This window comes from Actinomadura sp. NPDC048394, assembly GCF_040651755.1.
In the GTDB taxonomy this organism is placed as follows: domain Bacteria; phylum Actinomycetota; class Actinomycetes; order Streptosporangiales; family Streptosporangiaceae; genus Spirillospora; species Spirillospora montaniterrae.
The window spans coordinates 1-53,004 of the sequence record NZ_JBEZJL010000077.1; the positions used below are offsets into that span (position 1 = coordinate 1).

At 73.5% G+C, this 53,004-nt stretch carries 40 protein-coding genes, 2 tRNA genes and 1 riboswitch; of the genes, 12 read left to right on the plus strand and 30 right to left on the minus strand.

The genetic code is table 11. The annotated features are described in order from the left end of the window. The first annotated feature begins 252 nt into the window (after nt 1-252). Genes AB0C78_RS39790 through AB0C78_RS39800 form a run of 3 tightly spaced genes read left to right on the plus strand, consistent with a single transcriptional unit; the run spans nt 253 to nt 4,284 of the window. Nucleotides 253-2,367: a UvrD-helicase domain-containing protein gene (locus AB0C78_RS39790; protein ID WP_360758561.1), complete on the plus strand. Its 2,115-nt coding sequence runs from the start codon at nt 253-255 to the stop codon at nt 2,365-2,367. A gap of 49 nt (nt 2,368-2,416) precedes the next feature. Then, nucleotides 2,417-2,956 carry a helix-turn-helix domain-containing protein gene (locus AB0C78_RS39795; protein WP_360758563.1) on the plus strand — a complete coding sequence of 180 codons (540 nt, stop codon included), beginning with the start codon at nt 2,417-2,419 and terminating at the stop codon, nt 2,954-2,956. Further along, nucleotides 2,953-4,284: an MFS transporter gene (locus AB0C78_RS39800; RefSeq protein WP_360758565.1), complete on the plus strand. Its 1,332-nt coding sequence runs from the start codon at nt 2,953-2,955 to the stop codon at nt 4,282-4,284. The genes AB0C78_RS39795 and AB0C78_RS39800 overlap by 4 nt, the downstream gene beginning before the upstream one ends. Before the next feature lie 77 nt (nt 4,285-4,361). Here the strand turns inward: AB0C78_RS39800 and AB0C78_RS39805 are convergent. From AB0C78_RS39805 to AB0C78_RS39825, 5 genes are all read right to left on the minus strand, one after another. Continuing rightward, a tRNA-Lys gene (locus tag AB0C78_RS39805) sits at nt 4,362-4,434 on the minus strand. An 83-nt stretch (nt 4,435-4,517) separates the two neighbouring features. Then, nucleotides 4,518-5,090: a response regulator transcription factor gene (locus tag AB0C78_RS39810; RefSeq protein WP_151544125.1), complete on the minus strand. Its 573-nt coding sequence runs from the start codon at nt 5,088-5,090 to the stop codon at nt 4,518-4,520. Nucleotides 5,091-5,241: 151 nt separating this feature from the next. After that, nucleotides 5,242-5,317: transfer RNA gene (locus AB0C78_RS39815), tRNA-His, on the minus strand. Nucleotides 5,318-5,386: 69 nt separating this feature from the next. Beyond that, the gene (gene orn, locus AB0C78_RS39820) at nt 5,387-5,983 is read right to left on the minus strand and encodes an oligoribonuclease (RefSeq protein WP_151544124.1); all 597 of its coding nucleotides are present in this window, start codon (nt 5,981-5,983) and stop codon (nt 5,387-5,389) included. A gap of 43 nt (nt 5,984-6,026) precedes the next feature. Next, nucleotides 6,027-6,668 carry a pyridoxamine 5'-phosphate oxidase family protein gene (locus AB0C78_RS39825; protein ID WP_360758568.1) on the minus strand — a complete coding sequence of 214 codons (642 nt, stop codon included), beginning with the start codon at nt 6,666-6,668 and terminating at the stop codon, nt 6,027-6,029. Between the two features lie 69 nt (nt 6,669-6,737). On the opposite strand from AB0C78_RS39825, the gene AB0C78_RS39830 reads away from it, so the two are divergent. Next, nucleotides 6,738-8,204 carry a PLP-dependent aminotransferase family protein gene (locus AB0C78_RS39830; RefSeq protein ID WP_360758570.1) on the plus strand — a complete coding sequence of 489 codons (1,467 nt, stop codon included), beginning with the start codon at nt 6,738-6,740 and terminating at the stop codon, nt 8,202-8,204. Nucleotides 8,205-8,240: 36 nt separating this feature from the next. On the opposite strand, the gene AB0C78_RS39835 is transcribed toward AB0C78_RS39830, so the two are convergent. Next, the gene (locus tag AB0C78_RS39835) at nt 8,241-8,894 is read right to left on the minus strand and encodes a hypothetical protein (RefSeq protein ID WP_360758572.1); all 654 of its coding nucleotides are present in this window, start codon (nt 8,892-8,894) and stop codon (nt 8,241-8,243) included. Between the two features lie 541 nt (nt 8,895-9,435). Between AB0C78_RS39835 and AB0C78_RS39840 the strand changes: the two genes are divergently transcribed. Beyond that, entirely contained in the window at nt 9,436-10,521 is a 1,086-nt protein-coding gene (locus AB0C78_RS39840) for a phosphotransferase family protein (protein ID WP_360758574.1), read from the plus strand. A gap of 39 nt (nt 10,522-10,560) precedes the next feature. On the opposite strand, the gene AB0C78_RS39845 is transcribed toward AB0C78_RS39840, so the two are convergent. The 3 genes from AB0C78_RS39845 to AB0C78_RS39855 form a co-directional block, all read right to left on the minus strand. Then, nucleotides 10,561-12,042 (minus strand): sigma-70 family RNA polymerase sigma factor, encoded by a 1,482-nt coding sequence (locus AB0C78_RS39845; RefSeq protein WP_360758576.1) that lies wholly within the window; start codon nt 12,040-12,042, stop codon nt 10,561-10,563. A 209-nt stretch (nt 12,043-12,251) separates the two neighbouring features. Beyond that, nucleotides 12,252-13,757: a sigma-70 family RNA polymerase sigma factor gene (locus tag AB0C78_RS39850; RefSeq protein ID WP_360758578.1), complete on the minus strand. Its 1,506-nt coding sequence runs from the start codon at nt 13,755-13,757 to the stop codon at nt 12,252-12,254. A gap of 267 nt (nt 13,758-14,024) precedes the next feature. Next, nucleotides 14,025-16,274 (minus strand): substrate-binding domain-containing protein, encoded by a 2,250-nt coding sequence (locus AB0C78_RS39855; RefSeq protein WP_360758580.1) that lies wholly within the window; start codon nt 16,272-16,274, stop codon nt 14,025-14,027. 395 nt (nt 16,275-16,669) lie between these two features. Here AB0C78_RS39855 and AB0C78_RS39860 point away from each other — a divergent pair, with 395 nt between their 5' ends. Together AB0C78_RS39860 and AB0C78_RS39865 are read left to right on the plus strand one after the other, a co-directional pair. Then, a complete protein-coding gene (locus AB0C78_RS39860) occupies nt 16,670-17,485 on the plus strand; it encodes an RNA methyltransferase (RefSeq protein WP_360758582.1) in 816 nt (271 codons plus the stop codon). A 149-nt stretch (nt 17,486-17,634) separates the two neighbouring features. Beyond that, on the plus strand, nt 17,635-18,105 hold the full coding sequence (locus AB0C78_RS39865; protein ID WP_360758584.1) for a hypothetical protein: 471 nt from the start codon (nt 17,635-17,637) through the stop codon (nt 18,103-18,105). 236 nt (nt 18,106-18,341) lie between these two features. On the opposite strand, the gene AB0C78_RS39870 is transcribed toward AB0C78_RS39865, so the two are convergent. The 4 genes from AB0C78_RS39870 to AB0C78_RS39885 form a co-directional block, all read right to left on the minus strand. Continuing rightward, nucleotides 18,342-19,373 (minus strand): hypothetical protein, encoded by a 1,032-nt coding sequence (locus tag AB0C78_RS39870; protein WP_360758586.1) that lies wholly within the window; start codon nt 19,371-19,373, stop codon nt 18,342-18,344. 114 nt (nt 19,374-19,487) lie between these two features. Continuing rightward, nucleotides 19,488-19,856, minus strand: coding sequence for a hypothetical protein (locus AB0C78_RS39875; protein ID WP_151545849.1), 369 nt, complete (start codon nt 19,854-19,856; stop codon nt 19,488-19,490). Then, nucleotides 19,853-23,827, minus strand: a complete 3,975-nt coding sequence (locus tag AB0C78_RS39880; protein WP_360758588.1) for an SseB family protein — start codon at nt 23,825-23,827, stop codon at nt 19,853-19,855. Before AB0C78_RS39880 ends, AB0C78_RS39875 begins: the two co-directional genes overlap by 4 nt. 148 nt (nt 23,828-23,975) lie before the next feature. Continuing rightward, nucleotides 23,976-25,274: an aminotransferase class V-fold PLP-dependent enzyme gene (locus tag AB0C78_RS39885; protein ID WP_360758590.1), complete on the minus strand. Its 1,299-nt coding sequence runs from the start codon at nt 25,272-25,274 to the stop codon at nt 23,976-23,978. 44 nt (nt 25,275-25,318) lie between these two features. Beyond that, nucleotides 25,319-25,435: riboswitch (SAM riboswitch) on the minus strand. Between the two features lie 50 nt (nt 25,436-25,485). On the opposite strand from AB0C78_RS39885, the gene AB0C78_RS39890 reads away from it, so the two are divergent. Then, nucleotides 25,486-25,869, plus strand: coding sequence for a hypothetical protein (locus AB0C78_RS39890; RefSeq protein ID WP_360758592.1), 384 nt, complete (start codon nt 25,486-25,488; stop codon nt 25,867-25,869). 135 nt (nt 25,870-26,004) lie between these two features. On the opposite strand, the gene AB0C78_RS39895 is transcribed toward AB0C78_RS39890, so the two are convergent. From AB0C78_RS39895 to AB0C78_RS39965, 15 genes are all read right to left on the minus strand, one after another. Then, the gene (locus AB0C78_RS39895; RefSeq protein ID WP_360758594.1) at nt 26,005-28,257 is read right to left on the minus strand and encodes a transglycosylase domain-containing protein; all 2,253 of its coding nucleotides are present in this window, start codon (nt 28,255-28,257) and stop codon (nt 26,005-26,007) included. Between the two features lie 725 nt (nt 28,258-28,982). Further along, entirely contained in the window at nt 28,983-30,116 is a 1,134-nt protein-coding gene (locus tag AB0C78_RS39900) for an FKBP-type peptidyl-prolyl cis-trans isomerase (protein WP_360758596.1), read from the minus strand. Nucleotides 30,117-30,303: 187 nt separating this feature from the next. Further along, nucleotides 30,304-30,915 carry a class I SAM-dependent methyltransferase gene (locus tag AB0C78_RS39905; protein WP_360758598.1) on the minus strand — a complete coding sequence of 204 codons (612 nt, stop codon included), beginning with the start codon at nt 30,913-30,915 and terminating at the stop codon, nt 30,304-30,306. Between the two features lie 107 nt (nt 30,916-31,022). Continuing rightward, the gene (locus tag AB0C78_RS39910; RefSeq protein ID WP_360758600.1) at nt 31,023-31,802 is read right to left on the minus strand and encodes a class I SAM-dependent methyltransferase; all 780 of its coding nucleotides are present in this window, start codon (nt 31,800-31,802) and stop codon (nt 31,023-31,025) included. Nucleotides 31,803-31,901: 99 nt separating this feature from the next. Then, the gene (locus AB0C78_RS39915) at nt 31,902-32,900 is read right to left on the minus strand and encodes a hypothetical protein (protein WP_151543745.1); all 999 of its coding nucleotides are present in this window, start codon (nt 32,898-32,900) and stop codon (nt 31,902-31,904) included. Nucleotides 32,901-33,067: 167 nt separating this feature from the next. Next, nucleotides 33,068-33,898, minus strand: a complete 831-nt coding sequence (locus tag AB0C78_RS39920; RefSeq protein ID WP_360758602.1) for an SAM-dependent methyltransferase — start codon at nt 33,896-33,898, stop codon at nt 33,068-33,070. Next, nucleotides 33,895-34,413: an ATP-binding protein gene (locus tag AB0C78_RS39925; RefSeq protein ID WP_360758604.1), complete on the minus strand. Its 519-nt coding sequence runs from the start codon at nt 34,411-34,413 to the stop codon at nt 33,895-33,897. Before AB0C78_RS39925 ends, AB0C78_RS39920 begins: the two co-directional genes overlap by 4 nt. Before the next feature lie 315 nt (nt 34,414-34,728). Beyond that, a complete protein-coding gene (locus AB0C78_RS39930; RefSeq protein WP_360758606.1) occupies nt 34,729-37,512 on the minus strand; it encodes a hypothetical protein in 2,784 nt (927 codons plus the stop codon). Next, nucleotides 37,509-38,630: an AAA family ATPase gene (locus tag AB0C78_RS39935; RefSeq protein WP_360758608.1), complete on the minus strand. Its 1,122-nt coding sequence runs from the start codon at nt 38,628-38,630 to the stop codon at nt 37,509-37,511. The genes AB0C78_RS39930 and AB0C78_RS39935 overlap by 4 nt, the downstream gene beginning before the upstream one ends. 104 nt (nt 38,631-38,734) lie before the next feature. Next, nucleotides 38,735-40,159: a VWA domain-containing protein gene (locus AB0C78_RS39940; RefSeq protein WP_360758610.1), complete on the minus strand. Its 1,425-nt coding sequence runs from the start codon at nt 40,157-40,159 to the stop codon at nt 38,735-38,737. Next, a complete protein-coding gene (locus AB0C78_RS39945) occupies nt 40,156-41,556 on the minus strand; it encodes a hypothetical protein (protein WP_360758612.1) in 1,401 nt (466 codons plus the stop codon). Before AB0C78_RS39945 ends, AB0C78_RS39940 begins: the two co-directional genes overlap by 4 nt. Beyond that, a complete protein-coding gene (locus tag AB0C78_RS39950) occupies nt 41,556-42,095 on the minus strand; it encodes a hypothetical protein (protein ID WP_360758614.1) in 540 nt (179 codons plus the stop codon). The genes AB0C78_RS39945 and AB0C78_RS39950 overlap by 1 nt, the downstream gene beginning before the upstream one ends. Before the next feature lie 99 nt (nt 42,096-42,194). Beyond that, nucleotides 42,195-44,408, minus strand: coding sequence for a transcriptional regulator (locus tag AB0C78_RS39955; RefSeq protein ID WP_360758616.1), 2,214 nt, complete (start codon nt 44,406-44,408; stop codon nt 42,195-42,197). A 156-nt stretch (nt 44,409-44,564) separates the two neighbouring features. Continuing rightward, nucleotides 44,565-45,617 carry a restriction endonuclease subunit S gene (locus tag AB0C78_RS39960; protein ID WP_360758618.1) on the minus strand — a complete coding sequence of 351 codons (1,053 nt, stop codon included), beginning with the start codon at nt 45,615-45,617 and terminating at the stop codon, nt 44,565-44,567. Between the two features lie 4 nt (nt 45,618-45,621). Continuing rightward, the gene (locus AB0C78_RS39965; RefSeq protein ID WP_360758620.1) at nt 45,622-47,106 is read right to left on the minus strand and encodes an N-6 DNA methylase; all 1,485 of its coding nucleotides are present in this window, start codon (nt 47,104-47,106) and stop codon (nt 45,622-45,624) included. A 210-nt stretch (nt 47,107-47,316) separates the two neighbouring features. On the opposite strand from AB0C78_RS39965, the gene AB0C78_RS39970 reads away from it, so the two are divergent. Continuing rightward, on the plus strand, nt 47,317-48,114 hold the full coding sequence (locus AB0C78_RS39970; protein ID WP_360758622.1) for an SAM-dependent methyltransferase: 798 nt from the start codon (nt 47,317-47,319) through the stop codon (nt 48,112-48,114). A gap of 200 nt (nt 48,115-48,314) precedes the next feature. After that, nucleotides 48,315-49,583, plus strand: a complete 1,269-nt coding sequence (locus AB0C78_RS39975; RefSeq protein ID WP_360758624.1) for a lipase family protein — start codon at nt 48,315-48,317, stop codon at nt 49,581-49,583. Between the two features lie 46 nt (nt 49,584-49,629). Here AB0C78_RS39975 and lipB read toward each other — a convergent pair whose 3' ends face one another. After that, on the minus strand, nt 49,630-50,340 hold the full coding sequence (lipB, locus tag AB0C78_RS39980) for a lipoyl(octanoyl) transferase LipB (RefSeq protein WP_360758626.1): 711 nt from the start codon (nt 50,338-50,340) through the stop codon (nt 49,630-49,632). Between the two features lie 63 nt (nt 50,341-50,403). On the opposite strand from lipB, the gene AB0C78_RS39985 reads away from it, so the two are divergent. Then, nucleotides 50,404-50,781 carry a DUF6221 family protein gene (locus tag AB0C78_RS39985; RefSeq protein WP_360758628.1) on the plus strand — a complete coding sequence of 126 codons (378 nt, stop codon included), beginning with the start codon at nt 50,404-50,406 and terminating at the stop codon, nt 50,779-50,781. Here the strand turns inward: AB0C78_RS39985 and AB0C78_RS39990 are convergent. Continuing rightward, entirely contained in the window at nt 50,778-51,407 is a 630-nt protein-coding gene (locus tag AB0C78_RS39990) for a uridine kinase (protein WP_360758630.1), read from the minus strand. The two genes, AB0C78_RS39985 and AB0C78_RS39990, sit on opposite strands and share 4 nt — an antisense overlap. Nucleotides 51,408-51,514: 107 nt before the next feature. On the opposite strand from AB0C78_RS39990, the gene AB0C78_RS39995 reads away from it, so the two are divergent. Beyond that, entirely contained in the window at nt 51,515-52,714 is a 1,200-nt protein-coding gene (locus tag AB0C78_RS39995) for a PQQ-binding-like beta-propeller repeat protein (protein WP_360758632.1), read from the plus strand. Nucleotides 52,715-53,004 lie beyond the last annotated feature (290 nt).

Below are 53,004 nucleotides of genomic sequence, written 5' to 3' on the forward strand. Positions count from 1 at the left end.
ACCTCCGCCGGCCACCTCAAGGGCGTCAAGTACGAGGTCCTGTCCTGGGGCCACGGCGCCGGCACCAAGGGCACCCCCAAGCCCCTCGGCTGACCCGAACCCGTCAGCCCACCCAGGTGAACACCACCTAGACGCCCCCCAGTCCCCCCGAACACGGACCCCGCTCCCGTCCCCGGACGGGAGCGGGGTCCGTCGCGTCCGGCGACAATTGCCGCTGATCGGGGAAGAGCGTAACTTCTTGGCGGGATCCGGATGCCGAGCGAAGGCGGGGCGATGGCGGCGGGCGGTTCGGCAGGGGAGCGGGGGCGGCGGGCCCGCGAGCAGGCACTCGAACTGGCCCGGCGATCCCGCGAGGCGTACCGGCTGGCCGGACGCTGGGAGGCCGCCGCCGAGGCCGAGCGGGCGGTCGCCGCGACGCTCGTCGGGCTGACCGCGGTCGGCTGGCGGCTGCTCGTCGACCGCCGCTGGCCCGGGACACGGGCGGCGAACATCGACATGATCCTCGTCGGGCCCGCCGGGGTGTTCGTCATCGACGTCAAGCGCTGGCACGACCGCCCGGTCGTCGACGGCGGCCGGCTGGCGGCCGGCGGGGTGCCCCGCGACGAGGAGATCCGCAAGCTGCTGGCGATGACGCGGACCGCCGAGGAGGAGGTCGCGGCGCTGGGGCTGTCGCCGGTCGCGCTCGTCCCGGTGATGGCGTTCGCCGGGCACCGCATCGACACGCGCGTGGGCCGGGTCCGGCTGCTCGGCCATCCCGATCTCGTCCACGCGCTGATCGCCGAGCCGAGGCGGCTGACGCCCGCGCTGGTGGGGGTCGTCAGCGCGCACCTGGCGGAGGCGTTCCCCGCCTACGAGCCCGCCGAGCTCAAGGAGGGCGGCACCGGCGGCTCCGGCCCGGCGGCGGCGGACGACGGCGCCGCCCTGTTCGAGACCGAAGAGGTCGAGAGGGCCGCTCTGGAATCGCTCCTGCACGCGCCGATCGAGCGGTGGATGACGTTCCTGCACCCGGATCAGGTGGCCATCGCCCGCCGGGACTGGAACGGGCCCGCGCGCATCAGCGGCCCCGCGGGGACGGGCAAGACCGTCGTCGGGCTGCACCGGGCGGCCCATCTCGCCGGGCGCGGCCGGGACCGCGTCCTTTACGTCACCTTCGTCAACAACCTGCCGCGTGTGCAGCGGCGGCTGTTCGAGCGGATGGCCGGGGTGTTCGCCGACCGCGTCGAGTTCTCCAGCCTGCACGGCTGGGCGACGGGGTTCCTCGCCGACCGCGGCGTCGAGGTGCCGCTGAACGCGGCCCGCGCGGACGACGCGTTCTCGCGCGCCTGGATGACCATCGGCCGCGACAGCGCGCTCGCCGAGATCGACCCGATGCCCGGCTACTGGCGCGAGGAGATCGACCACGTCATCAAAGGACGCGGGCTGACCTCCCTGGAGGAGTACCGGACCGTGGCCCGGCACGGCCGCCGGACCGCGCTGCAGCCGGTGCATCGGGAGGCGGCCTGGCTCCTCTACGAGGAGTACGAGCTGCTGCGCGAGGAGCGTGGCGTCGGCGATTTCAACGACGTCCTTCTGGCGGCGCTCGCGGAGCTGAAGGAGCGGCCCGCCGATCCGCCGTACTCGGCCGTCATCGTGGACGAGGTGCAGGACCTCACGCTCGTCGGCGTGAAGCTGCTGCACGCCCTGGCGGGCGACGGCCCGAACGGGCTGCTGCTGATCGGCGACGGGCAGCAGGCGGTGTACCCGGGCGGGTTCCGGCTCGCCGACGCCGGTATCGCGATCAAGGGCCGGGGCGCCGTGCTGCGCACCAACTACCGGAACGCGGCGGCGATCCTCGAGGCGGCGATGGACCTGGTGTCCGGCGACCCGTTCGACGATCTGGACGGCCCGAGCCCGAACGGCCGCCGCGCCGTGGACCTCACGTACCACGAGGGACGGGTCGTCCGGGTGGACGCGGCGGACGAGGAGGAGCACGACCGGAGGCTGGTCGAGGCGATCCGGGCGCTGGCGGACGAGGAGCCGGACGGCTCCGGACCGTGGGCCGGCGCGGTGGTGCTGTGCCCGTCGCGCCGCGAGATCGGCCGCTACGACCGGCTCCTCTCCCGCGCGGGCATCCCGGTGCTCCGGCTCGAGAGCTACGACGGGCGGCCGGTCGATGCGGTCAAGCTCGGCACGTACCGGCGGGCCAAGGGGCTGGAGTTCAAGCACGTGTTCCTGCCGCACCACGACGCCGCTCTGGCCGATGCCGCCGACGCGGACGCCGCCGCCCGCGAACGCGCGGAGCTGGCCCGCCGGCAGCTGTTCGTCGCCATGACCCGCGCCCGCGACCTCCTCTGGCTCGGCTCGACCGCCGCCAACACCTCCCGCTGATTCGCGGCAATCCCTTGCGCAATGGTCAAGAGTCGTTGACCATTGGGACGTGCCCGCCGATGATCTTCCTCAGACCTTCCACGTCACCACGGACGAGCAGCTGCGCGCCGTCTCCAACCTCACGCGTCACCGGATCATGGCCGTGCTGCGCTTCGAGCCGGCGACGATCACGCAGATCGCCCAGCGGGTGGGCCTGGCGAAGGGGAGCTCCAGTTACCACGTGCGGCTGCTGGAGCGGGCCGGCCTGGTGAAGGTGGTGCGGACGCGGAAGGTGAGGGGGGTCACCGAGCGGTATTACGCGATGGCCGCGCGGTCGATCGAGCTGCCGGACCCGGGCCCGGGGCAGCCGGACGTGCTCATGCGCAACGCGGTGGCGGATCTGGAGGCCTCGCCCGCCGATGCCGAGAGGCACGTGCGGATGGCGCATCTGCGGCTCACCGACGAGCAGTTCACCGAGCTCGGGGCACGGCTCCAGGCCCTGGCGGACGAGTACCGGGCGCTGTCCGATCCCTCGCTCCCCGACACATCGCTGGTGTTCGCACTGTTCCGGCCGGCTCAGCGCCGGCAGGCCGAGGAGGACGCCGAGTGACACCGGACCCGGCGAACGACGTGATCAAGCCGCCGACCGGGTTCGGGCGGCTGTGGACCGCGCAGACGGTGTCCTCGCTCGGTGACGGGGTGACGCAGGCCGCGCTGCCGCTGATCGCGTTGAGCACGACGCGGGATCCGATGGCGCTCGCCGTCGTCACGGCCGCCGGGACGCTCCCGTGGCTGCTGTTCGGAGTGCTGGGCGGTGCGCTGGTCGACCGCTGGGACCGCCGCCGCACGATGTGGGTCACCGACACGGCGCGTGCGATGCTGCTCGCGAGCCTCGCGGCCGCGGCCGCCCTCGACGTGCTGAGCGTCCCGCTGCTGGCGGCCGTCGCCTTCCTGCTCGCCCTCGGCGGGCTCTTCTTCGACACCGCCGCCACGGCCTATCTGCCGGATCTCCTCGGCCGCGACCCCGCCCTCCTCGAACGTGCCAACTCCCGCCTGCGCGGCGCGCAGACCGCCGCGTCGGGCCTGGCCGGACCGCCCGCGGGCAGTGCGCTGCTCGCGCTCGGGCGGGCGGTCCCGCTGCTCGCCGACGCGGTGTCGTTCGCGCTCTCCGCGCTGCTCGTGCGGTCGCTGCCGGCAGTGCCGCGGCCCGCCGCGGGCGCTCGCGAGTCACTGCTCCGCCAGGCGCGGGCCGGGGCCTCCTACGTCCTGCGGGATCGGTTGCTGCTGGGGCTCGCGCTCCGTCCGGCGGTCGGGAACGTCGCCTTCCTCGCCGTGGAGACCGTCCTGGCCCTCTTCGCCCGCGAGCGTCTCGGCATCGCGCCCCTCGGCTTCGGGCTGCTCCTCGCGGCGGAGGCCGCCGGCGGCCTGCTCGGCGCGGGCGTCGCCTCCCTCCTCGGCCGGCTGCTCGGCACCGGCACCGCGCTGACCTGCACGGCCACGGTCGAGGGCCTGGCCATCCTGGGGCTCGCCGCCGCCCCGAACCCGTACGCGGCCGGGCTCGCGCTCGCCGTCTGCGGGGCGGGAATGGGCGCCACGATGGTGCTAGGCCCCTCCCTCAGGCAGGCGATCGTCCCGAATCACCTGATCGGACGGGTCGCCTCCACCTCCCGCATGCTCGCCATGTGCGCCGCCCCGTTCGGCGCCTTCCTCGGCGGCTGGCTGGCCACCGCCTACGACCTGCGTACCCCGCTCTACGCCGCCGCCGGCCTCCTCCTGGCCATGACCGCCGTCACGGCCACCATGACCGGCAACCGCCGGGTCGAGGCGGCACTGCGCGACGCAGCCTCGAACAGCGGACGAGACCGCGCGGAACCTGAGAACCCCGTCCGGGAGAGCGCACCCGAACCGCAGCGATCCACCGAAGTGCCGGCGTCCTGAACGCCGCGACGTGCCGACAGGGCGGGCATGAGAAAGGGCGTGCACCGATCTACGGTGTACGCCCCGTTCGTTGCGGGTGCGCCGTCAGGGACTTGAACCCCGAACCCGCGGATTAAGAGTCCGCTGCTCTGCCAATTGAGCTAACGGCGCTTGTCTTTAGGGCCTCCGGCCTCGGCCGGTGTCCCTGGCGACAGGAAGAACAGTAGCAGGACCCGCGGACCAGTGCGAATCGGTTACTCCCTGCCCGGCAGGACGCTCACGATGCCCCGCCAGAGCGCGATCGCGGTGGCGCGGGAGCTCACGCCGAGCTTGCCGTAGATGCGGTTGACGTGGTTCTTCACCGTCTTCTCGCTGAGGAACAGCTGCCGGGCGATCTCGCCGTTGGAGCGTCCGGTGGCGATCAGGTCCATCACCTCGGCCTCGCGCGCGGACAGGCCCAGCGAGACGCGGTTGGCGTCGCGGACGCTGCGGATGAGGTCGTGGACGGTGAACGCGCCGGGCACGAGGTGGCCGCAGGCGCCGCCGCGGATCGCGGTCTCGACGGCGGGGCCGTCGTCGGCGGAGGCCAGCACGAACACCCGGGACGAGCGGCTGAGCGGGGTGGCGTGCTGCGCGGCGCCGGCGTCCAGCAGCACGATGTCGGGCCGCAGCCGCTCCGCCAGCGGCACCGCGGCCGCCGCGTCGTGGGTCTCGGCCACGACCTGCAGTTCGCTGCTGCCGTCGAGCAGGGAGATCACATCGGCCCGCACGTGGGCGTCGCCGTCCACCACCAGTACGCGCAGTGGGGCGGTCTCATCGACACTCATCCGTCGCCCTTGGGGTGTCGTTGGCGTTTATAAGGTCGGAGCATAACCGTCCGATCATCCTGAGCCAACGAACGAGCAGGCGCGCCGCCGCGCCGAGGCCCCGGAAAAGGAAGAAGCCCCGGCCGTCACGACGGCCAGGGCTTCTCTCGCCTGGGGTGAGTGAGGGGACTTGAACCCCCGACATCTTGGACCACAACCAAGTGCTCTGCCAGCTGAGCTACACCCACCGTGGCCGGAATCGCTTCCGGCTCCCAGTAGTGTAGCGGCTTCCAGGGAGTGGGTCAGCCGCGCGGGCGTCAGCCGGCCGAGATGTCCGCGGCGAGGGCGCGGGCCGTCTCGGAGTCGGGGCCGGGCTGCGGGACGAACACGGCGGCGCGGTAGTAGCGCAGCTCCTGGATGCTCTCGGTGATGTCGGCGAGGGCGCGGTGCCCGCCCTTCTTCTCCGGGCTGGCGAAGTAGACGCGCGGGTACCAGCGGCGGGCCAGCTCCTTGATGGAGGAGACGTCGACCATGCGGTAGTGCAGGTGGGAGTCCAGGGCGGGCATGTCGCGGGCCAGGAAGGAGCGGTCGGTGGCGATCGAGTTGCCGCACAGCGGGGCCTTCTTGGCGTCCTTGACGTGCGTCCGGACGTAGTTCAGGACGATCTCCTCGGCCTCGGGCAGCGTGATGCCGCCCGGGAGCTCCTCCAGCAGGCCGGACGTGGTGTGCATGTCCCGGACGACCTTGGTCATCTGCGCGACCGACTCGGGCGGCGGCTTGATGATCACGTCGACGCCCTCGTCCAGGATGTTCAGCTCGCTGTCGGTGACCAGGGCGGCTATCTCGATGAGCGCGTCGGCGCGCAGGTCGAGTCCCGTCATTTCGCAGTCGATCCACACGAGCCGCTCGTTCATGGGGTTCACCCTACGACCATGGGCGACTGCGCGGGGCACCGAGTTACCGGGCGGCTATGTGCGCGGGGACCGGAATGCCCGGGGTGAGGGCCGGGTCGGGCACGGGGGCGCCGAACGCCTGCCGGACGGGCAGGACACCGGCCCAGACCGGCAGGGCGTAGTCCTCGTCCTCGTCGCCGGGCGGGCCCTGGCGGACCTTGACGGACGCCTCGTCGAGCGGGAGGGCGAGGACGGCGACCCCGGCGAGCTCCTTGCGGGTGGGCCGCCGGGCGGCGTCCCACTGGCCGGGGGCGAGCTGCTCGGTGATGACGCGGAGCGCGGCGCGCTTGTCGTCGTCGCCGGTGACGGGGGACGGGACGCCGTAGACCATCGCGCTGCGGTAGTTGATCGAGTGGTGGAACAGGGAGCGGGCCAGGACGAGGCCGTCGAGGTGGGTGACGGTGACGCAGACCTCCTGGGACGGCGCCGTCATCATGCTGGACGCGCCGGTGGAGCCGTGCACGTAGAGGGTGTCGTCCAGGCGCCCGTAGCAGGTGGGGATCACGCGGGGCGTGCCGTTCACCACGATGCCGAGGTGGCAGATCAGGCCGGCGTCGAGGATGTCGTACAGGGCGGCGCGGTCGGGCGTGGAGCGTTCCGGGTAGCGGCCGAGGCTGGTGCGGGGCGTTGCGGAGAGCGGCTTCATGTCCGTCTACGCTAGGACGCGAGTGGCCTGGTCAGTAGGGCCACTTGGAACGGAAAGCCGGAGACCACTTTGTCGATCGATCTGCCGCTCACCATCGACCGCGCCGCCGCCGAGCCGATGAACGCCCAGCTCGTCGGGCAGCTGCGGGCCGCGATGCGGGAGGGGCGGCTGGCGGCGGGGGAGCGGCTGCCCGCGAGCCGGGCGCTGGCCGCGCTGCTGGGCGTCAGCCGGACGGTGGTGACGGAGGCGTACGAGCAGCTGTACGCGGAGGGCTGGCTGGAGGGCCGGCACGGGTCCGGGACGTACGTGACGGACGGCGTCGCGGCCGATCCCGCGCCGGGCCGCGAGCCGCCGCTCAGCCTGGCCGGGAGCACCCGCAGGCCGGCCGGGCCCGGTGAGGTCGACCTGCGGCCCGGGATGGCGTGGGTCGGCGCGCTGGACACCCCGGCGTGGCGGCGGGCGTGGCGGCTCGCGGCGGGCATGCCGCCGCAGCAGGGGCAGGAGCCGCACGGGGTGCCTGAGCTGCGGGTGGCGCTGGCCGAGTACATCCGGCGCAGCCGGGGGGTGGTCTGCCCGGTCGACGGCCTGCTGGTCACGCGCGGCGCGACGAACGGCCTGGACCTGCTGGCCGCGACGGTGCTGCGTCCGGGCGATCGGGTCGGCGTGGAGGAGCCCGGGTACCGGCGCGCGCGCTCGGTGCTGGCGGGGCGCGGCGCCGAGATCGTGTCGTGCCCGGTGGACGAGCACGGCCTGATCGTCGACGGCCTGCCGGACGACCTGCGCGTGGTGTACACGACGCCGTCCCACCAGTACCCGATGGGCGGGGTGCTGCCGGTGCCGCGGCGGCAGGCGCTGCTGGCGTGGGCGCGGCGGACCGGCGCGCTGATCGCCGAGGACGACTACGACGGCGAGTTCCGCTACGACGTCGCGCCGCTGCCCGCCCTGTACGGCCTCGATCCGGACGTCGTCGTGTACCTGGGCACGACGGCGAAGATCCTGACCGCGGACATGGGCGTCGGCTGGCTGGTGGGCCGTCCCGACCTCGTGGCGGCGATCGCGCTGCGGCGCGAGGAGCTGAACGACCGGACGGCGGCCGTCCCGCAGCACGCGCTCCGCCTGTTCCTCGAACGCGGCGACCTGGACCGGCACGTCCGGCGGATGCGCGGGGAGTACGCGCGGCGCCGCGAGGTGGTCGTGCGGGCGCTGGACGGGCTGCGGCTGCGCGGCGACACCGCCGGGCTGCACCTGGTCGTCGACCTGCCGCACGCGGTCGCGGAGCGGGTCGCGCGGGACGCGGCGGACCGCGGCGTCCTGCTGGATCAGCTGGAGCGCCACCACGCGGGCTCCCGGTCGTTCGGCGGGCTCGTCGTCGGCTACGGCTCGGCGGGCAGCCCGGCGGAGCTGCGGGCCGGGTGCGCGATCGTCCGCGAGCTGGCGGTCGCGGCCCTCTCCGCGGAGCGGCCCGCGGCGGAGTCCGGGCAGGCGGAGTCCGGGCAGGCGGAGTCCGGGCAGGACGGGGCCGGCGCCCCGCTCTGAGCCGGGCGCCGGGTCCGCTGGAGACCGTGGCGGGAGCTAGTTCGACAGCGCCGGCGAACCGACCGGGACCGGGTCGCCCTGCGGGGGCGGATGGTCCGGGTTCGACTGGTGGCCGGGCAGCGGCGCCGTCCTGGCCGCCGGGCGCGCGGCCGGGTCGGCCGGCTCTCCCCGGACGGGGTCGTGGGCCCGCGGGCGCGCCAGCAGCAGCGACGCGGCGGGCGGCTCGCCGATCGGCGACCGGGGCGCCGGGATCGGCGCGACCGGGGTGTCCGGGCCGGTGATGCGGCGGATGTCGATGCCGCCCGGGTCGGGACGTTCGGCGAGCGGCACCTGCGAGCCGCCGAAGTGGCCGCCGCGCGCCCAGTCCCGGCGGGACCGCAGCGCGTGGTACGACTGCGGCGACGGCAGCGGCGGCCCGGCGGGCCAGCGGCGGGCGACGCCCCAGGTCTCCAGCCACGCGACGATCGCCTCGACGCCGATCAGCAGCGAGCCGGTGAACGGCACCCGGGACTGGGCGACCACCAGGATCTGCACGCAGGCGCGGCCCTCGCGGCCGGCCGGCAGGCCGAGCGCGAGGGCCGCCCGGGTGACGGGCACGAGCTGGACGACGTCCCCGGAGCCGGGGTGCCAGACCAGGTGCGGCGGCCGTTCCTCCTTGAGCAGGTCGGCGGCCGCCGAGCGCGCCGACACGCTGCGGGGGTCGCACTCGCCGGACAGCCATACGGCTCGGGGCGCACCTCCCCGTAGCGCTCCACCGTCCTGTCGTGCCGGCATGCGGCCGGCTCCCGGCAGCCATGCGTCTGCCACGGTTGCGTCCCCCCAATCGGGCGGTCTAGCCCCGAATGGTCTAGTCCTCTTCTCTTAGCCCAGCAGGACCCATAAGTCCAGCTTGCCGCCACGGGCTGGGAACAACGGCCGGCGCGTGCGACCGCGGCGAAGCCCACTCTTCGCGGCAGTCGATGCAGAGGCGTACCCAAGCCGTCTTCCGAATCCACCCGGGTAAACCCGTTTTCTCTGCAAGTTTCAGCCGCTCGGAGGTTTAACGGCATTTCGGACATCATCGTCGCAGGTCACCACCGTGATGGGGGTCCGGTTTACCGCCTCCGGACGGTGTCCGGATGTGGCCGAAGGGTTACCGAGCGCACAATCCGGCCCCCTCCGGCCGCCCCGCGGCCCGCACGCCGGGGGTCGGCTGCACGGCCGGTACCGAGCCGCGTTCTAATGGTGGGTCATGACCGTTGACGCTGACCTTCCGGCCGGGGTGCCCGGCATCGACGTCCCCCGCCTCGCGGACTGGCTGGCCCGCGAGCTGCCCGGCGCCGGCCGCATCGGCGCGGTCGACCTGATCGCGGGCGGCCGCTCCAACCTGACCTACGGGATCACCCTCGCCGGCGGCTGCCGGATCGTGCTGCGCCGGCCGCCGCTCGGGCACGTCCTGCCGACCGCGCACGACATGGGCCGCGAGTACCGGGTGCTGACCGCGCTCGGTGACGCCACCGCCGTGCCCGTCCCGCGCACCCTCGCCTTCTGCGACGACGAGGACGTCATCGGCGCCCGCTTCTACCTCATGGACTTCGTCGACGGCCGCGTCCTGCGCACCCGCGAGGACGCCGACGACCTCACCCCCGCGCAGGCGCGCGGCCTCAGCGAGGCGCTCGCCGGCGCGCTCGCCGCGATCCACACCGTGGACGTGAAGGCCGCCGGCCTGGAGGACTTCGGCCGCCCCACCGGCTACATGGCCCGGCAGCTCAAGCGCTGGGGCAAGCAGTGGGACAGCTCGCAGGAGGCGATCAAGGCCACCGGCAACACCCACGACCTGCCCGAATACGACCGGCTCGTGGCGCGGCTCGCCGAGCGGCTCCCCGCCGACGCCCCCGCCCGGCTCGTCCACGGCGACTTCCGCCTCGACAACGCGCTCGCCCGGCTGGAGCCGCGTCCCGAGATCGCCGCCGTCGTGGACTGGGAGATGTCGACGCTCGGCGACCCGCTGTCCGACCTCGGCCTCACCCTCGTCTACTGGGCCGAGGCCGGCGACGCCGAGCAGCTCCCCGTCGGCGCCACGATCACCTCGGCGCCCGGCTTCTTCACCCGCCGCGAGTTCACCGAGCGGTACGCCGAGCTGACCGGCTTCGACCTCGCCGACCTCGACTTCTACGTCGCGTTCGCGTGCTTCAAGCTCGCCGTCATCCTGGAGGGCATCCACGCCCGCTTCCTGCAGAACGCGACCGTCGGCGAGGGCTTCGACCAGATCGGCGCGGCCGTCCCGCTTCTGCTCGGCCGCGCCCACGCCATCCTCGACGCCGGCTCACCCTGGTAGACGCCTCCGGGGCGGGACGCGTCGCCCCGCCCCGGCGGGTCAGCAGTACCCGACGGACGCGGACCCGCCCGGGGCGAACGAGACCGAGCCGCTCTTCGACCCCCAGCACAGCCCGTTCGTCCGCGACACGGTCACCCCGGCGCTCTGGCCGGCCGCCAGGTGGCCCGACCCGTGCGCGCTCAGCGCGCCGGACGTGCCCGTGACGCGCCAGTCCACCGCGCCGCCGACGGCCCGGACGGTGACGGTGCAGGAGTCGTCCAGGTGCATGTTGCACCCGCTGACCGCGAGGTGGCCCGCGCGCGGCGGCGGGGGCGCCTGCGTGGCGGGCTGGGACGGCGGCTTGGTCGTCGGCGACTTCGACGGGGACTTCGACGGCGACGGCGAGTCCGACGGGGACTTCGACGGCGACGGCGACGTGGACGACACCGTCGGGCTCGGGTCGGTCGGCATCGGCTCGGTCGGGACGCTCGGGTCGCCCGACTCGCCGCCCGGGCCGGACGACGACGACGACGGGGAGCCCGCCGCGTCCGGCTCCGACTCGCCGCCGAACGCCGTCATCGCCCCGGCGAGCACCACGACGGCGGCCACGGCCGCCGCGGCGGCCCCGATGATGGGGCCGCGCCGCCGCCCGCCGGTGCCGCGGTCCTTCGCCCGCGCCGGCGTCGGCTCGTAGGGCAGCGGCCAGCCGTACTCGTCGAACGGTTCCGTCCACGCCGCGATGGCGCGCCGGTTCCCGGCCCGGTCCTCGGCCGTCGCCGCCGTCAGCACGTCCAGCCGCAGGTCGGCGGGGATCGCCGCGATCGGCAGCACCGACAGCAGCCGGTCCGCGGGCAGCGGCGGGGTGTCCAGCTCCGCGCACACCGGGCAGCTCGCCACGTGCCGGACCAGCGACGCCGCCGTCTGCGGCGCCAGCGGCCACGACTCCGTCAGCGCCGAGACGCTCGGGCAGTCCTTCCAGTGGTTCTGCGCGATCAGCGCCGCCCGGATCGCGGCGTCCAGGCCGCTCCGGGACCGCTCCACCAGCTCGAGGGTCTCCTCCAGCGGCATGCCGAACACGCCCGACAGGTCCACCTCGTCCAGCTCGTGCCGGATGGACAGGTCGATCGCCTCGCGCTGCCGGCCGCTGAGCGCGGCGAGCGCGCTGTGCGCCAGCAGCCGCCGCTCCTCCCGGCGGGCCAGCTGCTCGGCGGACAGGTCGTCCTCCGCCTCCGGTGCCTCCTGCCCGATGTGCCGGTTCGGGCTGTCGCGGCGCCGCATGCACTCCTTGCGGGCGATCGCGTACAGCCAGCCGCGCAGCCGGTCCGGCTCGCCGAGCCGCCCGACGTGCTCGCGGGCCGCGATGACGCAGTTGCGCAGGGCCCCGGCCGCCTCGACGCGGTCGCGCAGCAGGCCGTGGCAGTAGTCGTAGAGGAAAGGAGCGTAGGCGTCGTACACCTCGGTCAGCGCGATGACGTCCCCGGCCCGCAGCGACTCCGCCAGCCTCAGGTCGTCGTTGCGCGCGGACCCCGGCTCACCGGCCACGGAACCCTCCAAGCGAATCGGTGTCGTCGAACGTGCCCCCGGTGAGCGGCCGGCGCCGTGACGCCTCCAGGCGCGCTCTGGTTGCCCGATCTTGCCACCAACTTGCTGGAATTTCTCCCGTTGGTCCGAATTTTGTGACCATGACGGTACGCGGCGTGGCCGTATCGCCCTGTCGAACAGCGGCTACGCGAACGAATGTGATGTGGGTCTCACTGCCCGCTCGGGCTGCCCTGGCCGTCCGGCGGAGGACAGGTCAGGGTGACCGATCCGGTGCCGGACGGTGAGAAGTACACCGTGCCGGTTCCTCCAGGCGGGGTGCAGGTGCCGGTGACATGAGCCTTTCCGGTCGCCCCGCTGGCGAGGGTGCCACCGCCGCTCGCACTGACGCCCGAGGCGCCCGTGACGGACCAAGTGACCGGCCCGCCCACGGCCGTCACCGAAATGTCGCAGCTGCCTTCGCCCGCACCGCTGATCGTGCACGAGCCGACCGACAGGGTGCCCTTGGTGGGCTTGCTGTGGGTGGGGGCGGGCTTGGCGGTGTGGGACGCCCGGCTGCGGGTGCGCGTCGGCGTGGGCGTCGCCGAGGTGAGCGTCGGGGTCGGCGTCGGGGACGTGCTGGTCGCCGACGGCGTCGGCGTCTCCGAGGGCTCCAGCGACGTCGTCGACTCCGACGGGTCCGGCACCGACGACGACCCGGACGGCGTCGACTGCGCGCTCGTGTTCCCCGACGACCCGCCCGGCATCAGGAAGAACGCCCCCGCGACGATCAGCACGACCGCCGCCGCGGCGGCGAGCGCCGGCCACAGCGCGCGCGGCGCGCCGCGCCGGCGCGGCTCCGCGTGCCCCTGCCCGGGATGCTCGGGCCAGCCCCACGCGTCGAACGGCCCGGCGCGGTGCGCGATGGCCGCGAGGTCGGCGGCCAGCGCCGCGTCCGTCGCGGTCGCCATGACGTGCCCGCGCAGGTCCGTCGGCGTCAGCGCGACCGGCAGGACGTTCAGCAGCCGCGCCGCCGACACGTTCCGCTCGCGCCGCGCGGAGCAGACCGGGCACTCCTGGATGTGGTGGACGAGCCGGCGGACGGCGGGCGGCGGCAGCGGCCACTCCCCGTCCGGGGCGAGGCCGGCGACCGCCGGGCAGTCGTCGCGCCCGGAGTGCGCGATGTGCGCGGCGGCGAGCGCGTCGTCGAGCCGGGCCAGGGCGGTGCCGGTCAGGTCGGTGGCCTCCTGCGCGTCCAGGCCGAGGACGGCGCCGATGTCCGCCGCGTCCAGGCCGTGCCGCAGCATGAGGTCGAGCGCCTCCCGCTCGCGGCCCCGCAGCCCCGACAGCGCGCCGTGCACCAGCCGCCGCGCCTCCAGCCGCCGGGTGAGCTCCTCGCCGTCCAGGAAGCCGTCCCCGACCTCGGGGGCCTCGTGGCGCTCGGTCGGACGGTCCGGGTCGCGCAGCCGCCGCATGCACTCGTTGCGGGCCAGCGCGTACAGCCAGCCGCGGAACCGCTCCGGCTCCCGCAGCACCGAGACGTGCGCGTAGGCGGCGACGAGCGCGTCGTGCAGGGCGCCCGCCGCGGGCTCCTGGTCGCGCAGCAGCGCGTGGCAGTAGTCGTACAGGCGGGCCGCGTAGCGATCCATCACCTGGATGAGGGCGCCGGGATCGCCGGCCGCCAGCTCCCGCGCGAGACGTTCGTCGTCCGCGCGGTCGAGGGTGGGCCAACTGGACACAGGGTCCTCCCGCGGGATCAGGGTGCTGCCTCTGGGGCGATCCTCGTCCGCAGCGTCAGGGACGGGCTCAGGAAGTCAGGGGGAGCGGTTCCGCTCTCCCGGCCCGCGCTCCGGGCGGTTCCCCGTCGCGGGCCGGGGAGGAGAGAAGGTCGGAGGCCCGACGGCCCCGCTCCCCGTCGGGCCTCCACAAGAATGACGATCGACTCCCGCGCCCGGTTGACGCCGATTCCAAGAAAATCCCCGGAACTACCGGGCGCGGTCGGAGCGCTACGAGGTGATGCGCCGCGACAGCATCTTCAGGAAGATCTTGGAGATCTCCTGCGGGGTCATGGCGACCTGGACGTTGCCGTTGGTCACCGCGGCGATCTTCTCCAGCTCGTTCTTGTCGACGCCCTTGCCGAAGCCGATCATGTTGACCTGGATCGGCTTGTTCGGGTCCTTCAGCTGCTTCAGCTCGTTGAGGGTCGCGTTGAGCGTCGGCCCGTCCGGGTCGTCGTTCTGGCCGTCGGTGAGCAGCAGGATCGAGTTGCCGAACTCCGGCTTGTAGGTCTTGTTCATCAGCTTGTAGGCGTCGAGCATCGTCCGGTACAGGCCGGTGTCGCCGTTCGCCTTCGGCTTCATCTGGTTCAGCCACGACAGCACCAGCCCGCGCCGCGTCGTGGACCCGATGCGGTCGCCGAGCGCGCCGATCGGCACCGTCTGCTTGTACGGCGTCTTGCCGTTCATGTTCGTGGAGAACAGCCACTGGCCGAGCTCGGTGTCGTTCGACATCATCGCCAGGCCGCCCTGCGACACCTGCGCGATCGCCTGCAGCCGGTTGGTGTGCGGCGCGACCTGCTCGGCCATCGAGCCGGACACGTCGATCAGGGTGAGCATGCGCAGCCCGAGCGTCAGCTTCGACCACGCCTGCATGACCTGCGCGACGTCGCCGCTCTTCGGCGTCGGGAGCTGCCGCGGGCGCGCCGGGCTGACCCCGGCCGCCGCGGTGAAGCCCGCCGGCGCCTTGCCGTCGGACGTGCGGAAACCGAGCTCCCGCAGGTCGTTGCGGGTCGCGTCGGTCGTCATCGCCTTCTCGAGCAGCCGCGCGGCCTTCTGCTCATCGCCGTTCTGCGTCGTGACGGTGAACGGGTAGTCCATCGACAGCGTGCCCTCGGTCGGGTACAGCGCCACCGCGGGCTGGGCCGGCTTGGTCTGGTTGTAGCTCCACAGCGCCTGCTCCGACGACAGGGAGATCGGCTGCTTGCCGGTCCGGTCCTTGTTGAAGTGGGCGAACTCCTCCGTCGTGGACGGGACGAGGTTCTCCCGGACGGTCCGGACGATGCCGGTGAAGATCGAGTCCCGGTTGGGGTCGTTCGCCAGCAGCATGCTGGTGATCATCAGCGAGCCCATGCCGGCGGCGTTCTTGGTCGGGTCGGGGACCACCATCCGCACCGAGCCCGCCGGGATCATCTGGTTCTTGGTGACCGCGCCGCCCGCGACGCCGCCCGCCGCCTTCAGCAGGTTGTCCCACGACGGGCTGGCCGTGACGCCCTGCTTCTTCAGCTGGACGGCCAGCGTCTTCGGCAGGCCCACCACGATCGGGCTGCTCGCGAGCGAGGTCTTCGCGGACTCCAGGCTCTTGTCGCCGCCCTCGCCGCGGGCGAGCGCCGTCCACAGCGAGGAGTCGGGGATCCACACGTCCGGGCGCTGGTTCGCCGAGTTCGCGACGCCCTGCCCGGACAGCAGCGTCGCCACCGACGCCGGGTCGACCTTCTTCACGTCGGCCCGCACGCACTTGCCGCCGACCTTGTGCTTGGCGTCGTTGAACCGGCCCGCCGCCTTCACGATCGCCGGCTGGATGTCGGGTGCCGCCGCGACCGACAGGCTCATCGCGTCGTCGCCGGAGCAGCCGCCGCCGCTCTCGGCGAACGCGTACACGCCGACGCCGAGCAGCAGCGCGAGGCCCACGGCCCCGGCCATCGGCCCGATCAGCGCGGCCTTGCTCCGCTTCCGCTTGCGCTTGCCGTACTCGTAGCCGCCGGTCCCGCCGCCGTAGCCGCCGGAACCTCCGCCGCCGCCCGGCCCGCCGCCGTACCCGCCGGACCCGCCCGAGCCGGCGGACCCGCCGCCGAAGAACCCGGCGGGCGTCTCGTCCGAGCTGCGGATCGCGTCGTACTCGCTGTAGCCCGTCCCGGCGAGCGGGGACGAGGACCGGCCGGGCGGCGGCTCCTGCGGCGTGGGCGCCGCCATCGGCTCCTGCCGCTCGGCGCCGTACCCGCCGGACCGTCCCAGCCCGTACCCGCCGGCGTCCGACGCGCCGGTGAACCCGCCGGCGCCGTACACCGGCTCCTCGGCCGAGCGCCGCGGCGTGAACCATTCGGGCGTCTCGCCCGGCCCGGACGCCTGCGGAGACCCGGCGGGCGGGCCCGGGGGCGCGCCCGGCGGCGGCCCGGCCTGCGGCTCCTGCGTCAGGGGGCGGCTCTGCGAGTCCCTGGTGCCGAACCAGTCGGAGGACCCGTCGTTAGCGGGTCCGAACACGGGCGTGGACGGGTCGTGACCGCCCCCGTCCCCCTCAGGGAAGTCATTGCGATGACGTCCGCTCATGGCTGCCCTCGATTCACCAGAAACCCGCCGATGTTCCACGGCACTGTAGTAGTACGAACTAGAGGTTACAAAGAACTCAAAATCGATGATGACGCAGGTCATCAGCGTATGTCCCGACGATCCTGGCATGCGTCCCGCGCCGTCACGCCCCGCGTTCGGGGCGCCACGGGGCGGCGCCGCGTCCGCGATCATGGGTGGACCGGGCCCGCCGGGCGCCGGGACCGTGCGTGATCCTCCCGCAAACCGGAACCGCCGCGCGCGGCCGGAACCGGCCGCCGCACCCCCTTGCCCCGGCCCGGGCACCCCGCCCGCTCCGCCACAATCTAGGCATGGCCAGCCTCGTCACCGTCACCTCACCCGCCGACCCCCGGCTGGCCGACTACACCCGCCTCCGCGACGTCAACCTGCGCAAAAGCCTCGAAGCCGAGCATGGCCTCTTCCTCGCCGAGGGGGAGAAGGTCATCCGCCGCGCGGTCGCCGCCGGGCATCCCGTCCGCTCCCTGCTGATGGCGGACCGCTGGACCGGCCCCCTCGCGGACGTCCTTGACAGCGTCGACGCCCCCGTCTATGTGGCCGACGACGCCACCCTCGAAGGCGTCACCGGCTTCCCCGTCCACCGCGGCGCCCTCGCGTCCCTCGAACGCCTCCCGCTCCCGCCCGTCGACGCCGTGGTGAAGGACGCCCGCCGCATCCTCGTCCTGGAGGACGTCGTCGACCACACCAACGTCGGCGCGATCTTCCGGTGCGCCGCCGCCCTCGGCGTCGACGCCGCCGTCCTCGCCCCCCGCTGCGCCGACCCCCTCTACCGCCGCGCGGTGAAGGTCTCGATGGGCGCCGTGTTCGCCCTCCCGTACGCCCGCATGACCGACTGGCGCAACGGCCTCGCCGACCTGCGCGGCGCCGGCTTCCAGATCCTCGCCCTCACCCCGTCCGCCGGTGCCGTCCCGCTGGACTCCGTCCCGCCCGCCGACCGCCGTGCCCTGCTCCTCGGCTCCGAGGGCGACGGCCTCTCGTCCCGCTGGCTCGACGAGGCCGACGAGCGCGTCCGCATCCCCATGAACGAGACGGCCCTGTCCCGCGGCGTCGACTCCCTCAACGTCACGGCCGCCGCCGCAATAGCCTGCTACACCCTCCTCCGCCCCTGACCCCGCCGCACAGGAAGACGGGACCGCCCATGGGGAAAAGGACACCGCGGGATCGTCGCGCCGCCAGGCGCAGGCGCCTCGCCCGCCACCTCGAAAGCCCCCCGAGGTGGACGGCCGCGATCCTGCTGGTCCCAGGGTTCGTCCTCGCGGTGGAAGCCTGCCTCGCCCTCTATTCCTTCACCGACAACGGCGGAAGCGCCGTGGCCAGGGACACCGCCACGGCGGGACCATGCCATCGCGACATGGCGACCGGCTGGACGCAGTACGAGTGCGAACTGCGCAAGGACGGCAAGCCGTACGAGCCCGGGATGCCCATGAACAGGCCGACGCTCAAGTCCTGGAAACCCGTTCACGGATCGGTCGAATTCGAGATCCGGGAAAGCCACGGGAAGGGCGGGACACGCTACCAGATCGTCAAGGAGGGAACGGCCCGCCCGCTGATCATCGGGCTGATCCTCATGCCCTTCCTGTTCTTCGGAGTGATCGCCTTCGTCTACAAACTGCTGCGTGCCCTGCTGCGCCGCTCCGCGAACCTGATCCGCCCATCGGCCGATCTCCTCGCGACCCGGAACCCGGCCACTCGCCAACGCCCGCAGGGGCCGGACGGCCTCGACCGGTAGGCATGTCGACCCGCTGCACGGCAGGGTCGCCATTGAAGTCCGGAATTCGGTGGTAAGGGAAACATGGCTGCGGAAGGCGGCCGGGGTGTTCGGCTGGATCTTTAACGCCGAACACTTTTGATAAACCGGAGGCTGCGTGTGCGCATGCGACCGGTAGCGCACGCGCCGTTCTGATCAGCTAGCGGACAGAGATGTGACCGGAGTCGGAATCAAGGCGAGTGACGCACGCCGCGGTTTCACTTGCCGAACATGCCGCGGCGGGTTCGGCGGTGCATGCCGCGCGCGCGGCGCATGGCGGCCGACGCGGCGCCCGCGGGAGCGCGGCGCTTGCCGAGACGCAGCTGCGTGAGCAGCACCGCGATCGCCACCATCAGCGCCGCCAGCCACGCCACCTGCGTGCTCGCGACCCGCTCGAAGGTGAGGTCCTGAGCCACGGGGGCCTTGTTGCCGCGCAGCCTGCTCTCCGGCGTCACCGCCGCGGTGTTCGGTGCGATCGACGGGGTCGGCGCCGCGATCGGCGGCAACGCCACCTGCGGGTTTTTCGCCTGGAACGAGGAGTTCGGCGCCGGCGGCACGTAGCCGGTGCCGGACGTCGTCCCGCCCGTCCCGCCACTCCCGCCCGACGACCCGCTCCCGCCGCCGGACGACGACCCCTGCCGGTTCCCCGACGACGACGCCGAAGGCGTCGCGCTCGCGGACGGCGACGGCGACTTCGAAGGCGACTTCGTCGGCGTCTTGGACGGCGACTTGGTGGGCGTCTTCGACGGCGACGGGGCGGGCGCAGCGAACCTGATCTCGGCCGTCCAGGTCTTCGCCGGGATGTCGGTCGCGCTGACCTCGATGGAGAAGGTGACCGTCAGGTCGTCCTTGATGGTCGCCGGCACGGACACGGTGGACACGACCGTGTCGCGATGACCGCTGCTCAGATCGCCCACGGAGCATCCGGTGGAGGTGAAGGGCGCCGTGCACTCGCCTCCCACCGTCGCCTTCGCGGAGGAGGCCGCCACACGCACGACCTTCACTCCCGACACGTCGCCGCCCGTGGCGGTGATGTGCGTGTCGACCTGGACGCGTTCGCCGGCCTTCGCCGCGGTCGAGACCGGATCGACGCCCACGGTCAGCGTGCCGGGCGCCGGGGACGCGGGGGACGAGTCGGAGGGGGCGGGCGAAGGGGAGTCTTCGGCGGAGGCGGATGCGCCTCCGGCGGCGAGGATCGCCGCCACTCCGAGCCCTACAAAGATCGGTTTCACCGCCGGTCGGCAGTACACCGCCCCAGCACCTCCGTCGCATCGCCTTTGAGCGCCTGTGCCCGCTGTACCCGGGAGATCGTCCCAGGACTCATGCGAACACGGATCAACGGGCCAAAGCAACCCCGTGGACGCTCACATGACTTCTTCTCGGACGTCCTCTATCTCCGTGGTGGGCGCCCACGCCTGCCAAACGCCCTGGTCAATGCGTTCCAGGCCGAGCGACTCGGCCACCGGGGCGCGGCCGCCGACATATTCGACGCGCAGCCACGTCTCGTGCTCGCCGACGATGACGAACCGCTCTCCGCGCCACCGGCACGTCGTCCGGACGTACCGGAGCTCCTCGACCTCCGACGCCGGGACGATCCGCCGGAACCGGCCGGGCCGCAGCTCCTCGAACCCGTCCGTCGGCCCCGGCGTGTAGAGCCGGATCTCGCCGTCGGCGCCCGGCGCGGCCTCGAAGTCGCGGCCGAGCCAGCGCGCCACGTAGCCGTCCCTGATCACTGCGCGGCTCCCGTCCGGCCGTCGCGCCCGTCGGGACCGGTGGACGCGTCGGGCCGCAGCCACGCGAGCCGGTCGGGGTCGTACATCGCGACGAACCTTTCCGAACGATCCATGCCGAGGTAGTACATCTCGGCGCCGTACGGCAGCCGGACGCTGTCGACCTTGTACTCGCGGATGGAGCCGGCGCTGCCGGGGGCGAACCCGCCGCCGACGAACGGGGGCCGCTCGATCACCCATCCGGCGTCGCCCCACGACGCCATCTCCTCGGCGTCGCGCCCGCCGAACGGGATCCGGTACAGCTCGGGGCAGTACGCGGGCCACCGGATGACGTACACGCCTTCGTCGGCGGGGGAGAACGGCGTGTCCTCGTAGAGCAGGCCCAGCGCCTCGTACAGCTGGACGGGCGTCTGGAGCTCCCCGACGTCGCCCGTCGGGTGGACGAACCCGCCGACGCGGTCGTAGCCCTGCTCCAGGTACCAGCCGACGTGCCCGTGCGGGACGACCTTCTGCATGATGGTCGGCTGGGACACGCGGTCGTCGAGGTCCTCGGCCTGCGCCGGGGCGGCCGCGACGACGTCCTGCACGGTCATGTCCGCGGCGGGTTCGCGCGGCGCCGGGGGCGCGGGCGGGACGGTCGGGCGCGCCTGGACGAGGCCGACGCGCAGGGCCCACTCGCTCAGCGCCCGCACCTGGTCGCCGCGCAGCGACGCGCCGATCCGCGTCCCCGGGTTGAGCAGCAGCGCCCAGTCGTCGCGCGGCCACGCGCCGATCAGCTCGCGGAAGTCGGCGTAGACGAACCGGGACTCCGGCAGGACCTCCCGCAGCCGGACCAGGGACGTGAACACCCGGACGGCCGCGCCGTCGCGCAGCGCCGCGTCCCAGCGGAACTCGCGCTGCACCGGCGTCACCTCGAGCGGCGCGTCCGCCGGGATCGGGACCAGGACGTTCGCGTTCAGCAGGACGCGGAGGAACGCGTCGGAGTCGCCGCCGAGCGCCGCCTCGTAGAGCTCCTGGTCGATGCGGTTCCCGGGCTCGAACTCGGGCTCGGGGGCGCCGACGGGCCGCAGCCGCCGCTCCGCCGCCTGCTGCTCGCCGGGCGGTCCGGTCTCGGCGGGCGGTTGCGGGGCGGGGGAGTCGCCCGCCGCTCCGAGGCCGACGATCGCGTGGCCGCCGGTCACGGTGGACGCGTTGCCGTCCGGCGCCGCGTCGGCCGGTGCCGCCGGCCCGGGAGCCTGGACGCCTGCCGCGTCCTGCGCCTCGGCGGCGGGGACGTGGCCGGGCAGACGCTGCGCACCGGTCGCTCCCGGCAGGCTCGGGCCGGCCGGCTCGGCGGGCGTCCCGAGGCCGGTGGACGGGTAGCCGTGCGGGCCGGTGTCTCCGCTGTGGGACGGGGTGTAAGTGCTGGGGGCGGGCCCTGCGGTCGGTGCCTGTGGTGCGTCTTCGCCCGCGCCGGGCGGTACCGGAGGCGCCGCCGGTTCGCCGGTCACAGGACCGCCGACCTGCGGCTGCGGGCCCGTGGAAGTGAAGCCCGGCTGCTCCGCCTGCGGCGCCGGGACCGTGGCGTGCCCGCCGGAGGTAGTGGTCGGTGCCGTCGGCTCGTGCGTGCCCTGCGGGCCGACCTGGGGCTGCGGACCCGTGTGCTGCGGGGCGTCGCCCGGTGCGGCGGGTTCCGGGGCGCCGAAGGCGGGGTGTTCCGCTGGCGGTGCCGGGACGGCGGGGTGCCCGCCGGAGGTCGTGGAGGGTGCCGTCGGCTCGTGCGTTCCCTGCGCGCTGACCTGCGGTTGCGGGCCGGTGTTTTGCGGGCTGACGTCCGGCGCCGCGGCCGGGTCCGGGACGCCGAAGGCGGGCGGCTCGGACGGCGGCGTCAAGGACGCTGCCGCCGGCAGCTGTTCGGGTGCGCCGACCTGGGGTTGCGGGCCCGTGTGCTGCGGGCCGTCTCCCGGCGTGGCCGCGGGTTCCGGGCCACTGAAGGCGGGGTGTCCGCCGGACGTGGTGGACGGTGCCGTCGGCTCGTGCTCCGGTGCTCCGGATGCGCCGACCTGGGGCGCGTCGGGCACCGGGGGCGCGTCCGTCGACGGGACGGCCGGTGCGACCGGGACGGCCGGGTTCTCCGGGGGAGGGGGCGTCGCGGCGGACGGCGGGGTGGCGGCCTTCTCGGGCGCCGTGCGGGGTGGCCCGCTGAGGGCGCGGACCTGCTCGCCCGGCATCGTCGCGTCGATCGGGGTGCCGGGGTTGAGGACGAGCGTCCACTCGGGGTCGGGCCAGGCGGACACGACGTCCAGCAGGCTCGGCATCACGAAGCGGGACGAGCCGATGGCGTCGTTCATCCACTTCAGCGACGTGAACAGCTGCACGGACGTGCGGCCGTGGACGGTGACGGGCCGCCACGGGAACGCCGGGTCCTCCGGCGCGATGCCCCACGGGGTGTCGGGGTCGGCGGCGACGAGGACCTGCGCGCCGAGGAGCACCTTGAAGAAGGTGTCGGTGTCGCGGCGGCGGGCGGCGTCGAAGAGCCGCTGCTCGATGTCGTTCTGCGGCTCGAACCGGTCGGTCATCCGGGCGGCGGCGCGCTGGTCGGCCCAGGTGGCGAGGCCGGGGAGCTGCGCCGCCATGACGGTGCCGCCGGCCGGGGAGCCGGAGTTGATGGCGAGGAGCCAGCCGTGGTCGGGCCAGTAGCGCAGCGCGACGGTGAACGGCAGCTTGATGTACTCGGTGCCGGTCCCGGCGGCGTGCGCGGCCTCGATGAGGCGCTCGGGGGAGGTGAAGACGGGCACGACGGTGTTGCCGTCGACCTCGCGGGTCCGCCACGGGAAGCCGGGGCGGCCGGGGCGGAGCGTGTAGTCGGTGTCGTCCGGGACGGGCAGCAGGATCTCGGTGTCCGCCATCGTCTGCAGGAACAGGTCGTGGTCGTTGTTCGCCGCGGCGCGCAGGAGCTCGCGTTCGACGTCGTTGGCGGGCCGGAATTCGGGCCGGGACGGTTCGCGGGGCGCCTCGCGGGGCAGCTCGCGGTGCTGCCCCTGCAGCTCCTCCCACGGCGACTCGTCCGGAGCGGCCGCGGCCGCGGGCTCCGGCGCCGGTGCGGCGGCGGGCTCCGCCACGGGGGCCGCCGGTTCGGCCGCCGATGCGGCGGGTGCGGGCGGCGCCGGCTCGGCGAGTCCGGGCGCCGACACGGGCGCGGCGGGCGCAGGTCCAGACGGCGCGGGCGGTGCGGGCTCGGCGGGCGTGGGCGGTGTGGGCTCAGCGAGTCCGGGCGCAGGCGCCGATGCAGGCTCGGCCGGTGCAGGCGCCGGTGCGGGTTCGGCGGGTGCGGGATCGGCGAGCCCGGGGGCAGGCGCCGAGGCCAGCGCGGCGGGCGTGGGCGGTGTGGGCTCGGAGAGTCCGGGCGCAGGCGCCGATGCGGGCCGCGCGGGTTCGGCGGGCTCGGCAGGCGCGGGCGCCGGTGCGGGCGCTGTGGGCGCGGCGGGCGCGGGTGGTGCGGGGGCGGTGGCCGCCGGTGGGGCGGGCGCCGCGGCGGTGGCGGACGGGACGTCGGCGCGGCCGACCTGCGGCGGGCGGCCGTCGCCGTCGGCGACCTGGCGGACGAACCAGGCGGGCATCCGCGCCTCGATCGGCAGCGGGGTGCCGCCCGGGTGGCCGGGCGCGTCGACGGCCAGCCACCAGCGGGCGTCGGGCCAGGTCTCGGCGAGGTCGCCGAAGCGCAGCGTCATGAAGTGCCGCCAGGACGGGCCGAGGCAGGCGCGCATCGCGGCGGCGGAGGTGTAGGCGAGGACGTGGACGCGGCCGTCCTCCTCGTGGGTCGGCCAGGCGGGCCGCGCCCGCCCGGCGACGACGCCGTCGACGGCGTCGTCCGGGACGGGCACCACGAGCTCGCTGCCCGCGAGGATGCGGAAGTAGCCCTCCTGGTCTCCGGCCCGTACGCTCTCCTCCAGTCGGCGTTCCAGTTCCGACGTGGGTCGCCACGCGTCGGCCACCGCCGCCACCCCCTGTTTCGTCCGTGCTCGTCCCCGACCCGCCGGGTCCCGGTGGGAGGTCCGGCGGGAAGTAGCGCGACTGCCTACGCTACAGGGGCGAACAGGACCAAAGGCCATAAACGTCTGTGCTTGCGGGCGAGTCCGCAGGTCAGCGCGGTGCCAGTCGTGCCAGCGCGGTGCACAGCCGGTCGATGTGCTCCTCGGTGGTGCCGATCCCGAAGCTCGCGCGGACGGCCGCCCCCTCGCCGCCGCAGCCGGCGGCGCCGTCCCCGCCCAGCAGGTGCCGGACGAGCGGGTGCGCGCAGAACTTGCCGTCCCGCACGCCGATGCCGTGCTCCCCGGACAGCGTAAGCGCCACGTCGCGCGCGTTCCAGCCGGTCACGGTGAAAGACACGATTCCCACGCGCGGCGACCGGTCGCCCCACAGATTCAGCTCGCGGACGTGGGGGAGCGCGGCGAGTCCGGTGCGGAGCCTTGCGAGGAGGCGCTCCTCGCGGGCGGCGAGCGCGTCCCAGCCGGCGGCGGTGAGGGCCTCGCAGGCGGCGGCGAGCGCGATGACGCCGAGGACGTTCGGGGTGCCGGCCTCGTGCCGCTGCTCGGCGCCCGGCGCCCACCGGACCGTGTCGGCGACGGACGCGCTCGCGCCGCCGCCCTTGAGGTAGGGGTCGGCGGCGCGCAGCCAGTCGGCGCGTCCGGCGAGCACGCCCGCGCCGAACGGCGCGTACAGCTTGTGGCCGGAGAACGCGACGTAGTCGAGGCCGAGCGCGGTCATGTCGAGCGGGCGGTGCGGGACGAGCTGCGCGGCGTCCACCGCGATGCGGGCGCCGTGCCGGCGGGCGACCTGCGCGAGCTCGCGGATCGGCCACAGCTCGCCGGTGACGTTGGACGCGGCGGTGACGACGAGGAGCCGCGCGCCGACCGGGGTCGCGGCGAGCGCGCGGTCGGCGGCGTCGATCGCCTCGGCGGGCGTCGCGGGGACGGGGAGCCGCACGGGCCGCTTCCACGGCAGCAGCGACGCGTGGTGCTCGGACTCGAACACGACGACGCTCGTCCCGGTCGGGACGGCGTGCGCGAGCAGGTTCATCGCGTCGGTGGTGTTGCGGGTGAACACGACGGCGGCGCGGCGCCACGCGCCGAGGAACCCGCGCACGGTCTCGCGCGCGCGCTCGTACGCCTCGGTCGTGACCTGCGAGGCGTATCCGGCGCCGCGGTGCACGCTGCTGTAGTACGGCAGCGCGCGCGTGATCGCCTCGTGCACCGCCTCCAGACAGGGCGCGCTGGCCGCGTAGTCGAGGTTGGCGTAGGGGACCTGGCGGCCGTCGACCAGCGGGACGGGCGCGTCCGCGCCGATCACGCGCGGGAAGGCGCGAACTTCCGGCGCGGTGCCGGACGTCTCAGCAGGCGTGAACGAGGAGCGGGACGGGGCGGGGGCGAGCGTGGCGGGCATACCGGTTCCTTCCGGGGTCAGGGACCCCGGGGCCGTGCCTGCGGGATCCGCGCTTGCCGGAACGCGGTCCCGCGTCCGGCCAGGTCCTCACCCGGGGCACCCCATCGCGGACGAAGGGTTGCCGGCCAGCGAGCCGGGGCTTGGCGCTGGCGCTCATGACCTAGTGCGGAAGTATATGCGGAGCCTGTGGCAGATCAAGTGGGAGGGTGCGATGCGGTACGGGGTGGTTCGGGCGCTGGCCGGGGGCGTGGTGATGCTCGGCGCGTCCGGCCTGCTGGGCGCGTGCGGGGCGCTGGGAGGCAACTCCGGCCAGGTGTGCACCGACACGAAGAAGGCGTTCCAGCAGTACGTCACCCAGGTCAGGAGCGTGCCGGCGGCGGAGCCCGCGCAGTGGGGGCAGGCGACGCAGCGGCTCGCGGCCCGCATCGACGGGCTGGCGAAGAAGGCCGACGACGGGACGTTGAAGAAGGCGCTGGAGGACGAGGCGCGGCGGCTGCGCTCCGCCGCCGCGACCGTCGGCACCGGCGACGCGTCGCAGCTCAGCGCCGTGATGAACGACGCGCCGGTGCGCATCGGGAAGGCGTGCGCGCAGTAGCGCGAGGGTGAGACGCGAAGGGGCCCGGCGGCGAACCGCCGGGCCCCTTTCACATTCGGTCAGGCGCCTTCGCGTTCGGTCGGGCGCCTTCGTGCTCGGTCGGGCGCCTTCGCGTTCGGTCGCGGCTTCTCGCGGTCAGTTGAACATCTGGCCGGTGCCTCCGCCGTCGCCCGTGCCTCCGCCGTCGCCGGTGCCGCCCCCGTCGCCGTTGCCGCCGCCGTCGTTCCCGCCTCCGTCATTGCCTCCGCCGTCGCCGTTGCCGCCACCGCCGGGCAGCGTCGGGATGATGGTCGGCAGGTCCGTCGGCGGCTTCGGGTTGCGCGGCCCGTCCGTCCCGCCGGAGGGACGGTGCGACGGGCCGTCGGTGCTCGGCCCCTCGGTGCTCGGCCCGCCGCCGGGCGACGGGCTGCCCCAGCCGCTGCCGGGCGTCTCCGACGGCGACCCGAACGACTTCGGGTCGTAGCCCTTGATGTCGACGGCGTCGGTCATGTACGAGCGCCAGATCTGGGTGGGAAGCTGCCCGCCGTACGAGCCGTAGCCGGGGATGTTCAGCGCCTTGTTGTCCTCGCGGAACATCGCCACGCTCGTCGCCATCTGCGGGACGAACCCGTTGAACCAGATCGCGCGGCCCTCGTCGGTGGTGCCGGTCTTGCCGGCGACGTCGCGGCCGTCGGGCAGCTGCGCGCCGGTGCCGGTGCCGCCCTGGACGACCTGCTGCATCGCGTAGGTGGCGTCCCGCGCGACCTGGGCGCCGAACGCCCGGTCGCCCTTCTCGGCGAACTTGCGGGTCTGGCCCTCGTTGTCGGTGACCGACTTCACCACGTACGGCTGCCGGAACACGCCCTCGTCGGCGAACGTCGCGTACACCCCGGCCTGCTGCACCGGGTGCAGCGACACGATGCCGAGCGGGAACGACGCGGCGGCGCGCTGCGCCGGCGTCATCTGCGACGCCGAGATGCCGAGCTTCTCCGCCATCGCGGCGATCTTGTCGTTGCCGATGTCCTGGCCGAGGTTCACGTAGGCGGTGTTGACCGAGTGCTCGGTCGCGGTGACGAGGTTGATGTTCCCGAAGCTCTCGCCGCTGTCGTTCTTGATCGAGTGCCCGCCGAAGTACTGCGGGGAGCTGCCGTCGTAGGTGTCGGACAGGCTCTTGCCGTCCTCCAGCGCGGCGGCCAGCGCGATCGGCTTGAAGCCCGACCCCGCCTGCGCGGTGTCGTAGAACGCGCTGCTCGCGGCCTCCGTCAGGTAGTTGCGGCCGCCGTAGAAGGCCAGCACCTGCCCGGTGTTCGGGTCGACGGACACGAGCCCGGTCCGGATCTTCTTGCTCATCCCGGCCGGGACGTTGTTCTCCACGGCCTGCTTCGCCGCGTCCATCAGCCGCTTGTCGCACGTCGTGGTGATCTTCAGGCCGCTGCGGTTGATCTCGTCCTCGGTGTAGCCGCGCCGCTCCTCCAGCTCCTTCTTGGCCAGGTTGACCATGTAGCCCTTCTGGCCCTTGAGGACGTCGGTGATCTTCTCCTTGCCGGGCATGGGGAACCGCATCGACGCGGCGTCGGCGGGCGACAGCGCCCCGTCCCGGACCATGTTGTTCACCACCGCGTGCCAGCGCTGCTCGGCGTACACGCGGTGCTGGCCGGTCGGGTCGGCGAAGTTGCTCGGCTGCTGGATCGCGGCGGCCAGGTACGCCGACTCGGCGGGCGTGAGGTCCTTGACGTCCTTGTTGTAGTAGGCGTGCGCGGCGGCCTGCACGCCGTAGGCGTCGCGGCCGAAGTAGATCGTGTTGAGGTACTGCTCGAGGATCCAGTCCTTGGACTTCTCCCGGCCCACCTTCAGGGAGACCATGATCTCCTTGAGCTTGCGGGTGACCGAGCGCTCCTTGCCGATGCCGCCGTAGTAGTTGCGGACCATCTGCTGGGTGATCGTGGAGCCGCCCTGCAGCTGCTCGCCGGTCGCGGTGGACCAGAACGCCCGCGCGGTGCCCTGCACGGACACGCCCGGGTCCTGGTAGAAGCTGCGGTTCTCGGCGGCGATGACCGCGTCGCGGGTGCTCTTCGGGATCTGGTCGAACTTCACCGCGTCCCGGTTCATGCCCGTCTTGGCGATCAGGGTCTTGCCGTCGGAGTAGTAGAACGCGGGCCCCTGCGCGAGCGCCTGCTGCTGCGGCGAGGGGACCGGCGTGAAGATGTAGGCGATCGCGAACGCCGCGACGAAGAACCCGAGGATGCCGAGCAGCGTGAACAGGATGCGCCGCAGGTAGCGGACGCGGCGGCTGCGCTGCTTCTTCGGCCCCTTGCCGCCCCGGCCGCCCGGACCGCCGCCCGGACCGCCGGAACCGCCGCCGGGGCCGCGCCCCGGCGGGCCTCCTTGCCTCGACGACGCAGCCGGCATGGTCTTGGTATCTCCGGCCGGGGAGCCGCTCACACCAGCGCCCGCGGAGCCGTCCGGATCGTCCCCGCCGGGCCGGGGGTTATCGGGGGACGTGCCCTTTTCGGTGGCCGGGGACCGCACTCCCGCCGCGGGGGATTGCGCGGTCGCGGCGGCGGGTGCGGCCGCTGCGGGGCCGTCGGCGGGGTCCTTGTCGCCGTTCTGAGATATGTCGGTGTTCAAGGACGATTTCGGGTCCGGAGTGGTTTCTCCGGAGTCGACGGTGAGCGTGGCGGCACGGCGGGCGGAGGGCCGCGCCGCGCGCCCGGCCGCCCCGTCCCGTTCCTGGTCACGGGCCGGGTCGCCGGCCTGGGCGGTGGTGTCCGCCGACTCCGGACGCGGCGCGTCGCCGTCCGATCCGCCGGCCGGAGCGGCTTTTGCTCCGCCTTGCAGAAGATCGTCCGTAGTGCCCGGTGCGCCGTCTTCCTGACCTTTTTCCCTGCTGCTCACAAGCCCCCCGTGATTATTGCGTTACCGACGATACCTGAGGGGATCCATGCGATGGGCCGCCCAATGCACATCCTTGGCTTCCCGTTAAGAGGACGACCAAAGCGCCCTCCGGGTTGTCGTGACGGATCTCGCACGCCCTCCGGGAACCCGCGTCCCCCGGTAACGCGAGCGGCGGGAACCCCCACCCGGGGGCGCCCGCCGCTCGTCTCCGCCTGCGCGCCGTCACGCGGCGCGGGCGCTCACTTCTGCACCTTGGCGAGGATGTCCACCACGAACACCAGGGTGTCGGTGCCCTTGATCCCGGCCTGCGCGTTGCCCTTCTTGCCGTAGCCCTCGTCCGGCGGAAGGATCAGCAGCACCCGGCTGCCGACCTTCGCGCCGGTCAGGCCCTTGTCGAAGCCGGGCACGGTCGCGCCGGTGCCGATCGGGAACAGCGCCGGCTGGCCGTTCTTCCAGCTGGAGTCGAAGACCTTGCCGCCCTTCCAGATCTGGCCCTGGTAGTTGACGACCGCGTCGTCGCCCTTGGCGAGCGCCGGGCCGGTGCCCTGGACGAGCGTCTTGACCTGCAGCTTGGACGGCGCGTCCGCCTTCGGGAGCGTCACCTTCGGCGCCTTGCCGGCACCCTGGTCCTCGACCTTCGGCAGGTTCTTGTCGTCGAGCTTCTGCGGCGCGCCCTGCGGGCCGGCGTTCTTCTTCACGACCGCCTGGACGTCCACGACGAACACCACGGAGTCGTTCTTGCCGAGGCCGAGCTGCGAGCCCTGGTCGCCGAAGCCCATCGACGGCGGGACCTCCACGAGCACCCGGCTGCCGGCCGTCTTGCCGACCAGGCCCTTGTCGAGGCCCTTGACGCCGCTCTTGCCGACGGTGAGCGCCTGCGGCCCGCCCGACCCCTGCGCCTGCTGCTCGTAGGACGAGCCGATCTTCTTGCTGGTGCTCTTCTTCTTGGAGTCGTCGGCGTCGGTCTGCTTCGCCCACTGGTAGAAGGAGTACTGCACGAACATCGTGTCGCCGTCGGCGATCGCGGGGCCGGTGCCCTTGATCAGCGTCCGGCTCTTCAGCGTCTTGTTCGGCGCGAGCTTCGTCGGGATCTTCACCTTCGACTCGGACCCGAACTTGCCGGACACCTCGATCTTCGGCCCGGGCCGCGTCACGTAGTAGGTGACGCCGCCGGCGATGGCGAGCACGGCCACCACGATGCCGGCGATCGTCGCGATCCGCCGCTTGCGGGCCTGGGCCGCGGTCAGCGCGGACGGCCGGTTCAGCCCGCTGCCGCGCCCGGCGCTGATCCCGTGCGGGGTGAACTCCGGGCTGCGGATGTTCTTGGCGTTAGGGATCTTCGCCTTGACCGCCGGCTTGTCATCCTCGGCCATGGTTCCTCACTCGCTCCGGGGTCGACGACATCACGAAAGTGACCACCCTTCCAGCACCGGCCTAAGAACAGCGTGAAAACGGCGCAAAGGAGGCCGACCTGCAATCTACCGGTCACTCGTCGTGGAAGAAGCGTTCCTGCCAGGGGGCTCGCCCTCGAGCATGGTCTCTTCAGGACACAGGGACTCGTCAGGATACTGCCGCGGGGCCCCGGGCGAGCAAACGCCGCTTCTGGCCGTCCGGCAGGTCGGCCTGCTCCAGCACCGCGAAGCCCCCGTCCAGCAGCGACGCGGGCTCGCACTCGCCGAGGCACCACTCGGCCGGCAGGGCGTCACGGACGCGCTGGGCCTCCGTCGTGAACGCCTCCCAGGCCAGCAGCCCGCCCGGGACGACCGCCCCGGCGGCCCGCAGGAACACGGCGCGGTCCCAGAAGCCCGTGCACAGGACGAGCGCGTACGCTGCCGTCCCGGGCCGGAACGCGCCGAGATCGTCCTGGACGAGGGTGATCAGGGAGTCCAGGCCGCGGCGGCGCGCCTCCGCGCCGAGCCGGTCGAGCGCCACCTCCGAGACGTCCACGGCCGTGACGTGCCGTCCCGCCTCGGCGGCCAGCAGCGCCGACCCGGCCGTCCCGCACGCCAGGTCCAGGACGGGCCCGTCCGGCGGCGCCTCGGCCAGCGCCCGCACGGCCAGCGGATGCGGCGCGAACGTCGGCTCGGGCGCGCTCTCGTACTTGGCGTTCCACCGGAGCCTGTCGGGATGCCCGGCGAGCGCCTCCGGCACCCCGCCCCCACGGGATTCCATGGGACGACCCTATTCGCCGTCCCCGCCCGCCACCTCACGTTGAGCCGCGGCGTGTTGTCGTCACGAGCGGACCCGCGACCGCAACACGCCGCGACCGGAGGGACGGATCAGCGGCGTTCGGCGATCAGGAGCATGAACAGGGCCGTCGGGAAGCCCTCGCGCCACCACGGGTCGTCGCGCAGCTGCTCCGGCGTCGGATGCGGCTCGCGGAGGTCGGCGATGACGAAACCGTTGTCTCGGAGCGTTCCAGAGTAGAACTCCAGCGGACGGAGCCACGATGTGATCATCGACGGCGACTCCAGGCCGTCCACCAGGAACCGCTGGTCGACCCCCCGGGACGCGAAGTACTGCGCGGCGGGCACGCTCCGGGTCGCGCCGTGCTCGGAGTTCTCCACGTAGAAGCACGGGTGCAGGGTCAGCGAGATCAGCCGCCCGCCGCTGCGCAGCACCCGGCCGAACTCCGCGATCGCCCGCGACGGGTCCTGCAGGTGGCTGAACAGGTGGTTGCAGACGACCAGGTCGAACCGGTCGTCCTCCACGGGCAGCGCGTCGACGCTCGCCCGCGTGAACGACAGCGAGCCCGCGCCCCCGGCGGCCACCGCCGTGTCGGCCACCTCCCGGGCCGCGTCGATCAGCCCCTGGCAGGCGTCCACGCCGACGACGTCGGCGCCCTCGGCGGCCAGCGTCCGCGCGATGTACCCCTCGCCGCAGCCGGCGTCCAGCACCCGCAGCCCCGCGCACGGCCCGACCGCGTCCAGCATCGCGGCGTCGGTGAGCTCGGTGCGGTACCGGTCGCGGCCCTCCCTGATCACCTTCACCCAGTAATCCGCGTTGGCCTCCCACCGCTCCCTGGTGAGATTCGCGATGGCTTCCGCCGTCTCTTCCACCGGCTCCCCATTCCCCGGCCCGCTCGCGGGCCTTTCACCTCAACGACCTGCAATGCGCGGCCCATGCGCCGCGCGGCACCCCCGAGAACGCAGCACCCGCTATGGCAGCTCTTTCAGCCGCCGCACGAGGGTGTTGCACGTCTCTCTGATCCTCCGGTCCTCGCAGTCCGCGCCGCGCTCCTCCAGGGCGCGCGTCAGCTCGGCGAGCCGCCCGCCGAAGGCCGGATCGCGCTTCAGCGCCAGCGGAATGTACGTCGACGCCAGGTAGTACACGTACGCGTCGTTGTAGTCGGCGATCTCCCGCAGCACCTCGTTCGCCGTGTTCCGCAGCGAAAGGGAACTGGGCAGGGTGAAATCGGAGCTGATCCGGCCGTCCCGCATGTAGGTCGGGAACGACCATTCCTCGAGCGCCGCGTACACCGGCGTCGCGTCCAGTTCCCGGCGGTACCGCTCGGCCAGCTCGATGTCGCCCGAACTGATCAGGGAGCCCATCACCACGCCGCGCATCATGAACGCGGTCTGCCGGCCCGGCACCTCGAAGCCGAGGTCCGCCTCCAGCGACCCGGTCACCTTGCTGACCTGGTGGGTGAGGATGTTCAGGGCGAGGATCGAATGGAAGGAGTAGGTCTTGCGGTTCAGCCGCGGGGCGAGCTCGACCGACGACTCGAAGAGCTTGGCGGGATCGGTGAGCAGGCCCTGCCCGCGCTCGGTGGAATAGAGCGCCGTCAGCGCCGTGTCGGGTTCGCGGCCCCAGAACCGGGCGATGAACGACGACGTCCGCTGGTTCGCCTCGCCCCGCACGATCCGAAGCCCCGCCTCGAGGGCGTTCAGCAGCAGCTGCTGCGGCACCGGCGACCCTTCGAGGGCGTCCAGGTCGACGGCGAGGCCCTCCGAGCCGAGATCGGTGACGAGCCCGTCCAGGCGCTTGCGGATCGCGTGCGCCCGGGAGTACTCGGCGATTCCCGGAATGGACGCCATGAGGCTCTGCAGGGACCGGCCGCTGACCCGGTCGAGCCATTCCGCGTTGTCCCAGAGCCGGAACACGGTGCTCTCGTCGAGCCCCGAGAACGCGGCCACGTCGGACATGTTCAGCCCCATGTCCCGGGTTATCTCCGAGAGGGACCTCGGCTCGCCGTCCGCTGTCATCACTCGCCCCAGAACCGCCGGTCGCCGACGTTCCGATCGTAGCGAAACGCGCGGCGGCGGGGCCGGTTCGCGGGGATGTGCGGCCACCTTGTGACCGAGGGTGGTGAGCATCGCGGCGGTCAGCCCGACTTGCGCCCGATGCAGCCGACGAGCGGCAGCGGGCCGTCCGTGCCCGCGGCGTCCGCGAGCGGGAGCGCCGCCGGGTAGGGGCCGGCCGGCTCCAGCGGCGCGCAGATCTCCGCGATCTCCGCGCGGTCGCGCGGCGTGAACGCCAGCCCGGCGCGGCGGGCCGTCGCCGCCAGCGCCTCCAGCTCGGGGGTCCGCTCGGTGTGCGTGATGACCATGTGGCTGCCGGCGGGCAGGCCGTCCAGCAGCGTCCGGACGATCCCGCGCGGGTCCTCGGCGTCGGTGACGAAGTCGAGCACGCCGAGCAGCAGCAGCGCGACCGGCCGGCCGAAGTCGACCAGCCGGCGCAGCCCCGGATGGCCGAGCAGCGCCGCCGGGACGCGGACGTCCCCGCCGAACGCGCCGGTGCCGGGGTCGCCCGCCAGCAGCGCCCGCGCGTGCACGAGGACGAGCGGGTCGTTGTCGATGTAGGCGACCCGGCAGGACGGCTCGACGCGGCGGACGAGGTCGGCGACGTTGCGCTCCGCGGGCAGCCCGCACCCGACGTCCACGAACTGCCGGAGACCGGACTCGGCGAGCAGGGTCGCGGCGCGCTCCAGGAAGCCCCTGTTCACCTGGGCGAGCCGCGCGACGACCGGTGCCCGGTCCAGCGCCTTGTCGGCCATGGCGCGGTCGGCCGCGTAGTTGTCCTTGCCGCCGAGGAAGTAGTCGTACATCCGCGCGATGCTCGGGGCACGGAGAAGCAAGGCGGACGCGGCGCCGTCCAGCCCGTCGCCGGGGGCCTCCGCCCACTGGCTCAGGCTCGGCGCCGGTCCCGGGATCACGGCCGCCTCCACCGCTCCCCTACGGGCACCCCGAACCAGGACGTCGTCGTCCCGTTGCGGTTGCGGTGGGCGCCCTGGTCGGCGGCGAGCGCCTGCATCAGCACCCGTCCCCGCCCGCCGCCGGGAAGCTGGTCGTCCGGCGGCCGGGGCGGTCCCGGCGGGACGCCCCCGTCGGTGATCTCCACGCGGACGAACCGGTCCAGGTGGAGCACGGCCACGGTGACGGTGCCGTCCCGGCGCGGCCGCGACCGCAGGACCGACTCCGTCATGGCCTCGCTGGTCAGCAGTTCGAGGTCGGCGAGCTCGGCGCGGCTCGCGCCGAAGCACTGGCCGACGAGCTCGCGGACGTAGGTGCGGGCGAGGCGGACGGCGGCGGGCGTCGCGGCAAGGTCGATCTCGCCGAGCAGCCGGCCGGCGGCCGTGCCGTTGCGGGCGGCGGTGCTCCCGAGCTCCAGCGAGGGCGCGGGGGAGGTGGCCGGGAGGAGCGCGGGCGTCCCCGCGTCGGTTGCGTTCATGGCAGCGACGGCTTCACGTCTCCGTGTCGGGCTGTAAGCGAACATGTGCTCTCGGCCTGGTGGGAGTCGGTCGTGGACGTGGAACGCGCGAGATGCCACGGCCGTACGAGCGCCATGGCACGCCTCACACGACAGACACTCTTACGCAGGGAGCGGGGGTCAGTCACCGTCGCTTGCATGCGCGCAAGGGCCCTGCGGCACGCTGCGGGCCGTCACCGTCCGTCCAAGATCCGCCACGTCACGGCGGGTGGGGAGGCCCGGTCAGGACGCGGCGGCGGCGGGACGGGCGTCCGGACCCGTCCCGCCGCCGGTCCGCTAGCGGGAGGCCGCGCCCGCCTGGGCGAGCAGGCCGGCGACCGCTTCGGCGGCCTGCGGATGGCTCTCCAGGAGGCCGCGCACCTCGCCGTCGGCCGCTCCGGCGGGACCGTCCCACTCCACCGGGTGGCCGAGCAGCCCGGCCACGGCGTCGCAGGTCATCGGATGCGCGGCGAGCAGGTCCGCGACCGGGCCGGACGCGGCGGGCAGGGCGGACGGCGCCGGTGCCGCCGCCGACTCCCACGGCGGCGTCCACGCGTCCAGCGCCGGAAGCGACGCCGGGAACGTCCGCGCCGCCTCCCGCACCAGCGTCGGGACCAGCTCCCGCGCATGCTCGCGCAGCGTCGCGACGAGGTTCGGCAGCCACGGCAGCAGCACCGCGTCCGGCAGCCGCCCGAACGCCTTCGACATCGCCTCCACCACCAGCGGCGCCAGCGCCGGCGCCGGGTCGAGCGCCTGCACGAACCCGCTCATGTACAGCGGGAACGACGGCACCACCAGCGGGTTCGCGAGCAGCTCGTCGCAGCGGGCGCGCAGCTCGTCCCGCGTCATCAGGCCGAGCTGCGCCTTCGCCGCCCACAGCAGCGCCACCTTCGCGGGCGCCTCCGGATGCGACTGCCGCACCGCCAGCTCCAGCTGCGCGTGGTCGCAGCCCAGCGACAGCGCCAGGCTCTCCATCCCGAACAGGAACCCGAGCATCGCCGCGACCTGCCGGACGCCGCCCGCCTCGTCCGCGAACGCCGTCGGCAGCAGCGTGCAGTAGTGCGCGTACCCCTCCACCACGAACGCCTGGCACCAGCGCGGCAGCGCCGGCTCCGACGCCCGGTAGTGCGCGAGCAGCCGCCGGATCCGCCGCACCACCTCGGGCGCCTCGTCCACGGTCCGCTCGGCGGCGAGCAGTTCCACCGCGCGGGCGCCGAGCTCGTCGGCGAACCGGCCGCCGCCCAGGTAGAGGATCGCGTACTCGACCGCCTCCAGCGCCTTCACCGCCGACGCGTCCGGGCCCCACGCGGCGCGCCGCAGCCGCTGCTCCAGCACCTGCTCGACGCTCACGCCCTCGTAGCCGAGCTCGACCAGCGCCCGCTGATGCCGGCCGATCGCCAGGTCCCAGCTCTCCTGGATCGGCCGGTCGCCGAGCTCCCGCGACCCCATGATCGGCCGGACGGCGCCGTCCGGCAGCAGCCGCCGCAGGATCCACAGCAGCTCCGAGCACGGCAGCAGGTCCGGTTCGGCGTGCAGGTCGAGCAGCGCCCGCTGCACGGTCCGCTTCTGCAGGTCCAGGCCGAGCGGCTGGAGCCGGTCGTGGACGTCGCGGGCCAGCGGCGGCAGCGCGTCGTAGCCGACCGCGCCGATCCGGTCGCCGCCGAGCAGGATCTCGCAGAGCCGCGCCACGTCCCGGCGGCCCGGCACCCGGTCCTTCTCGATGCAGGTGACGGCCGCGTCCTGGAAGTCGTACGGGGTCGGGCGCGCCCGCCCGCGCATCCCGGCCAGCAGCACCGACGTCTCGAACACCGCGATCGCGTCGGCGGTGCTCGCCAGGTAGCCGTTGCGGCGCGCCAGCCGGACGATGTCGACGCACCAGCCGAGCAGCTCCGCCTCGTCCAGGCCGTCCAGGGCGGGCGGGCCGGACAGGAACCCCGACAGCCGGTCGGCGTCCGGCTCGTCCTTCGCTGTGGGCGCTTTCGGGCCGCGCGGTGCCTTGCCCGCCTGCCCGCTGAGCCGGAACGGCTTCACGCCGCTGCGCTTGACCGCCTTCTCCCAGGTCGCGGCGGCGATCGACACCGACCCGGGCGCGAGCCCGAACTGCGCCTCGATCGCCGAGTGGCTGGACGGGATCAGCCCGTACTGCCAGCGCGTCTCCGTCCGCGGTGTGATCTCGAACGGTTCCGCGTCCGACGCGAGGCCGAACTGCTCGACGCGGCTCGCCGCGTGGAACGCCCCGCACACGTACAGGCAGTCCGCCGGGTCGGCGCCGGTCGCGGCGAGGTGCTCGCGCATCCGCGTCCACATGTACCGCTCGCGGTCCTCGTCGCGGTCGCGGCGGCTCGCGTCCGGCGGGCGCAGCCGCCGGAACAGGCTGCCGATCAGCACCATGACCTGCCGGTACGTGGCGTAGTCGGCGCCCGCGAGCGGCTGCTCGACGTACTGGTCCCACCATTCCGACCAGTGCCGCACCTTCCCGTGCCGCAGCAGGTGCTCCTCCAGTTCGGCGAAGCCGGGCCGCAGCTCGCCGATCTCGATGCCGACCGCGTCGCCGTGCAGCGCCTCCTCGGGCTCCCCGCCGTCCCCGGACGCGGGCGCGGCGCCGGGCGCGGCGTCGTCGCGCGGCTCCCACTGGAACACGTGGTCGGTGGACCGGTCGACCAGCACGATCTCCACGCCCGGCGTGTCCAGCGCGTACGCGATCGCCTGGTACTCCGCCGACGCCTCGGTGATCGGCGCGACGACGCTCAGCGGCGCCCACGCCGCCGGGAACCCCTCGACCCGGCTCGCGAACGCCTGCAGCGCGACCGGCAGCCGGCAGTTGCGCAGCTCCGCCAGCAGCGGCGCGAGGTCCTCGCACAGCTCCAGGTAGATCACCGACGGCCGCTTGTCGCGCAGCCGTCGCGCCATCGCCATCGCCGACGCCGGCGAGTGGTGGCACACCGGGAAGATCTCCAGCTTCTCGGCCAGCGCCCGGTCCACGTCGTCGACGATCCCGGTGAGGATCCCGGCGACCGCGTCCCCGCCGAACGCGCGGGCCGCGTCCGTCAGCTGCTCGCGCAGCGGCTCGAAGACCGTCACGACAGGGTCGAGATCGCCTGGCGGCCGCCGTCGAGGAAGCCGCGCCACGGGCCGTCGCCGTCGTCGTCGCGGCTGCGCGGCTCCACCACCCCGTGCCAGAACTTGTTGAGGATCGCCAGGTCCTCGGGGCTGCGCCGGGCCAGCGACCCGACGAGCGAGCCGCCGAGCGTCTCGGACCGCAGCGTCCGGTCGCCGAAGAACTGGCTGTGCAGGATCGCGTCCTCCAGCACCCCGATCTGCTCCGCCGTCGACAGCGCCGACTCCAGCCGCTCGTCGTCGCTGGTCGCCGACGCTGCCGCCGCGCGCAGGTCGGCGAAGCTCTGCAGGAGCACGTCCAGCAGCGACGGCGGCACCTCCAGCTCGATCGCGTGCCGGCGCAGCAGCTCCGACGTGCGGAACCGGACGATCTCCGCCTCGCTCCTCTTGTTCGTCACCACCGGGATCCGGACGAAGTTGAACCGCCGCTTCAGCGCCGACGACAGGTCGTTGACGCCCCGGTCCCGGCTGTTGGCCGTCGCGATGATCGAGAACCCGGGCTTGGCGAACACGATGTTGTCGGCGTCCAGCTCGGGGATCGAAACGTACTTCTCCGACAGGATCGAGATCAGCGCGTCCTGCACGTCGCTGGTCGAGCGGGTCAGCTCCTCGAACCGGCCGATCACCCCGCCCTCCATCGCCGTCATGATCGGCGAGGGGATCATCGACTCCCGGGACTGCCCCTTGGCGATGACCATGGAGACGTTCCAGGAGTACTTGATGTGGTCCTCGGTGGTGCCCGCGGTGCCCTGCACCACCAGCGTCGAGTTCCGGCAGATCGCCGCGGCGAGCAGCTCGGCGAGCCAGCTCTTGCCGGTGCCGGGGTCGCCGATCAGCAGCAGGCCCCGGTCGGACGCGAGCGTCACGATGCTCCGCTCGACGAAGCTCCGGTCGCCGAACCACTTCTGCGGGATCTCCCGGTCCAGGCCGTCGGCGCGCTCGGACCCGAGGACGAACAGTCGCACCATCCGCGGGCTCAGCCGCCACGAGAACGGCTTCGGGCCGTCGTCGATCGACTCGAGGTAGTCCAGCTCGTCGGCGTACTTCACCTCGGCCGGGGCGCGCAGCATGTCGTCGGTCATCGCTCTCCTCATCGGTCGCCGGCGCGCGGAGGGGACCGCGCGGCCGGAAGGTCGTCGGGGGCTCGCGCTCGGCGCGCGAGGTTCGTGCATCGGGCTCGCGTTCGTCACGCGAGGAAGGTCTTCAGTTCCACCACGAGCTTGCGGATGCGGCCGGAGATCACCGGTGTGCCGAGGCTCTTCAGCCGGTCGCGGAACCAGCCGTCCACCATCGCCTGCCCGGAGCCGTTCACCGACCCGACCGGGATGAGCCGCACCCCGGACCGGTGCAGCGCCTCGAAGTCGGTCATCAGCGCCCGGTTGTCGTAGAAGTCGGAGATCCACACGAGCACCGTGTTGCGCGGGTCGGTGATCTTCGGCCGGGCCAGCGCCATCGCGGCGGTCCCGTCGGTGCCGCCGCCGAGCGTCGTGCGCAGCAGCACCTCGAACGGGTCGTGCACCCAGGGCGTGAGGTCCAGCGCGCGCGTGTCGTAGGCGACCAGGTGGACGTCCACCTTCGGCAGCCCCGCGAAGATCGACGCGAGGATCGTGCAGTTCACCATCGAGTCGACCATCGACCCCGACTGGTCCACCACCACGATCATCTTCGCGGGCGTGGTGCGCTTCGCGGTGCGCTTGTAGAAGAGCCGGTCGACGTAGAGGCGCTCGTCCTCCGGGCTCCAGTTCGTGAGGTTCTTCCAGATCGTCCGCTCGAGGTCGAGGTTGCGGAACACCCGCTTCGGCGGCACGGACCGGTCGATCGTGCCCGCGCTCGACTGCTGCACCTGCGTCCGCAGCACCTCGGCGACCTCGTCGACGAACCGGCGGATCAGCGCCTTGGCGTTGGCGAGCGCGACGCCCGACAGGTTCGCCTTGTCGCGCAGCAGCTGCTCGATCAGCGACATGCTCGGCGTGAGTTGCCGGGCGAGCCGGTTGTCCGACAGCACCTCCCGCAGCTGCATCCGCCGGACGAGGTCGCCCTCGATCTCGGCGAGCACGGGGCGCAGCCCGGTGCCGGGGCCGAGCCCGCGCCCGGCGCCTCCGCTGCCCGGGCCCGTGGCGCCGGCGTCCGTGCCTTCACCGCCTGCTTTGGCCCCGGTTCCGGCGCCGGGCGTGCCGCAGGCGCCGGCCCCGCCGTCGTCGCCGAGCGCGCGCCGCAGCCACCCCGCGTCGCGCTGCCACTCCGACAGCTGGGCCGCGGTGACGTTCCCCGGCTTGGCGGCGAACACGTTGAGCAGCAGCTTCGAGACGAGCGCGGCCCGCCGCACCTGCTCGCTCCCGTCCTCGGCGGCAGGCGGGGCACCGTCGGCGGTCGCCTCGGGGGAGGGGAGGAGGCCGTCGAAATCGGCGGCGAGGTCGGGGAAGCGCTGGACGAGGGCGTCGACGGAGACGGACGGGTCGAGGAGCGCGGCGGGCAGGCCCAGGTCGTCGACGATGGCGACGCTCGCGGCCTCCAGCGAGGCCTGCTCCTCGGGGTCGAAGAGGCGGGCGAGCAGCCGCCAGTACAGGGCCTGCCGCCGGTTCTCGTGGGCCTTCACTTCGGGTGCGGTCATTTGCGCAGCAGCCGTCCTGCCCGTTCCTGGAGGACCAGGACCGTGTCGCCGGATCTCGCCATGGCCTTCTCGACCTTGGGATCGGTGGGGCCGAGGGCCCAGTCGCCGTTGTGCGCGTCCACCTGCTTCTTCTTCACGGTGGCCTGGACGGCGAGGGGCTGCAGCGCCCACCGGCCGGCGTCCCAGCGGACGAGGCCGATGCACGCGGACGACGCGGTCACCAGGCCGGGGGTGAGGGGGCCGCACGCCGGCAGGCGGTCCATGTCGATCGCGAGGGCGTGCTCGCCGAGCCGTAGTGCTATCCCGTCGACCGTGTAGCCCTCGTCGACCGTGTAGCCCTCCAGGAAGACGGGCTCGCCGATGCGGGCGGGGTGCCGGTCCAGCGGCGGGACGGCCGCGGCGACCGCGCCGGACAGGTGCAGCCGGGCCGTGGCGAACGGGTCGGCGACGAAGCCGAGACGGGCCCTGTCCTCCTCCCACAGCAGGTCGCCGCCCGCGAGCGTGAGGCCCTCGACCTGCACGGCGCGCTGCTCGGCCAGCGCCCGCAGCAGGACGGGACGGTCGGCGAGGACGCGCCACACGGCCGGGCCGACGATGGTGTCGACCTTCGCGGCGGCGGCGCTGGTGCGGACGACGCGGTGCGGGCCGTCGCCGTCCGGCTCCAGCAGCCAGTGCGCCTGGACCTGGACGGCCGTCCCGTGCTCGTGGACGTCGACGCCGAGCAGCAGCAGCCGCCCGGAGACCGTCTCGCGCGCGGGCGCGGTGCCACCGGGCTGCGCCAGCAGCACGCCGCGCGCCCACAGGTCGGCCCAGCGGCGCACCGGGACGTCCGCCATGGTCGCGACGGGGGAGCAGGCGCGCAGTTCGGCGGCGAGGCCGTCGAGCAGGACGGCCTGGCGGCGCAGCGCGGGCTCCGCGAGCAGCGCCTCAATCGCCTGGTCGGACGCGGACACCAGGTCGTGGTCGACGCCGCGCCATCCGGCGATGGCGAGCTCGCCGAGCCAGGACCGGCAGCCGGCGAGCAGGTTCGGCGCCGCTTCGGGGACGCCGCCGCCGGGGACCCAGTCGGCGCGGGACCGTCCGAGGGCGGTGTCGAGGTGGGCGAGGAGCGCGTCGTGGACGGCGCCGAGCAGGGCGGTGCGCCCGCCGGCGAGCGCGGCCAGGTGCGCGTCGGCGACCGACCCGGCCGCGACCTTCTCCGCCGCTTCGGCGACGGGCCCGCCGAGCGGGGAGCCGCCCAGCGCGCCCGCCAGCGCGGCCAGCGCGGCGGTGCCGTCCTCGCCGAGCCGGCCGAAGCCGTGCAGGAGCGCGCCGTCGAACCCGGCGACGGCGTCGAGGGCCGCGCCGACGCCCGGCGGCGTCGCGGCGAGCAGCTCGCCCAGGTGCGTCGACAGCATCAGCCGGCCGCTCCCATCGCCGGGAACCAGTGCATCTCGGGGAGCGGCTCGGTCACGCCCGGCACCTCCAGGTAGGACAGGTGGCGCAGGAACCGGCTGAACACCCCGGCCGCCGGCGCGGACGCCTTCGTTCCGCGCAGCGACCCGGCGAGGTCGTCGCCGGCGTCCGCCTTCAGGTAGCGCGCCACCCGCTCCAGGCCGTACTGGGTGACGGCCTCGTCGACGAGCGACCGCAGGTGCTTGCACATCGACGCGCCGCCCAGCCCGCCGCACGGCCGGTTGTTGTTGGTGCTGCAGCTGAAGTCGTGGGTGCCCGCCGCGATGGACGACACGTACACCCGCGCGAGGTCCGACCCGCTCGACACGACCCCTTGCAGCCGGCCCTCCGCCAGCTCGACGAACGGCACCTTCGCCAGCTTGCGCGGCCGGACCGGCCGCACCACCCGCACCACGCTGCGCCGCTCCCCGCCGCCCGGCGAGGGCCCGGCGGCCCCTTCCGCGTCCAACGCATCGACCTCCACCTCGGCACGGACGATCATGGTCCGCGCAAAGTTCCCCCGCTCGGAGCGGGCCGGCGGTGAAAGCCTTGCACCGGCCACCGGCCACCGACAATCCGGCTGATCGGGTGAACGTGCAGGTCAGTGGGTTGCGAGCAGCCAGTGGCGGCCCGTCGCCCAGCCGGTGAACCGGCGCGCGGTGGGGGCCGTCCCGTCGTCGAGGCTCCCGCCAGCGAGGACGTGCCGGAGCCCTGCCAGGACCGGGTCGAGGCGGGCCCTGGTGTGCGGCGGCTGGCGGTCCAGCTCGTCCTGCATCCACGCGATCGCGGACACCTGCTCCTTGAGCCCGCACAGGGCGAGGAAGAAGACCGCCTGCCGCCACGCGTAGGCGGCGTCCTTGACCGTGCCCAGGGGACGCGGGTTGCCGTGCACCTGCCGGACGAGGCGGCAGGCGGTGGCGAACGCGCGCCGCGCGAGGTCGTCCCAGCCGGGCGACGGGCTCACGCCGACGGGGTGGACGAGCGCGGCGAGGTTGTGGGTGGTGAGGATCTGCGCCTGCTCGATGACCTTGCCGTTGGCGGCGACCCACGAGCGTCCGGCCAGGTCGCCGGCGCGGTCCCGGCACAGCGCGTCGAACGCGTCGGACGTGCGCTGTCCGCCCTGCAGCGCCCGTACCGCCGCATAGTCGATGCCGTAGTACCGCTCATAGAGGGTGCCTTCGAGCACGTCCGCGGCGAGCTGCGCGGCCCGGAGGTACTTGGTGGAGAACGTGCCCATGAAGATGTCGGCCGCCAGCTCCTCCACGAACGGCACGCGCAGGCCCGCGCGCTTGGCGAGCGCGCCCAGCTCGCTGAGCAGCGGGTTGGGCAGTGCGGTGCCGGGGAAGCCCTGGAGCGCCAGCTCGCCGAGCTGGACGAGGACGGCGTGCGCCTCGCGCTCACCGGTTCCGTCCGTGCGGCGGTAGTGCCGCACGGCGCGCACCCAGGGCAGCTCCTCCATCCGCACCTGGCTCTCCAAGTTGAGCAGGAGCAGGGTGCGCCTGTTGCGGAACGCCGTGTACTGCGCCGCCATCAGGCGGCGAAGCGCGGGATCCGGATAGGCGGATGCGGTAGTCGCGGCCACGAGCTGAGGGGTGAGCTCCGCGAGCACTTCCGCAGACGGGACGATCCCGCGCTCGATGAGCGTCGGCACCGGTGCGCGCAGCGCGTTCTTCACGATGTCGCACAGCCAGTCGGGCAGGACCGCGCCCGCCGTGACGCCCGTACGGCGCGACTCGTCCTCGGTGATGGGCGCGATGAACGGGTCGATGGACGGGACGCCGGAGTCCTCACGGGCGTCCGCGAGCCGCGCCAGGACGATCTGCGCGACCGTGTGGTGCGCGGGACGCGCGCCGTCGGAAGCCTGCCGCGCGCGGAGCGCCGCATGCTCGGGAGAGCCGGGCAGTCCGCGCTTGGCGACCATCGAATCGACGGCGTGCTGCAGCAGCCCCGGCACGCCCTTGCCCGCGAAAAGGCTCTCCAGGGACGACCGGAGAATGGCGAGGTTCTCCTTCGGGTTGCGGTGCTTGCCGCAGAGGATGTGGTTCCGCGCCAGCCGCCGGTAACGCGCGAGAAGCTCCGCGCCGCGCTCGCCCCAGCCGTCCGGCAGCACCGCGAAGACCCGCCCGTCCTCGACGGTCTCGAGCCAATGCTCCAGCAGTTCGTCGGCGAACGGGTTCCACACGACGAGCGCTTCGTTCATCGCGGCGACGGCCTTGTTCTTCGGCTTCGCCTCGATGCGCGCGCGGACCTGGCCGACGGTCTGCCGGTGCACGAGCGAAGCGTCGCCCAGCGGAATTCCCGGACGGGGCGAGAAACGCAGCCGGTCGGCGAACGGGCCGATGGCCTCCAGGACCTCAAGCGCGCCCGTGCGGTCGCCCGCACGCAGCAGCCACGCGACCGTGAGCAGCGCGCCTTCCTCCGGAAGGACTACGTCGTATTCGCCGCTGTCCAGCAGCGCGTAAAGCTCGTTGAGGCCCTCGTCGGTCAGGTAATGCAGGAACAGCGAGCGCCGGTCGCACGCGACGCCGGCCCGCCGCGCCGCGTCCTGCTCGTAGGGGAGGACAGGTCCGCTCGCGGCGGCCGTCCCGGTCGCGAAACCGCCCTTGACGACCTCGGGCGTCACCCATGCGGGGAGCCCCTTGACGGGCGTCCGCGACCCGATGGAAAGCGACCCGGACGCCATTCCGGAAAGGACGCGGCGCCAGCGCTCCAGGCGCTTCTCCGCCCGCTCCCGCGTCTCCGCGCTCTCGTGCGTGAGCGCAGTCGCGAAGGCCTTCGCCATCTGTCCCGCGGCGTAACCGGGATTCGCCTGCACGTCCTCGTTCATAGCCAGCGTGGCGGGTTCCGCCCCCGCGCCCTTCGGGTCTGAAGCCCGATGCTCTACTGCTGAGCTACACGCTGTCGGGCCCCAGATTAGGGACGGCCGCCATTTCGGCGCAAAGGGGTTTCCCCGTTCCGATGCGGTCGCCGGTCATGGGGTGGCCTCGATCCTTCCGGCCAGCAGTTCGGGGAGCAGCGCGTCCCGCAGCGCGCCGAGCGCGGCGCTCTCCGCGGCGGCGGCCTCGACCCGTCCGGCGAGCGCGTCGACGAACGCGCCGAACTCGCGGGCGCGCGGCTCGCCCGGCCACGGGACCTCGCGGCGCGCCAGGTCGGGCCACTTCACCCGGGGCATGCGGGTGCCGTCGCTGAGCGCGGAGGCGTGCGCCACCACCTCGTCGCTGGACAGCGCCGCCAGCAGCCAGCCCCGGTGGCGGGCGTCCACCGGCCGGACGACGTGGACGTCGGTCGAGGCGACGCCGTCGGTGAACGCGAGGCCGACCTTGTGGAAATAGGGGCGCAGTTTCCCGAAGAGCACATCGCCCGCCTGGAACCGTTTCTTCGTGCTCAGCACCGTGGACGCGCCCGCCCATCCGGAGAGCCACATGTGCCGTTTCGCGATGTGCTCCAGCCCGATGTAGTTCTCGCCGGGGCCGATGTCCGCCGCCGGGACGGTCACCGTCACCGGCCGGCCGAGCCCGTCCAGCCGGACCGAGCCGGGCGCGTCCGCGGCGAGCTCGGCGTACCGGGCCCTGACCAGGTCGTCGGCGGCTGAGGCGAGCCGCTCGTTGGCGGTGATCTTGTCGTCGAGCGCGCCGAGGATCTCCGCGACGGCGTCCTGGCCGGGACGCGGCACGTCCCGGACGGGGAGGCCGTTCAGGATCGCGTGCGTGAGCAGCGGCTGTCCCGACCCGATCCGATGGTGGTTCAGGCCGAGCCCTTTCAGCAGGTAATAGACGTACCGCGGATTCACGCCCTCCCGCGCCGTCGCGATGATGGCGTTGTCGGTGACCCAGCACCGCTCGCGCGCGTAATGGACGATGCCGCAATACGACCCCACGCGCCCGACGATCGTGCTTTCCCGTTCCGCGTTGAAACGACCCGCCGTGCCGATGACGCCGTTGGCCCCGTACGTCGGGTAGCCGGTGCCGGGCGAGGGCCGCGCCTTGCCGTTCGTGAAGGCGACGACCTCGCCGAGCCTGATCATCTCCTCAGCCGTCCAGCCGTTCCAGCCGCGCCCGGACGACGTCGTCGAGCCGCGCCGACTCGTCCAGCCGGGCGAGCAGTTCCTTGGTGAGCCGCTCGACCCGGTCGCGCACCGGCTCTCCCGCCTCGCCCGCCGTTTCCGCCGCGCCCGCGTAACGGCCGGGGGTGAGGACGTGGCCGTTGTCGCGGATCTCGTCCAGCGGCACCGAGCGGCAGAAACCGGGCTCGTCGGCGTACGGTGCGCGTGCGCTCGGGCCGCCGCGCCAGGAATGGTACGTCCCGGCGATCCTGGCGATGTCGTCGCTGGTCAGGACCCGTTCGGTGCGGTCGAGCAGCGTCCCCATGGAACGGGCGTCGACGAAGAGCACCTGCTTTCGCCGGTCTTCACGGCCGCCGTCCGGTCCCTTGTCCTTGGCGAAGAACCACAGGCATGCGGGAATCGGCGTCGTGCGGAACAGCTGCGGCGGCAAAGCCACCACGCAGGAGACCAGATCCGCCTCGACCAGCGCGGTGCGTATCGCGCTCTCCGCCGACTGCCGGGACGACATCGAGCCGTTCGCCATCACCACTCCGGCGCCGCCGCGCGGGCCGAGCTTGGCGACGATGTGCTGCATCCACGCGAAATTGGCGTTGCCCGCCGGCGGCACGCCGAAACGCCAGCGCGGATCGGCGGGATCGCGATACCAGTCCGACATGTTGAACGGCGGATTGGCTAGCACGTGGTCCGCGAGAAGGCCGGGATGCGCGTCCTCGTAGAAGGTGTCGGCGTGCCGGGCGGACAGGTCCCCGGCGATCCCGTGGATGGCGAGATTCATCCGAGCGAGCCGCCACGTCCGGGCGTTGGCCTCCTGCCCGTGCACCGCGATGTCGCCGCTGCGGCCCCGCCGGCTCAGCACGAACTTCTCCGCCTGGACGAACATCCCGCCCGAGCCGCAGCACGGGTCGTACACCCGCCCCTTGTACGGTTCGAGCACCTCGACCAGCAGCTTCACGACGCTCTTCGGCGTGTAGAACTCGCCGCCCCGGCGGCCTTCCGCGCGGGCGAACGTCTCCAGGAAGTACTCGTACACCTCGCCGAGCAGGTCCCGCGCGGCCGCCTCGCCGCCCTGCCCGTTGCGGCCGTCCCGTCCGTCGCTGCCGTCGCGGCCGGTGAAGCGGGCGTCGCCGATGACCGCCGCGAGGTCCGCGAGCCGCCGCTGGTCGACGTTGTCCGCGCCGAAGATCAGCGGGAGCGCGCCGTCCAGCGACGGCTCCGCCCGCATCACCGCGGCCATGGCCGCGTCGATGCGCGCGCCGATCGGCCCGGGGCCGGAGACGACGGCGGGCCACCGCGCCGATTCCGGAACGGCGCCGAACGCGGACGAGGCGTACTTGAGGAACACGAGCCCGAGCACGAAGTCCCGGTACTGGGAGGAGTCCATGGACCCGCGCAGCTTCGCGGCGGCCTTCCACAGGACGTCCTGCAGTTCCGCGATCCCCGTCTCCGTCACATCGGCGACTCTAGGGAGTCGGCGCCCGCCCCGCGAGCACCGGCCGGCCGGCGCCCCCGCGCGCGCGGGGGCGCGGGCCGCGCTCGCCGGCGGCTCGGCCGTTTCCGGCCGGTCGGCGACGACGCGCAGGTTGTCCGGGGAAAACGTGAATTCGCCTCACCGCGGCGGGTTAGGCTGAAGATCGCTCTGGAGCCGGACGAGAGGCACGAGGTGGACGACGGCTGGACGCCCCGCGAAGTCGACATGCAGGTGCCGAACGTCGCGCGCATGTACGACTACTACCTCGGTGGTAAGGACAACTACGCGGCCGACCGCGAGGCGGCCGAGAAGATCCTCGCGCGCGCGCCGTTCACGCCCGTCCTGGCCCGGCACAACCGGGCCTTCCTGCAGCGCGCCGCCCGGCACCTCGCCGCGGCGGGCGTCCGCCAGTTCCTCGACGTCGGGACGGGGCTGCCGACGCAGGGCAACGTCCACGAGGTCGTCCGGGAGCTCGTCCCGGACGCGCGGGTCGCCTACCTCGACGTCGACCCGGTCGTGGTCGCGCACGGCCGCGCCCTCACCGCCACCGACGACCGGACGATCGTCCTGGAGCACGACCTGCGGAACGTCGAGGCGATCCTCGCCGACCCGGTGCTGCGGGAGACGATCGACTTCGGCGAGCCGGTCGGGCTGATGCTGCTGGCCGTGCTGCACTGCCTGAGCGACGAGGAGGACCCGTACGGGTCCGTCGCGGCGCTGCGCGACGCGCTGCCGCCCGGCAGCCACGTCGTGATCTCGCACATCACCGGCGACGACGCGGTCACGGAGAACTCGACCGAGGTCTACGGCCACGCCAACACCGGCATGACGCACCGCAGCCGCGAGCGGCAGCTGCGCTTCTTCGACGGCTGGACGCTGCTGGAGCCCGGGCTGGTCCGGCTGGACGAATGGCGTCCCGACCCGGCCACCGGCACGATCGGCGCCGGTGGCGACTACTTCCTGTGCGGCGTCGGAGCCAAGACGTCCTGACGCGCCGCCCGGGCGGTCCGGCGCCGGCCGGGCGCCTCGGTCCGGGTCTTGCGGCCGGTCGCAGGGGTTTTGTCGGACGGTTGACAAGAGCGGGCCCGCCGATGCGTCCCGGCGCGCATTGGAATAAGTGTCTAATTACTCTAGGGTCGGGTCGCCGTCACCCGGACGGCACGGGGGGACGACACGAAGGGTTCACCGTCATGCACAGCAGCGCCCGCCGGGTCCTGCGCACCGTGCTGGCGTCCTGCTTGGGCGCCGCCATGACGGCGGCCGCCCTGCAGGGGACCGCCGCCGCCGCGCCGCAGGACACCGCGCCTCCCGCCCAGCCTCCAGGCCAGGACCCGTTCTACCAGCCGCCCTCGCCGCTGCCCGCCGGGCAGCCCGGCGACGTCATCCGCTCCCGCCCGTCCGTCTTCACCGTCGACCCGATCGGCCACTCGCCCTACGGCGGCGTGAAGTCCTGGCAGGTGCTGTACCGGTCGCAGACCGCCACCGGCGCCCCGACCGCGGTGTCCGGCACCGTGCTCGTCCCGGACAAGCCGTGGACGGGCACCGGCAAGCGGCCCCTCGTCTCCTACGCCGTCGGGACGCGCGGGCTCGGCGACTCCTGCGCCCCGTCCTACACCCTCACCCAGGGCCTGGACTACGAGGAACTGTTCGTCATCGACGCCCTCAACCAGGGCTGGGCCGTCGCCGTCACCGACATGGAAGGCCTCGGCACCCCCGGGCAGCACACCTACGAGGTCGGCCGCTCCCAGGGCATGGCCGTGCTCAACATGGCGCGCGCCGCCGAACGCCTCCCCGACGCCGGGCTCGCGGGCGCCCCCGTCGGCGTCAAGGGCTACTCGCAGGGCGGGACGTCCGCCGGATGGGCCGCCGAACTCGCCAGGTCCTACGCGCCGGACCTCGACCTCAAGGGCGTCGCCGCCGGCGGCGTCCCCGCCGACCTGCGCGCCGTCGCCGCGAGCCTCGACGGCAGCCCGTTCGTCGCGCTCATGTTCATGGCCGCCGTCGGCTACGACGCCGCCTACCCCGAGCTGAAGCTCGACGGCTACCTCAACGACAACGGCCGCGCGCTGCTCGCCAAGGCCAAGGACATGTGCCTGGTCAGCGTCGACGGCCCGCTCACCGTCCTGCAGACCGCCTTCAAGAAGATCAGCGACTACACCACCAGCAACCCGCTGGACACCCCGCAGTGGAAGGCGCGGCTCGACGAGAACAAGCTCGGCTCCACCGCGCCGAGCGTCCCCGTCTTCCAGGCGCAGGCGCTGCTGGACGAGATCATCCCGGCGAAGCAGGCCGAGACCCTCGACCACGACTGGTGCGCCAAGGGCGCCAACGTCACCTACAAGGGCTACCCGATCGCCGAGCACGCCACCGGCCTCCTGGAAAGCGAAGGGGACATGATGAGCTTCCTCGCCGACCGGTTCGCCGGTAAGCCCGTCGAGGGCAACTGCTCCGCCGCCTAGTCCTCCGCCCGGGGCGGGCCTTCGCGGGCCCGCCCCTCAGGCGGCGTCAGGCCTCGCGGCGCCAGGCGCCCACGATCAGCCGCCGCACCTCCGCCTGCGTGACCGGCGCCAGCCCGCGCCGCTCCCGCTCCCGGCACACCGACGTCATCTCCACGTCCGGCATCCCGCACGGGACGGCCCACGTCCACGGCGCCGGGTCGGCGTCCACGTCCATCGAGAACCCGTGCGCGCTCACGCCCCGCGAGATGTGCATCCCCAGCGAGACGATCTTGCGGCCCTCCGCCGTCCACACCCCGGTCAGCAGCGGGCCGCCCGGCGGGGTGTCGCGCCGCTCCGCCTCGATGCCCAGCTCCCCGAGCACCCCGACCAGCAGGTTCTCGATGTCGCGCAGCAGCCCCACCACGTCCCGCGGGTCCGCGAGCTTCAGGATCGGGTACCCGACGATCTGCTCCGGCGAGTGGTAGGTGAGCTTCCCGCCGCGCCGCACCTCCACCACCGGGATGCCGTGCGCCGGGTCCGGCCGCTCCTCCGGCGGCGTCCGCCGCCCCACCGTGTACGTCCGCGGATGCGACAGGATCCACAGCGTGTCGTCCGCGGCGCCGGCCTGCCGGTCCCGCACCATCTGCTCCATGGCCGCGACCGCCTCGGCGTAGTCGACGAGCTCGCTCTCGACCACCCGCAGCGGCCCGCCCTCGCGCCGCGCGCGCAACCCCGTCCGTGCCGTGCCCGGCTCGCCGTGGGATGTCGTCAATGACATGGATCCTCCCCGCAGGGAGTGTATCCGGGCACCGATGTCGGCCCCGCGAGGCAGGATGGTCGCATGGATCTGGTGGAGTTTCTGCGCGCCCGCCTCGCCAAGGACGAACAGGTCGCCCGGGCCTGCTCCGGCGCGTCCTGGACGGCCGGCCCCTCCGGCGCCGTCCACCTCGACGCCGACGGCGAGCCCGTCCTCGTCGCGTCCGCCGAGACCGAGGCCTACGCCGAGCACATCGCCCGCCACCACCCGTCCCGCACCCTCCAGGAGGTCGCCGCCCGCCGCCAGATCGTCGACGACCACGAGAAACACGCCTGGATCATCGCCCAAGGCCGCGCCACCCCCGAACAGCAGGCCGCCCAGGCCGTCCGCGAACAGACCCTCCGCCTCCTCGCGCTCACCTACTCCCACCACCCCGACTACAACGAGGAATGGCGCGCCTAGACGGACTCGACCAGCGCGGGATGCCGCGGATCGTCCACCTTCAGGACGACGTCGGCGGCCCGCAGCGGCCCCACCTCCCGCTCGTAACGGGCGAACGCCGGAAGCGTCCAGGCGAGCTGCTCCGGAGTGCGGCGCGCCAGCGCGCCCTGCGACATCGTCAGATGGACGACCAGATCGAACGGAAGGCCCCGGCCCATCAGCAACGAGCCGTCCAGCAACACCACACCGCCGGGCTGCACAGCCGTGTACCGCGCGCGCGTGGCCCGATCCAGCTCGGCGTCCCACAGGCTCGGCAGCACCTTCCCCGAACCGCCCGGCTCCAGCGGCCCCAACACCTCCCGCACGAGCCCGCCCACGTCCAGCCACTGGTCGTAGTACACGTCCGGATCCTCGCGGCCGAACTCGTACCGCAACGACGCCGGCCGCAGGAAATCCCGCGCCGACACCCGAACCACGTCACGTCCCGCCGCACGCAACGGCCCCACCAGCGCGTCGGCGAGCACCCACGGCTCCGCCGCCGGCGCCCCGTCCACCGCAACCCGCTGCCACGCCTCGCGCGGCGCCTCCGCGATCCGGCCGCACAGCTCCTCCACCGCCCGCCCGGGCGTGATCGCTCGCGCACGCATGCCTCCCATCCTGCAACACGGCGCCATGTACCGAACGTGTACCGCCCACCGCGACGATTCGCCCGTTGCCTCGGGGGAGGCATTCGCCCGTTGCTTAGGGGAGGCAGATGACGGACGGCACGATGCCGCGCCGCACGGTCCTGCGAGGCCTCGCCCTCGCAGGCGCCGCCGGACTCGCCGCCGCATGCGGCCAGGGCCCCGACCTCAGCACCAAGGCGACCGGCCGGAAACCGCTGTGGAAGCACACCTTCGCCACCGCGGACAACGGACACATCACGCCCGGCTCCGAGAACGACGACCTGTTCCCCTACTCGATGGCCGCATCCGACACCACGTTCTACGCGTCCTTCGAGGGCAAGCTCTACGCGTTCGACACCGCAGGCCGCCAACTGTGGCAATCCCCGTACGGCCACTACAACGCGTCCCCGATGTACGGGCGCACCGCACCGCTCGTGCTGGAAGGCACCCTCTACACCCTCCGCAACGAGCCCGGCGGCAAAGGCGCTCTCCAGGCCCTCGACCCAGGCACCGGCAGGCTCCGCTGGAGCTTCGCCCCCGGTGGATGGCTGTCCCCGCCCGCCGCGTCCGGCGGCCACGTCGCCGTCTCCAGCACCGCGCACCTCCACTGCCTCGACGCCGCGACCGGCGAAGAGCGATGGCGCGCCGGCGGCATCGGCTTCCCCGGCGGCCCAGCGATCGCCGACGGCGTCGTCTGCGCGGTCGACGCCCGGATGTACCTCGCAGGACTCGACGTCAAGACCGGCCGGACCCGCTGGCACCGTTCCGGCAGCTCCACCGGCGGCGCCGGCCTCTTCGAGCCGCACTCCTCCATCACCTCGGACGGCGACACCGTCTACATCCACTCGATGAGCGGCCTATGGGCGGTCTCGGCGCGCGACGGCAGGGTCCTCTGGTCCGGCACGACCGCCGGCGGCCTGACACCGGTGGTCCCGTCCGGCGGCGTCGTCTACGCCGCAGGCACCGGCGGCGTCTCCGCGATCACCGCCGGGAACGCGTCCTGGACCGTCCCCGTCCCGCACTGGGCGTCCGGCGCCGACCGTCCCCTCGCCTTCGCCGCCGGCGCCCTCATCTTCACCACGGACGGCCGCGTTTCCAGCGTGGACGCACGCAGCGGCGCACCGCGCTGGACGGCCGCCATCAAGGACTACGCGGATGAGGACGTCCCGCTCTCCAACGCCGCCACCGCGAATCACATCGTCTGCGTCCTCGCCAAGGACGAGGCAGTCAACGACGACGCCGGCAACAAGGACGGCCCGGTAGACCATCTCTACGCATTTCCGGCTTGATTGGACGGGGAGGGCTGTGGGGTGCGTTAAGGGCCTCGTGAGTGTCTTCACGCTCTCTTGAAAAGGGATACTCGGGTGCGTCGGTGAGAGGAGTGCTCGGGTGTTCTCCAAGGGGGTGTTCGGGTGCCTTGACGGGAGGGGTGTTTGGGGCATCGGCGAGAGTGGTGTTCGGGCGCCTCGGCGAGAGGGGTGTTTGGGGCATCGGCAAGAGGGGTGTTCGGGTGGTGGGGTGGCGCTTGCGTACGGGGCCGCCCCTCCAAAGTCAAGGGCGCCTTCGGCGTCGCTACGCG

Bases quoted from the DNA above. Each gene is read 5' to 3' on its own strand.
- AB0C78_RS39810 (WP_151544125.1), bottom strand. From the start codon at position 5,090: ATGAGTGTCGATGAGACCGCCCCACTGCGCGTACTGGTGGTGGACGGC.
- AB0C78_RS39985 (WP_360758628.1), top strand. From the start codon at position 50,404: ATGGATCTGGTGGAGTTTCTGCGCGCCCGCCTCGCCAAGGACGAACAG.
- AB0C78_RS39940 (WP_360758610.1), bottom strand. From the start codon at position 40,159: ATGACCGCACCCGAAGTGAAGGCCCACGAGAACCGGCGGCAGGCCCTG.
- AB0C78_RS39950 (WP_360758614.1), bottom strand. From the start codon at position 42,095: ATGATCGTCCGTGCCGAGGTGGAGGTCGATGCGTTGGACGCGGAAGGG.
- AB0C78_RS39890 (WP_360758592.1), top strand. From the start codon at position 25,486: ATGCGGTACGGGGTGGTTCGGGCGCTGGCCGGGGGCGTGGTGATGCTC.
- AB0C78_RS39840 (WP_360758574.1), top strand. From the start codon at position 9,436: ATGACCGTTGACGCTGACCTTCCGGCCGGGGTGCCCGGCATCGACGTC.
- AB0C78_RS39975 (WP_360758624.1), top strand. From the start codon at position 48,315: ATGCACAGCAGCGCCCGCCGGGTCCTGCGCACCGTGCTGGCGTCCTGC.
- AB0C78_RS39895 (WP_360758594.1), bottom strand. From the start codon at position 28,257: ATGCCGGCTGCGTCGTCGAGGCAAGGAGGCCCGCCGGGGCGCGGCCCC.
- orn (WP_151544124.1), bottom strand. From the start codon at position 5,983: ATGAACGAGCGGCTCGTGTGGATCGACTGCGAAATGACGGGACTCGAC.
- AB0C78_RS39905 (WP_360758598.1), bottom strand. From the start codon at position 30,915: ATGGAATCCCGTGGGGGCGGGGTGCCGGAGGCGCTCGCCGGGCATCCC.
- AB0C78_RS39825 (WP_360758568.1), bottom strand. From the start codon at position 6,668: ATGAAGCCGCTCTCCGCAACGCCCCGCACCAGCCTCGGCCGCTACCCG.
- AB0C78_RS39935 (WP_360758608.1), bottom strand. From the start codon at position 38,630: ATGACCGACGACATGCTGCGCGCCCCGGCCGAGGTGAAGTACGCCGAC.
- AB0C78_RS39960 (WP_360758618.1), bottom strand. From the start codon at position 45,617: ATGATCAGGCTCGGCGAGGTCGTCGCCTTCACGAACGGCAAGGCGCGG.
- AB0C78_RS39885 (WP_360758590.1), bottom strand. From the start codon at position 25,274: ATGCCCGCCACGCTCGCCCCCGCCCCGTCCCGCTCCTCGTTCACGCCT.
- lipB (WP_360758626.1), bottom strand. From the start codon at position 50,340: ATGTCATTGACGACATCCCACGGCGAGCCGGGCACGGCACGGACGGGG.
- AB0C78_RS39790 (WP_360758561.1), top strand. From the start codon at position 253: ATGCCGAGCGAAGGCGGGGCGATGGCGGCGGGCGGTTCGGCAGGGGAG.
- AB0C78_RS39900 (WP_360758596.1), bottom strand. From the start codon at position 30,116: ATGGCCGAGGATGACAAGCCGGCGGTCAAGGCGAAGATCCCTAACGCC.
- AB0C78_RS39915 (WP_151543745.1), bottom strand. From the start codon at position 32,900: ATGGGGCTGAACATGTCCGACGTGGCCGCGTTCTCGGGGCTCGACGAG.
- AB0C78_RS39860 (WP_360758582.1), top strand. From the start codon at position 16,670: ATGGCCAGCCTCGTCACCGTCACCTCACCCGCCGACCCCCGGCTGGCC.
- AB0C78_RS39925 (WP_360758604.1), bottom strand. From the start codon at position 34,413: ATGAACGCAACCGACGCGGGGACGCCCGCGCTCCTCCCGGCCACCTCC.
- AB0C78_RS39995 (WP_360758632.1), top strand. From the start codon at position 51,515: ATGACGGACGGCACGATGCCGCGCCGCACGGTCCTGCGAGGCCTCGCC.
- AB0C78_RS39945 (WP_360758612.1), bottom strand. From the start codon at position 41,556: ATGCTGTCGACGCACCTGGGCGAGCTGCTCGCCGCGACGCCGCCGGGC.
- AB0C78_RS39990 (WP_360758630.1), bottom strand. From the start codon at position 51,407: ATGCGTGCGCGAGCGATCACGCCCGGGCGGGCGGTGGAGGAGCTGTGC.